We start from the raw sequence: 54,296 nt of genomic DNA on the forward strand, positions 1-54,296 counted from the left end.
GGAATCGGCGATCCTGTCGGCGATCACCGTACCGGAACTCACCTACATGGCCCAGAACATCATTGGCCGCACCTTCTCGCCGGTGGAGATCTTCACCGCCATCGCATTGCTGTACTGGGGGCTGACGGCCTTCGTGGCAGCGATCTCGCGCAGCCTGGAGCACAGGCTGCAGCCTCATCTCGCAGCCCGCCGTGGCGCCTGATCCAAAAAAGCTTCAACGCAGAGGAGACCCCATGTCCAAACTCACCACCGCGCCGCGCGATGTCTTCCAGACATTCATGAACTTTCCGCTGGTCGAGGATCTCGACACGCTGAAGGCCGATGTCGCCATCATGGGCATGCCCTATGGCGATCCCTACACGATCGACGAGTTGATCAACGACCAGACCAATGCGCCGACCGCGGTGCGGCGCGCCTCGCAGCGGATCAGCCAGGCGCTCGACCGCTATGATTTCGACATTGGTGGGCCAGTCTTCGACGGCAAGGACATCAAGGTGGTAGACGTCGGCGACGTTCCCGGCGCGGCGGCCGATCATGTCGGGCACTATGGCAGAGCCGAAGCGGCGATCCGCAAGATCCGCGCCGCGGGCGCACTGCCGATCACAATCGGCGGCGACCACGGCATTCCGATCCCGATCTTCCGGGCGCTCGATGGCGAGGGTCCGATCACGCTGGTTCAGCTCGACGCACATCTCGACTGGCGTGACAACGTCAACGGGGTCAAGGAGGGCTATTCCAGCACCATCCGGCGGGCCTCGGAAATGGCGCATATCAAGGATATTTTTCAGGTCGGCGTTCGCGGCCAAGGCAGCGCGCGCACCGAGGAGGTCGAGGCCGCCCGCGCCTATGGCGCCAACATCATCACCACCAATGAATGGCAGGACATCGGCACCGCCGCGCTCCTGAAGCGAATTCCCGACGGCGGTCGCTACTATCTCACCATCGATGCCGACGGCCTCGATCCGGCGGTGATGCCGGCGGTTGAGGGGCCACAGCCGGGCGGCGTCAGCTACCGGCAGACGATTGAGCTCATCAAGGGGCTGGTCGGCAAAGGAAGGCTGGTCGGCATGGATATCGTCGAGATCGCGCCGGCGCGCGACGTCAACGAGATCACCTCGATGACGGCCGGCCATATCATCCTCAACGTCATCGGCGCGGCCGTGCGCGCCGGCTACTTCAAGCGCTGATCGCGAGCGGGGTGCGCGTTCACGCATCCCGCGGCTCGATTTCAAAGATGTCGGCCGGACAACCGGCTGACATCGTTGTTGCATTCGGTCTTCTAGCGTGTTTGGGGCGTGCTGCGAAAATTCTTGACGGCGTGCCGGTGGCGCACTCTACAAAGGGGTGCCCCCAAATGGAGACGCCAGATGTTCGGTGCCGTCCCGCTGCTGATCGTGCCCTTTGTCCTCTACAATCTCGGGCTGCTCGGAATATTCGGCAGCGGTGACGATCCCTGGGCAAGCGAGGTCTTTTCCGTCGGCATGATGTCCGGCGGGGTGTTCTCGATGACGCTCGGCGACCTTATGGTGCTGATCGGGCTCATCTTCCTCTTCGTCGAGATCGTGAAATCGGCGCGCACTACGAACGCCTCGATCATGGACCATCTGTTGTCGACGCTGGTCTTCGTGGCCTTCCTGGTCGAGTTCCTACTGGTCAAGGGCGCCGCGCATTCGGTCTTCTTCACGCTGATGATCATCGCGCTGTTCGACGTGCTCGCCGGCTTCTCGGTGTCGATGCGGTCGGCGAGCAGGGATATCAACCTGAATTAGCCTCAGCCCGGATCGGCGGTGAAGCCGGCGGCCTCGATGCCGGCGATGGCGGCGGCTTCGTCATTGTCCGAGCTGTCGCCGGAAATGCCGACGGCGCCTATGATGCTGCCTGCCTTGTCGCGGATCAGCACGCCGCCCACGACCGGCAACACGCGTCCGCCCGAGACGTCGGAGATGCCGGTCATGAGATGCGGGCGCTCCTTGGCGAAGGCCTCGACGCGGCGCGAGCCCATGCCGATGGCGAGCGCGCCATAAGCCTTGCCGGCGGACATTTGCGGGCGCAGGAACGAGGCGCCGTCCTGGCGCTGGAAGGCGACGAGATGGCTGCCGGCGTCGAGCACCGAGACGCCGAGCGGCCTGAGCTTGAGCTCCGCGCCCTTGGCGAAGGCGGCGTCGATGATCTCGAGGGCTTTGTCGAGCGGCAGTGCGGTCATGGCGATCTCCTGTTTGAAACGGATATCATCGGCAGCCAGCCGAACGAGGCAACCGAGGTTCCGGTAGAAATTCCTTTGCGCTGGAAAGCGGGATGAAGGCGCCGCCAATCCAGATCGCGCTGATGCCGCGATGCCAACGCGGTCAACGGCCAACGGCTCAGGGCCGGCAACGAAGGAGCGGCGTGCTACTTCTTCTTGGCGCGGGCGGGCTTCTTGGCGGGCACTGCCGGCGCGTTGGCAAGGTCTTCGGCTTCCTTGGCCAGCCGCAGCGCCCGCAGCTTGTCGGTCTTGACCTTGCGGGCATCGCTCTCGGCAACATACTCGGCCATCGCCTTCTGTCGGACCGTGGCCGCTTCCTCCTGCTTCTTGAAGCGCAGATCGGCGCGCGCGCGGGCAGTATCCCTAGAGTTCTCAACCAAGAGTCTGTTCCAATCTCGTGACGTGATTTTCGGCCTCTTGTAGCAGAGCCGGCCATTCAACGGGGAAAATAGTTGGTCACGCGGCCGGGTCGGCGCCGAGAGCCTTGCTGGCGAGCACGGCCTCATAGGCGGCCTGCAGGGTCGCGCGTACAGAGGGGCCGGACGCTGCATCGAGGGGCGTGCCGAGATGCTCGTGGCGCAACTCATCCATGAATTTCTCCCATAGCGGCGGCCCGCCCTTTTCCAGAAGCTCGGCCCGGATCGACAATTCCTCGCTGACCGGCAGCCAGACGCGGCCCCAGGCGCCGAGATGGGCCAGGATGGGCACCAGGGTGATCGCCATTTCGGTCAGGCTGTAGATCGCCTTCTGCTTGTGCGAAGGATCGTCGGCCTTGGTCAGCATGCCCAGATCCATCAGCCGCTTCAGCCGGTCGGCCAGTATGTTGGAAGCAATGCCTTCCATCGACCCGTTGAGCAACTCGCGAAAATGGCGCCTGCCGCCAAAAATCATGTCGCGAAGGATGATCAGGCTCCAGCGGTCGCCGAACACTTCCAGCGAAAGATTGATCGGGCAACCCGAGCGGCGATCGATGTTCATTCGACTTCTCCAAAACCGGTTGCATTATTGTATCGGTTTTATTATGGTGCAACCGATTGCAAAATGCAAGCAGATGAGGAGGCGACGCGATGACGAAGACTGGACGCCCCACTATCATATCCGAAGCCTTTGGCGACCCCGCCGACCCCGCTCTGCTGCTGATCATGGGAGCGATGGCCTCAATGCTGTGGTGGCCGGAGGCGTTTTGCCGGAAACTCGCCGCCGCGGGACTGTTCGTAATCCGCTATGATAATCGAGATACCGGCCGCTCGACCAAATACCCGCCGGGAGAGCCGCCCTACACGTTCGACGACATGGCCGACGATGCGATCGGCGTTCTCGACAGCCACGGCCTCGACAAGGCGCATATCGCCGGCATGTCGATGGGCGGCATGATCGCGCAGCTCGTGGCGCTCAAGCATCCGTCCCGTGTCGCGTCGCTGACCGTGATCAGCAGCTCGCCGATGGGGGTGGACACCTCGTACCTGCCGCAGACCAGCGATGCCTATATCAAACATTCGGCTGAAGGCGCGCACATTGACTGGTCGGATCGCCGCCAGGTCATCGACTTCATGATCAAAGATGCCAAGGCGATCGCCAGCACAGCACATCCCTTCGACGAGGGCCGCATGAAAGCCTTCATCGAGCGGGACTATGATCGCTCCGGCGGCCTGCTCAGCGCGACCAATCATTTCCTGCTCAAGGGCGATAGTGACCGATGGAGGGGCCGACTGCACGAGATGAACGCGCCGCTGCTGGTCATCCATGGTACGGCCGATCCCATCTTTCCGGTCGAGCATGGCGAAGCGCTGGCCGGGGCGGTCGCCGGCGCGAAACTCCTCCGGGTTGAAGGCGGTGGCCACGAACTGCATCCGGACGATTGGGATGTGATCGTCGCCGGCATCGTCGCTCATATCCGGGCCGATTGGCACTCAAAGCGCGGTCCTGACGCCACAAGTTTGGGCAATAGTTAAGTAAACATTTCGGTACTAGACGACGTGAACCCCGAGACAGGTGAGCAAAAATGTCCCTGACGCTTCACTATCATCCGCTGGCCTCGTTTTGCTGGAAGCCGCTGATCGCGCTCTACGAGAACGGCACGCCGTTCGCGTCCGTCATCGTCGATCTCGGCGACGAGCAGTCGCGAGCGGCCTTCCTGAAGATAGCGCCCTGGGGCAAGATGCCCGCTTTGCGTGACGATGCGCGCGACCGCACCGTGCTGGAGTCGACCCTCGTCATCGAGTATCTGGCCGCGCACTATCCCGGACCGGTCGACCTCGTCCCCGCCGATATCGACCTCGCAATCGCGGTTCGCCAGGCCGATCGCTTTTACGATCTCTATGTGCAGGAACCGATGCAGAAGATCGTCGGGGACCGGCTGCGCCCGGAACGTAGGACCGATCCGTTCGGCGTCGAACAGGCGCGCGACCAGTTGCGCAATTCCTACGCGATCATCGAGCAGGAGATGGCGTCGAGGAACTGGGCTGTGGGCGACGCCTTCACCATGGCCGATTGCGCGGCCTCGCCGGCCCTGTTCTACGCCAACAAGGTCGAGCCATTCGGCGACAGATATCCTGCCGTGAGTCGCTACCATGACCGGCTGTTGCAGCGGCCGGCCTTCGCCCAGGTGATTGAGGAGGCGCAGCCCTATTTCAAGCTCTTCCCCTATAATGATGGCTGATCGTGGTGCGTGACCGGTCGTTTGAACAGGAACGATCAAGTCTCCCAGAATTGGTCGAGCCAGATGTTGAGTTTCAGGAAGCCGGCATTGCTCACCGTATAGACGCGCCGCGTGCCTTCGGCCTTGGCGTGGACAAGGCCGGCATCGAGCAACACCTTCAGATGCTGCGATACGGCCGGACGTGAGACCGGCAGCCCGGCTGCCAGTTGATTAACGGTTTTGGGACCGCGTCGAAGTTCTTCCAGGAGATGGCGCCGGTTGGGATCGGCGATCGCCATGAAGGCGTCGGAAAGCATCATGCCTCATTTGTGGGGCAAAGTTCTTCGAATCTCAACCGTTTGCTTCTGCTTTTCTTCTTGGGTCAAGCCGCAATGCTTCCGGCGTCACCGAACGGTCGGCGGGCTGCGTCTTGAAGGCATCGCGGTCCTCGATCGGCACCGGCGCGCGGCGGCTGATGCGCAGCAGCGTGTAGCCTGCCAGGGAAAGATGCGCGAAGGCGGTCGCCAGAAACAGGCCCTCCGGACGCATCCAGCCCATCAGGGCGGCCGCCAGCAAGGGTCCGATCATGGTGCCGAAGCCATAGAGCAGCAGCAGGCCGCCCGAAACCTTGACGAAGTCCTCGGCACTGGCGTGGTCGTTGGCATGCGCCACGGCGATCGAATAGAGCGTATAGGCGAAAGCACCGTAGGCGGCGGTGAAGACGATGACGAAGACGCCGGAGCGCGGCTCGAACAGGAAGATCAAGAGCGCGAACAGCGCAGCGCCGAAAGCGGCACCCGCCAGCACGAAGCGCCGGTCGGTCTTGTCGGAGAAACGCCCGGCCGGAAGCTGCATGGCGGCACCCGCCACCACCACCAGGCTCATCATCAAGGCGATCTCAGCGGTGGAGATGCCGATGCGGGCGCCATAGACGGCGCCAAGCGTGCCCCATGCGCCGTTGGCGATGCCGATGAGGACGCAAGCGATGGCCGAGACCGGCGAGTTGGCGTAGAGCCCCTTGACGTCGAGCTTGACGTCCTGGAGCGGCTTGGGGTGCGAGGCGGTCGAAACCGCGGTCGGGATCAGCGAAAGGCAGAACAGGATGCCGGTGATCATGAAGAGTGAGGCCGATTTCACGTCGCCGCCGGCGACGATCATCTGCCCGCCCATGATCGAGGCATAGGTGACCATCATATAGAGGCCGAAGACGGTGCCGCGATTCTCGTTGGTGGCCTTTTCGTTCAGCCAGCTTTCGATGACCATGAAGGCGCCGGCCATGGTGAAGCCGGTGAAGGCGCGCAGCAGGATCCAGACATATTCGTCGATGACCAGGCCGGTGAGCAGCGCAACGATGGCGCCGGACGCGGCGAAGGCGCCGAAGGCGCGCACGTGGCCGGCACGGCGCACGATACGTGGTGCAAAGAAGCAGCCGGTGACGAAGCCGCCGGCCCAGGCTGTGCCCATCAGGCCAAGCGATGCGGTGGAGAAGCCTTCCACCTGGCCGCGCAGCGGCAACAGCAAGCCGTGCAATCCCGACGCTGCCAAAAGGAAGGCGGTGCCCCGAAGCAGCGAAAGGATCGGTCTGTAGGCTGCGAGCATTTTTTGATCCGGCTGAAATCGAGGAGAGACGCAGAGTCTGAAGACAGTCGCATTCGGGCTTTTCGGAGGCGGGTCTTTTCGGCCTTATCCGCGGCGGAACAGCGCCTCGGCCGCGGATTTGGTGCTGTCCTTCGACTTGAGTTCAGCCTGCAACCGGGCGATCTCGTCACGCAGCATGCCGATCCGTTCCGACAACTCGCCGACGGAGAGCAGCGACAGGTCCTGCCCGATCTCGTGCGGACGCGCCTTCTTCTTGGGTTCGTCGTCGAAGATCGCCATTTGTGCTCCTCCTCCGCCATACCGATTGGCCATTTGCCTGATTTGCCAATGAGCATACATAGGGCAGGGGCGTCGATGCAAACAGCCGGCAAGAATGCGGCGAGGAAAGACGGGAGATTTCATGGCGAGCGGATCTAAAATTCCGGCAAGGATGACGGCCATCGCGATCTCCGAGCCGGGGGGGCCCAGGGTGCTGAAACCGGAGACGCGCGATGTGCCTGTGCCCGGTCCCGGCGAAATATTGATCAAGGTGCGCGCCGCCGGCGTCAACAGGCCCGACGTGCAGCAGCGCAAGGGCGCCTATCCGCCGCCGCCCGGTGCGTCGGACCTGCCGGGCCTGGAGGCGTCGGGCGAAGTGGCCGCGCTCGGCGACGAGATATCTCGCTGGCGCCTTGGCGAGCGCGTCTGCGCGCTCACTCCCGGCGGCGGCTACGCCGAATATGTCAAGGTTCATGCCGGCAGCGTGCTGCCGCTGCCGGCCGGTTTCACCCACACGGAAGCGGCGGCCGTGCCGGAAAACTATTTCACCGTCTGGCACAATGTGTTCGAGCGCGGCGGCTTGAAGAAAGGCGAAACGCTGCTGGTCCATGGCGGCTCTTCGGGTATCGGCACCACGGCGATCCAGCTTGCATCGGCCTTCGGTGCCCATGTCATCACCACGGCCGGCAACAAGGAGAAATGCGATGCCTGCCTGAAGCTCGGAGCTGACCGGGCGATCAACTACCGCGAGGAGGATTTCGTCGCGGCGGTCAAGGAAGCGACGGGCGGCAAGGGTGCCGACGTCATCCTCGACATGGTCGGCGGCGACTATGTGGCGCGCAACTACGAGGCCGCGGCGGTCGAGGGCCGGATCGTCCAGATCGCCCTGCAAGGCGGCGCGGTGGCGAGCGCCGATTTCTCGAAAATCATGGTCAAGCGGCTTGTTCATACCGGTTCGACACTGAGGCCGCGCACCGTCGAGTTCAAGGCGGCGCTGGCAGCCGCGCTCGAAGCGCAGGTGTGGCCGTTGCTCGGCACGCGCCGGATCGCGCCCGTCATGGACATGATCTTCCCGCTTGCCGATGCCTGGCGGGCGCATGAGCGTATGGAGGAAGGCGATCATATCGGCAAGATCGTGCTCGACGTCGGCTGACGGCAACATTGCCGATGCCCGGCTGGCCGAGGCGGGCTCATACCCGCGACCCGGCCCTGCCTGCAAGCTGAACAAAAGCTTAATGGTGCAATGCAGCATTTGCATCATTGCCATGCAAAATCAGCCATTCAAGTGCCGCTCGATGATGACTATTTGAGCATCATCGAAACGAACACCCCATTTGGAGGACTGACATGAACCCGATCCGCGCTTTCCGTAACTGGCGTATGTACAACGAGACCGTGCGCGAACTGAACCGCCTCAACGCGCGCCAGCTCAGCGATCTCGGCATCAACCGCGCCGACATCGAAAAGATCGCCCGCCAGGCGATCTGACTTCAAGAACCGCCCGCCGCAAGGCGGGGTCGCAAAGCAGAGCCGCCGCAGACGCTTGCTCGTCGCCGGTTCCGAACCCGCCGGACCTGTCCGGCGGGTTTTGTCTTTCTGGACCCCAAACATATTCGCGGCACCATTTTCATGCCGCCCGTGATTGATCTGCCCCGGTGTGGTTGCCAGATCGACGGGCGTTCCCAAGAACGCCTTCCCAAAAACATTGCGGAACCGCCGGAGAGCGGTTATATAACCTGCGAATTTCCCATTTTGGTGGCTCTAAACCACCGCCCGCGCGGGAACGCGGGCGAACGAGAAGGATTTTTAAAATGGCCAATACGCTGCTGATGCCAAAGGCGACCGCTGTCTGGCTGGTCGACAACACCGCGCTTTCCTTCGAGCAGATAGCACAGTTCTGCGGGCTGCATCCGCTCGAGGTCAAGGCGATCGCCGACGGCGAATCGGCGCAAGGCATCAAGGGCATGGATCCGATCATGACCGGCCAGTTGACCCGCGACGAGATCGCGCGTGCCGAGAAGGATCCGAACCAGCGGTTGAAGCTTTCGGACCCCAAGGTGCGGGTGCCGGAATCCAAGCGCAAGGGGCCGCGCTACACCCCGCTGTCGAAGCGTCAGGACCGACCGAACGCCATTCTCTGGTTAGTGCGCAACCATCCCGAATTGAAGGACGCGCAGATCTCGCGCCTCGTCGGCACCACCAAGTCCACGATCGAGCAGATCCGCGAGCGCAAGCACTGGAACTCTGCCAACCTGCAGCCGATGGACCCGGTGACGCTCGGTCTCGCCTCGCAGATCGATCTTGACATGGAAGTCAACCGCGCATCGCGCGGCCGCGAGCAGGCACAGCCGGTCGGCGACACACTGCTGCCGGCGGCGCTGACCGAGCGCCTGGTTCCGGCTCCCGAAAAGCCGAAGGACGAGGATGCCGAACTCGACGCCAACGCCGTGTTCGCCAAGCTCTCGGCTCTGAAGTCGAAGGACAGGGATAACGACGACGAGGAGTAGAATTCTCGTAAATTCGACTGAAAAGGCCGCTTCGAGCGGGCTTTTCCACGTGGTCGGGAGATTTCAGCTTCGCGCCGCACGGTCCGGCGCCATGCCGTAATCCTCGCTGCGTTCCACCGCCCGGTAAAAATCGGCGAGCTGCTTGCCGCGCTCCGGCTTGAAGACGCGGCCTGCGATGACCACCGAGGCGATGCGATCGATGCGGAAGGCGCGGAAATCGTCGCGCATCTCGCACCAGGCGACCAGCGTCCACACCTTGCCCCAGAACCAAAGGCCCAAGGGCCTGATGTCGCGGGCGGTGCCGCGGCCGGCTTCGTCCGAATAGTCGATGGTCAGCACCTGGCGCTTCTCGATGGCGCGCTCGATCAGGTCGATCGCCTCGCGCGCGGCATCGCTCACCACCCACATCGGCGTGTGGATCTCGGTGCGAGCGATACGGTCCTTTTCGGCATCGGGCAGCACCGCGCCGATCTTGACCAAAGCCTCATCAGCGGCCCGGGCCATGGCCGCACCGCCAAAGGCACGCACCATGCGGGCGCCGGCGACCAGCGCCACGATCTCGTCACGCGTGAACATCAGCGGTGGAAGGTCGAAACCCTCCCTCATCATGTAGCCGACGCCCGCTTCCCCGTCGATCGGCACTCCGGTCGACTGAAGGTCGGCTATGTCGCGATAGATGGTTCGCTCGGAAACCTCGAGCCATGTGCCAAGCTTCTGCGCGGTGACCAGACGGCCACCGCGCAAATGCTGCACGATCTGGAAGAGCCTGTCGGCGCGTCGCATCGTATGGTCCCTCGATGTTGTTCCTATGCATGTCGCCCAAAACCGGTTCCCACTTTTGGGCTGCATGCATCGTGTTCTTGCGCATGCCTTATTCCGAAACCGCAGAACACTCGGCGGCATGCATCATGGTTTCAGGCCTTCGCACTTGCGCTGCGCGGCCACAAATTCCGCGCCGAAGGACAATTTCCTCGTTGTCGGCGTCCTGGGCATCGAGCTCGCGCCAGAAGGGCGCGACATCGCTCAGCGTCATGCCGCGCCCGAGATCCTCAATGGCTGCTTCGGCAACGGTACGCCGATGATAGCCGATCGCGACCGGGCATGTCACTTCGGCGCCACGGTCAAAGGCAAGCGCCGTGCGCAGCACGCGAACGTCCATCTCGACGCCTTCGGGAATCGAGCGGATGAATTCGTCGACCTGTTGCGCCGTCGGCACCAGCATCGTCTGGTCTTCGACTCCATCTGCCACCGTGCGCGGGGCCGGTTTGATGCCGTTCACCCCCGGCGTGTTCAATCTGTCGGTCCAGCTCTTCATCGCTCGTCCTGTTCACCGCTCGCATCTATGGCATGGCGCTCCTGACACCATTCTGTCAGGAGGGTTCAGCATACTCCCTGGCGAATAGCGTCCGCATCTCGGCAAGTTCGCCGTTTCGTTCAGGATAGAGCGTCTTCAGGAAGGCCAGCGCGAAGGTGCCGGGCGCCGAACCTGGCGCGGAAACGATCTTGCCGTCGGACACGGCATGCGGCACGTCCTGATAATTGTGATCGCCAGCATAGCCAGCAATGTGGCGATTGATCCAGTCACGGCCATTGCTGGTGTGCCTCGCCTTCTCGAACATGCCGGCTCGGGCCAGCGCCAGCGTTCCGGCGCAGATACCGCCGACGACACCATCCCGCATCGCAACGTCCCTGAGCAATTCCGCCACCTCGGGCGGCGCCTCGCCCGCCCATCGGTCGGAGCCAATGACGGCGATGGCATCGAGATCGGCATTTTCATCGGCGCCGGCCGAGCGGTCGGGCGTCAGCCGGAAACCGCTGATCCCGCTCACCGGCCTGCCATCGGGTGTCAGCGAAACCGCGCGGGCGCCGAACCATTCGACCGCCGAGGCGGCCAGCAGGCCATATTCCCAGTCGGCGAAGCCGTCTATGAAAAGAAGGCCAATTGTCTTCTGCTTGGGCATACGCTCGCTCCGTCCCTCGCGTGCCGGACTTATCATCTGGGCGTTGGGGCGCCTACATCCAACCGCTTTGCCGAAAAATTCGTCTCAATTGTCGCGAAGGCGACGTTCGGCATACATGTCCGGCCAGCCGATATCCTTGCGAATGTCCGCCGGCAGCGAGTTGATGAACCGCTGGGTGCGGATGTCGTTGCGCATCGTACGAATCTTGCCGACATAGTGCTGCATGCCGCGCAGAATGGTGGAACCGGTCATGGCTAGTCTCCTCTCTGTGAATGAAGACAGTATCGCACACCCCTCCTGACAGCAGTCTGTCAGGAGGATGGCAGGGCTTGGATAATAGTTGCGATCGGTGGGTTATCCCTGTGAAGGTATCGTTTTCACTGCATCAGACCGCGGCCCGAAGCAGGTTTAGAAGGCCGAGATTGTTCACTACTGCAATGCCTGGTCATGATCCATTGTTCAGCCTTTGGCGACGGACTGTCAGGATACGTGGTCTCCAGCCAGGGATCCGAAGTTCTGATATGGAAGGAGAAAATTCTTCCCCAAAAACAGGGAGACGACCATGAGCCTTCAACTGACAGGAATTCACCATCTGACCGCCATCACCGCCAATGTGCGTGGAAATCTTCATTTCTATACAAGGGTGCTGGGCTTGCGGCTGGTCAAGAAGACGGTGAACCAGGACGATACCTCAGCCTACCACCTCTTCTATGCCGATGGCGAAGCGACGCCGGGCACCGACCTTACTTTCTTCGACTGGCCGGTCGGCCGCGAGCGACGCGGCACCCACAGCATTGTCCGGACCAGCCTCAGGGTTGGTGGCCAGGACAGCCTTGCCTGGTGGAAGCAACACTTGACTGACGAAAATATCGTCACGAGTGAGATTGCCGACATCGGTGGCTACGCCAGCCTGGATTTCGAGGACCCCGAGGGCCAGCGTCTGCGCCTCGTCAGCGATGACGGCAAGGGCGACAGCCGCCCCTGGGCGCAAAGCCGCGTGCCGGTCGAACACCAGATCCGCGGGCTCGGGCCGATCGTCATCAGCGTTCCCGACCTCACCAATACCGAAGCAGTGGTGACGCAAGTGATGAACATGCGCAAGGTCCGAGACTATGCCTCGCCGGAGGGCCAGGTTCAGGTCTTTGAAATGGGCGAGGGTGGGCCGGCGGCGGAATTGCACGTCCTGGTGCAGCCGGGACTGGCGCCGGCAAGGCAAGGTGCCGGTGCGGTTCATCACGTCGCCTTCAGGGCGCCGGACCAGGAGACGCTGCATCAATGGACGGCGCGGCTGGCCGAATTCCGTCTGCCGTCGAGCGGCGAGGTCGAGCGCTATTATTTCCGCTCCCTCTATTTCCGCGAGCCGAATGGCATCCTGTTCGAGATCGCCACTGACGGGCCGGGGTTCACCGCCGACGAACCGCTGGAGACGCTGGGCGAAAAGTTGGCCCTGCCGCCATTCCTGGAATCGAAGCGCGCTTCGATCGAGGCCGGCCTCAAGCCGCTGAAGTAGATCGTTCCCCGATCAAAGGCTGGCGCCGCGTTCCAGTCCGGATCGCGGCGCCTATTTTTTTCGAGCGACGAACGACGCGCTTTGACAGCCGACCGCGATGCTGGTCAAAGGCGGCATGTCGAAACTCCTCGCCCTCGTCATCCTTGGCATCATGGTCATCCAGTTGATCAAGCCGCTCGGCTGGCCGGGGCTGAAACGGCGCAGCGACTTCTGGAAGCTGGCGCTCCTGGCCATGGCGGCCATTTCGATAACGGCCGTGCTTGGACATTGGACGTAGCGCAGTTCCAGGAAGGTGTCTGGCGGTTTCCCGCCTGGAATGCGCAGGATGGAATATCGGGCCGGCACGAGCCGGCGGCAATCACTCTTCGATCACGCAGCCGACGAGGTGCTCGGCCCAGGCCCGGTAACCGGCTTCCGATGCATGAAATCCGTCCGAGGCGAAGCCGGCTTCGGGATTGGTGATCGGCAAGCGCGGCGCCGGCACCGCACCGCGTTCGAGGCAAAGACGTTTGCCCATCCGGTTCATCTCACCGGCGCGAATTTCCAGGATCTTGCCGAGCAGCGGCGGCATGGCTGGCGCTTGCGTGAACTCCAGCACAGGAGACCACACCACGCGGGCCTCAGGCCATTTGGCGCGCAGGGCGTAGAGCAGACCGCCGAACGCCCTCTTGAAGCGGGGCACGGAGTGGAAATTCTTGGTGTCGTTGGTGCCAATGGCGAGCACGATATGCGTCCACGGATCGGCCGAGAGATTGGGCAGGACGTGGTCGCGGATCTGCCCCGACGTCGCCGAATTGAACCCGGCGGCGCGCCAGCGCACGGCGCGGCCGGTTCGCTGCGAGATCAGGACGGCCAGCTGCGCGGCCAGGCCATTCTCGGATTTTTCGATGCCGACCGAGGCGGCGGAGGAATCGCCCAGCACCAGCAGCCAAACCGCCGGCTTCCGGCCGGCTATCTCATGCATGACCGGGCCTTGCGCGGGCAGCATGCGCGAGGTGCGTCGGCGCACGCCAAGCCCCTGCCAGACATAGACAGGAAAGGCGAGCCAAGTGAGGAGAGCCGGAAAGCGTCGCATCGAGCAGCATTTAACGCATGTTTCGCCGGAGGTGAACGATCCTTGCACCGGTGGCGGACGCCTTCAAGCGTCCAATGTTCGATGGGATCGCTGAATGCCTAAGCCCTGTCCGCTTGCGACCTGTTTCCATACTGGTCATGCAGCCGCACCCAGTCCATCAAGGTCCTATAAGGCCCGGTCTCGTCGCGGCCTTTCGGCGCAAGGTCGAGATATTGATAGGCGCCGATCAGCTGTTCGCTGCCGCGGGCGCGCGACATGAAGGTCAGGAAGATGTCGCCGGTCTCGTCCCGGTAGAACACGGTGGTGCCCGGCAGGTCTTTCGATTTCAGAACGGGCGTCTCGAAGTTGTAGATCGCTTCACCGGATGCGATCTGCTTGTCGGTGAACGACACCTGCATGTCGAAGTTGAAGTCCGAGGCATAGGATGAGACCCAGTCGAATTTCCAACCCATGCGCTCTCGGTAGGGCAGCAGCTCGGCGAGCGGCGCGCGTGACACCGCGACAAGTGACACGTCATGGTGTCTCAGATGCTGATTGGCACCGTCCATGTGGTCGGCGACGAACGCACAGCCTTCGCAATGATGGGTCGAGCCGGACCCGAACACGAAATGATAGACGATCAGCTGGCTGCGGCCGGCGAACAGTTCGGCCAGGCATCTTGGACCCTGCTCGGTTTCGAAGACGTAGTCCTTTCTCACCTTCAGCCAGGGCAATTCGCGCCGTTCCGCCGCGATGCGCTCGCGAAATCGCGTCAATTCCTTCTCGCGCGCCAGATGCGCTTTGTGTGCCCGGAACCAATCCTCGCGTGAAACGACCTTGTTGCGATGCATGAACCTCTCCCTGGCTTCATCCCAAGGACGTTCGGGACGGGCATGAGCCGACATCGCGCCGGCTGCGCTGGAGAGAAATAGGGATGGAGGCGCTTCATCCCAAGTCCGGCGGAGCGCAGCAAAACCCGGGCGCATGGCCCGGGTCCGATAGAGACGGAAAACCGTGGTCAGGCAGCCTGCTCCAGGCTCGGCTTCCATTGTCCAAGCGCCGCCAGATGGTTCATGCGGGCACGGTGGGTGAAGGCGGCCTGACCCGCGGCAACATTGGATGCCTTGCCGCTCCAGGCCTTCTGCGGGGCAGCCTGCAGGGCGCGGCCATAGGAGAAGGTCAGCTTCCACGGATGCGGGCCGATGGCGTTGATGGCGTTGAGGTTGGCGGTCGCTTCCTCATCCTCCTGGCCGCCGGAGAGGAAGGCGATGCCCGGCACCGCCGCCGGCACGGCCTCACGGAACAGTTTTATGGTCTTTTGCGCGACCTCTTCAGGGCTGCTCACCGCGCCCGACTTCCTGCCCGCCAGCACCATGTTGGGCTTCAGGATCGTGCCCTCGAGCACCACCCGGGCCGCGTAGAGCTCGTCGTAGAGCTTCGTCAGCGTCGCCCTCGAGATTTCATAGCACGTGTCGATGTCGTGGGCGCCGTCCATCAGCACTTCCGGCTCGACGATCGGCACGATGCCGGCTTCCTGGCAAAGGGCCGCATAGCGGGCGAGCGCATGGGTGTTCGCGCTGATCGAGGTGACCGACGGCACGCCCTTTGCCTTGTCGATGTCGATCACGGCACGCCATTTGGCGAAGCGGGCGCCGAGCTTGTAATAGTCGGCGAGCCGCTCGCGCAGGCCGTCGAGGCCCTCGGTGACCGTGTCGCCGGGAAAGCCGGCCAGGGGCTTGGCGCCGGCATCGACCTTGATTCCGGGGATGGCGCCTGAAGCCTTGATGATATCGACCAGCGGCGTGCCATCGGCCGCTTTCTGCCGAATGGTCTCGTCGTAAAGGATGACGCCGGAAATATACCTGGTCATGGCGTCACTGGTGCGGAACATCATCTCGCGGTAGTCGCGCCGGCTGTCCGCGGTCGATTCGACGCCGATGACGTCGAAGCGCTTCTTGATGGTTCCCGAGCTTTCGTCGGCGGCCAGCAGGCCCTTGCCGTTGGCCACCATCGCGGCGGCAATGTCTTCGAGACGTTCGCTCATCGTGCTTCTCCTTGACGGTGTTGTTCTGCGCCTGACAGGACACTACCGCCAAAGGAATGACGCCGGAAAGCTCCAATCGATCGAAAGTCCCGGCAACGCCGCGCGCTCGCCTCGAGTTGATCGTCTCAATGCTTGAGCACGTCGACGCCCGGCAGCGGCTTGCCTTCCATCCATTCGAGGAAGGCGCCGCCGGCAGTCGAGACATAGGTGAAATCGTCGGCAACCCCGGCCTGGTTGAGCGCCGCCACGGTATCGCCGCCACCGGCCACCGAAACCAGCTTGCCGGTCTTGGTGCGCGCCGCCGCATGCCTGGCTGCCGCCATCGTCGCGCGATCGAAGGGTTCGATCTCGAACGCGCCGAGCGGCCCGTTCCAGACCAAGGTCGCGGCGCGGTCGATCCAGTCGGCAACGGCCCTCACGGTCTTTTCGCCGACATCGAGGATCATGCCATCCGCAGGCACGTCGGCGATGGCCACGGTTTCGCTGGCCGCACCCGCCTTGAATTCCTTCGCCACGACGCCGTCGACGGGCAGGATGATGGCGCAGCCGGCCTCGGCCGCCTCGGTCATGATCTGCTTGGCGGTAGCGGCGAGGTCGTGCTCGCACAGCGACTTGCCGACATCGGTGCCGCGTGCGGCGAGAAAGGTGTTGGCCATGCCGCCGCCGATGACCAGCGCGTCGACTTTCTTGACCAGGTTCATCAGCAGGTCGATCTTGGTCGAGACCTTGGCGCCGCCGACGATGGCGACCACCGGGCGAACAGGATTTCCAAGGCCCTTCTCCAGCGCTTCCAGTTCGGCTTGCATGGTGCGGCCGGCAAAGGCTGGCAACAGATGCGCCAGTCCCTCGGTCGAGGAATGCGCCCGGTGGGCAGCGGAGAAGGCGTCGTTGACGAAGATATCGCCATTGGCGGCGAGCCGTTCGGTGAAGGCCGGGTCGTTCTTCTCCTCGGCCTTGTAGAAGCGGGTGTTCTCGAGCAGCAGCACGTCGCCCTTGTTCATGGCGGCGACCGCGCTTCCCGCCGTGTCGCCGACGCAGTCGCCGGCAAAGCCCACGGGACGGCCAAGCACCTCGGCCGTCGCCCTGGCGATCGGCTCCAGCGAGAATTCCGGCGAGGGACCGTCCTTGGGCCGGCCGAAATGGGCGAGCAGGATGACCTTGGCGCCCTTGCCTGACAATTCAGCGATGGTCGGCGCTATGCGTTCGATGCGGGTCGTGTCGGTGACCTTGCCGTCAGCGACGGGAACGTTGAGGTCGACGCGCACCAGCACGCGCTTGCCATTGATGTTGCCGATATCGTCCAGTGTCTTGAAGCTGGCCATGCTGGTTCCTTTCGCTGAGAAATCGCCGGGACCATACCCCGCACCGACGACGATGCAAGACTTGGCTGGGGAGGGCGCGAAATTTTCAAGGCGAAGGCGAAGGCGAAGGCGTCGACGTCGCGAAGCGTCACGGCAGGCGGATGGGTGCGGCGCAAAGGATCGCCGTGTCAGCTTTCGGTCGTTGCCTTTTCCACCGCCGGCTCGGTTTTCTCGTCTGCGCGTGCGGCGGTGATCGGTGTTTCCACCGGCTTGCGCCAGGTCTGGACGAAGGCTTTGATCCGGTCGGCGATCTCGCCGGCGCTGAGGAAGACCGGTACCCGCGCCACGGGCGCGGTCGGTTCGAAGGAGAGGCCCAGGCCTGTGATCCTGCCCTTGTCGTCGACGTCGCGCACGATCAGCTCGATCGGGCCGATCAGCACGCGGTCGGCATATTCGGCATGGCCGCCGAGCCGCGCCGTGACCAGGGCGCCGACGGTGAGCTTCTGTTCCGCCTCGCTCAGGCCCGGCGCGTATGCGGCTTCCAGTTCGGCAGCGGAACGCGCCGGATCGACGGCGAAGGCGCCGAAGAAATCGGCGTCCTCGGGGTCGACGACGGCGCGGCTGGCGAACAGCTTGTCGAGCAGGCGTGGATAGCGGTCCGGCACGAAGATGTAGACCTGGTCGCCGGCGGCAAGCCTGCCCATGTCCTGGAAACGCATCGAGCGTCCGTCGCGCAACACCAGCGAGGGCCGCGCCCAGCGAGGGATGCGCTCGCCGCGCGCCACCGGGCTGCCCGGCGCGACGCGGTAGGCGAGGAGTTCGTGATGGGCCGAGCCCGGCAGTTCGAGCTCGACCTTGTCCAGAGGTCCGAGCCGCGCCGGCACGATCAGGCCGAGACGGCGCGCCAGCGGACCAACGGTCCAGCCCTGGATGACGAGTGACACCAGGACGATGATGAAGGCGGCGTTGAAGATGGTGCGGCCATTCTCCAGCCCGCCGAGCAAGGGAGTGATGGCAAGCAGGATCGAGACGGCGCCGCGCAGGCCGACCCAGGAAACAAACGCGACTTCGGGGCGCGGCAGACGAAACGGGACCAGGCAAAGCCAGACCGCGATCGGCCGGGCGACGAACATCAGGAACAGGCCAAGCAGCACCGCCGGCACCATGATCGCCGGGAATTGCGAGGGCGTCGCGAACAGGCCGAGGATCAGGAACATGATGATCTGCGCCAGCCAGGACATGCCGTCCTGGAAGCGCTTGAGGATGGTGACGGCGCGGATGTCGGAATTACCCGCGATGAGACCGGCAAGATAGACCGCCAGGAAACCGGAGCCGCCGATGGCGCCGGCGGCGGCGAAGACCATCAGCGATAGGGTCAGCACGAAGATCGGCAGCAGGCCATGGTCGAGATTGAGCCGGTCGACGAGGCGCACGATGGCGAGGCCCCCCAGCACGCCGACAATGGCGCCCAGGCCCATGTTAATGAGGAAGCCGAGGACGAGGTTGGTGACCAGGACATTGGCCTCGGGGTCGGCATGGGCGGCTATGATCTCGACCAGGGTGATGGTCAGGAAGATGGCGATCGGATCGTTGGTGCCGGACTCCACCTCCAGCGTGGAGCGCACGCGCTCGCGCAGATTGATCTCGCCGGCGCGCAAAAGGAAGAACACGGCGGCCGCGTCGGTGGAGGCGACGGCGGCACCGAGCAGGAAGGATTCCAGCCAGGTGAGATCGAGCATATAGTAGGCGGCGGCGCCGAACAGGCCAGTGGTGAGGATCACGCCGAATGTGGCCAGAGACAGCGCCGGCCCGGCTGCCTGCCGCAAGGCATTGAGAGGCGTGCCGAAGCCGGAATCGAACAGGATCACCGCCAGCGCCAGTGAGCCGGCAAAATAGGCGATGCGGGCGTTGTCGAACTCGATGCCGAGGCCATCGGTCCCGGTGGCGAGCCCGATGCAGAGAAACAGAAGCAGCAGCGGTGCGCCGAAGCGGAAGGCGATCAGGCTCGAAAACGCGGCGACGACGACAAGCGCGGTGCCCACCAGCGTGACGAGATAGATCGCATGCTCCATCCGTGACTTGTCCCCTGCCTCTTCTCTCGATTCAAGGAAGAGTGGGGCGAAGGCATGGCCGGCGCAAGGCGGGAGAGCGGTTTTTTGGGCCGAAGCCCCACAACTTCGTCGTCCTTGGGCTTAGCAGGAGCGAAGCGACGCGTTGCCGAGCACTCCGACGAAAACGCCCGGACGAAACCGGGCGTTTCAAGTCTCTGGAAGATGGGCCCGCGATCAGGCGATGGTCTTGCCGAAGGCGACCGCGGTATCGCCCATGCGATTGGAGAAGCCCCATTCATTGTCGTACCAGGACAGCACCGAAACGAAGTTGCCGTCCATCACCTTGGTCTGGTCGAGCGCCACGATCGAGGAGTGCGGGTCGTGGTTGAAGTCGATCGACACGTTCGGATGATGGGTAACCGACAGGATGCCCTTGAGCTTGCCATTGGAGGCGGCGATCACAGCCTCGTTGATCTCCTGCGCCGACGTCGAGCGCTTGGCGATGAACTTGAAGTCGACGAGCGAGACGTTCGGCGTCGGCACGCGGATCGAGATGCCGTCGAGCTTGCCCTTGAGCTCGGGCAGCACCAGGCCGATGGCCTTGGCGGCACCGGTCGAGGTCGGGATCTGCGAGAGTGCCGCGGCGCGGGCGCGGTAGAGATCCTTGTGCATGGTGTCCAGCGTCGGCTGGTCGCCGGTGTAGGAATGGATCGTCGTCATCATGCCCTTTTCGATGCCGACCGTCTCGTGCAGGACTGCGGCCAGCGGCGCCAGGCAATTGGTGGTGCAGGACGCGTTCGAGATGACGATGTGGTCCTTGTTCAGCTTGTCGTGATTGATGCCGTAGACGACGGTGAGGTCGGCGCCTTCACCGGGCGCCGAAACGAGGACGCGCTTGGCGCCGGCGGTCAGGTGTGCGGCTGCCTTGTCGCGGGCGGTGAAGATGCCGGTGCATTCGAGCGCGATGTCGACGCCGAGCTCCTTCCACGGCAGCTGGGTCGGATCCTTGATCGCGGTGACCTTGAACGTCTCCTTGCCGACGGTGATCTGGTCGCCGGAAACCGATACTTCGTGCGGGAAGCGGCCGTGTACGCTGTCGTAGCGCAGGAGGTGGGCGTTGGTTTCAACCGGGCCGAGGTCGTTGACGGCGACGACGTCGATGTCCTTGCGGCCGGATTCATGGATGGCGCGCAGGATGTTGCGGCCGATGCGGCCGAATCCGTTGATGGCAACTCTGACGGTCATTTTTCTCTCCTTGGGAGCTGGAGGGCAGACGATTGGTCCGCAGCTTCATAGCGGCGGAAGCGGAAAGAATCCAGCCGCGGCGACGTGGATTTAAATCGATTAGGTCAGGCCAGTCCGGCGGAACCGCTGTACGCGGTTTCGCCGAGCGTTCTTGTTTCATACATGTCGCTGTCCCAAAATCGAGATACACTTTTGGGCAACAAGCACGGCCTTACTTGCCATGCAGGCGGGCTTCCGCCGCCTTGGCGGCCGCCTCGGCGGTGATGCCGAAATGCGGATAGAGCTGCTCGATCGTTCCCGAGGCGCCGAAGCCGGTCATGCCGATGAAGATGCCATCGGAGCCGATGAGGTGATCCCAGCCCTGGCGGATGCCGGCTTCGATCGCCATCTTCACCTTCGCATTGCCGATCGTCTTGCGGCGGTAGTCCTCGCTCTGCTTATCGAAAAGTTCGAAGCAAGGAACCGAAACGACGCGGGTCGGATGGCCGTGCTTCTCCAGGAGGTCGCGGGCGCCGAGCGCGATCTCGACTTCCGAACCCGTGGCGAAGATCGTCACCGCGGCTTCGCCGCTGGCGGCGGCGAGCTCATAGGCGCCCTGGCTGCTCAGGTTCTTCTCTGTGAATTCGGTGCGCACGGTCGGCAGGTTCTGTCGGGTCAGCGCCAGCGTTGACGGCGTCTTTTCCAATTCAAGGGCCAACTGCCAGCATTCGGCGGTCTCGACCGCGTCCGCCGGACGGAACACGTTGTGGTTCGGGATGGCGCGCAGTGCCGCCACATGCTCGACCGGCTGATGGGTCGGGCCGTCTTCGCCGAGACCGATGGAATCATGGGTCATGACGAAGATCGAGCGGATGCCCATCAGCGAGGCCAGCCGCATCGAGGGGCGGGCGTAGTCGGAGAAGCACAGGAAAGTGCCGCCATAGGCGATCAGGCCGCCATGCAGCGTCAGCCCGTTGATGGCGGCAGCCATGCCGTGTTCGCGGATGCCGTAGTGGACATAGCGCTGGCCGTAGTCGTCCGGGGTGATGTTCTTGGTCTGGCTGGTCTTGGTGTTGTTGGAGCCGGTGAGATCGGCCGAGCCGCCGATGGTTTCGGGCACGGCGCCGTTGATGACTTCCAGCGCCATTTCGGAAGATTTGCGGGTGGCGACCTTCGGCTTGTCGGCGGAGAGCTTCTTTTTGTAGTCGGCAATGACGGCGTCGAAGTTGGACGGCAGCTTGCCGGCAACGCGGCGCTCGAACTCTGCCCTGAGCTTGGCGTCGGCCTTGGCGAGGCGACCTTCCCAGTCGGCGCGCGCCTCGGCGCCGGCCGTGCCGGCCGTGCGCCAGGCATCGAAGATGTCGGCTGGAACCTCGAAGGGGGGTGACTCCCAGTTGAAGAACTTGCGCGCGCCTGCGATCTCGTCGGCGCCGAGGGGCGAGCCGTGCGCCTTGTTGGTGCCGGCCTTGGTCGGGGCGCCGAAGCCGATGGTCGTCTTGCAGGCGATCATCGTCGGCTTGTCGGAATGGCGGGCGGCTTCGATCGCATAGGCGATGGCTTCCGGATCCGTGCCGTCGATGTGGCTGGCGTTCCAACCGGAAGCCTGGAAGCGCGCGACCTGGTCGGTATTGTCAGCCAGCGACACCGGGCCGTCGATCGAGATGTTGTTGTTGTCCCAGAACACGATCAGCTTGTTGAGCTTGAGGTGCCCGGCAAGCGCGATCGCCTCCTGGGAGACACCTTCCATCAGGCAGCCGTCGCCGGCCAGCACATAGGTGTAGTGGCTGACGAGGTCGTTGCCGAAGGCGGCGTTCATGATGCGCTCGCCGAGCGCGAACCCGACAGAATTGGCAAGGCCCTGGCCGAGCGGGCCGGTGGTCGTTTCGATGCCGGCGGCGTGGCCATATTCGGGATGGCCGGCGGTTTTCGAGCCCAACTGGCGGAAGTGCTTGATCTGGTCGATCGTCATGTCTTCGTAGCCGGTCAGGTAGAGCAGCGAGTAGAGCAGCATCGAGCCATGGCCGGCCGACAGGATGAAGCGGTCGCGGTCGGCCCAATGCGGCGCCTTGGCGTCGAATTTCAGGAAACGGGTGAACAGCACCGTGGCAATGTCGGCGCAGCCCATGGGCAGGCCGGGATGGCCGGAGTTCGCCTTCTCGACCGCGTCCATGGAGAGAAAGCGGATCGCATTGGCCATCCGGTCATGTTGTTCACGCGACGTCATGGTTCCTCCGGGGTGGGGTTTGGGGCCTTGGGAGAGCCCTTGAAAAGCGTGCGCGACACATAGCAGGCGCGCACTTTTAGTCAACAAACCGGTGCGCATTTGCCGGCCTTGTGATGCCGCGGGCAGGCCTATATTAGCGTTAGCAGGGGACAGTCGCGAGAGCTTTGTTGACGTCGCCTTCACCCGGTGCCTAATGTTTCAGAGATAACGCGTTCTGAACGCGAGCGATTCGGTGATGGGCAGGGCACAGGACGAGGCCATGACCGGGGAAACGACACTCAAGGAAGTCATCGCAAGGCTGGGCAAGGCCATGGAAGGCCTGGAAAACGCCGTCGCGGCCAAGCTCGAGCATGAGCGCGATTATTCGGAAGCCGAGGCCGAGGTGCAGCGGATGAATGCCGACCGCTCGCGGCTGGCGCAGGAGCTCGACAGTTCCGAGGCGCGCGCCGAGCGGCTGGAGGATGCCAACAAGGAAGTGTCGCGACGACTGGTGACCGCCATGGAAACCATCCGCGCTGTGTTGGATAGGTAGGCTGATGGCACAGGTCACGGTTTCCATCGACGGCAAGCAGTATCGGATGGCCTGCGACGAAGGCCAGGAAGAGCATCTGATCGATCTCGCCGAGCGTTTCGACCGCTACGTCTCGCATCTGAAGGATTCATTCGGCGAGATCGGCGACCAGCGGCTGACGGTCATGGCCGGCATCATGGTCATGGATGAACTCTCGGAGCTGCAGAAGCGCGTCAAGGGCATGGAAAGCGAAGTGCTGACCTTGCGCAAGACCCGCGACGAGGCGCTGACCAAGGCCGACAAGAGCGACAGCGTGCTGACCAACGCGCTTGGCGCGCTGGCGCAGCGCATGGAAGATCTTGCGGCGACGCTGGCCGTCAACAAGGCATAAGCGGTCTCCTCGGAAATTCCTGCCGAACTTGGCGGCAAGAAGAGAAATTTTTTCGCGGGCGCGACGGGCGCCTGTGGCTTTAGGCATTTGTGGGTTGCCGCCGAGGTGTTAAAAAGATTTGAGCGCTCGCCAGCCGTTGCCGGCAACATTTCAAGGGTAGGGAAACAACATGAGCCTTCGCATCAACGATATCGCCCCGGATTTCACCGCCGAGACCACGCAAGGACCGATCAGCTTTCACCAGTGGATCGGTGACGGCTGGGCGGTGCTGTTCAGCCACCCGAAGAATTTCACTCCCGTCTGCACGACCGAGTTGGGCACGATGGCGGGGCTCGAGGGCGAGTTCAAGAAGCGCAACGTCAAGATTATCGGCATTTCGGTCGATCCGGTCGAAAGCCACGGCAAATGGCAGGACGACATCAAGACGGCCACCGGTCATTCGGTGAACTATCCGCTGATCGGCGACAAGGATCTCAAGGTCGCCAAGCTCTACGACATGCTGCCTGCTGGTGCAGGCGAGACGTCGGAGGGCCGCACGCCCGCCGACAATGCCACCGTGCGTTCGGTCTATGTCATCGGGCCCGACAAGAAGATCAAGCTGGTGCTGACCTATCCGATGACCACGGGCCGCAACTTCGACGAGATCCTGCGCGCGGTCGATTCCATGCAGCTGACCGCCAAGCACCAGGTGGCGACGCCGGCGAACTGGAAGCAGGGCGAGGACGTCATCATCACCGCGGCGGTTTCCAACGAGGACGCCATCAAGCGCTTCGGCGCCTACGAGACCATCCTGCCCTATCTCAGGAAGACCAAGCAGCCTTCCGCGTAAAGCGGCTCTCCGGTTCACGGAAACGGCGAACCATCTCTTTGTTTTTGCGCAATTCCTTGGGCAAAGCGCCACGCGCTTTCCGGGGAACCGCTTGGAATTGCTCCAGTTGCCTGGCCGGCATTTTTCGACTTCCGTCGCTTTTCTGGCAAGGCGTGCTTGACGGCAGGGCCCCGCTAGACAAGCATGCTCTTATGTTGCTCTGGCAGAGAAAATCATTCCCGTCTGGCTAACGGAGGGGACGTCGGATTGGACATAGGTTCGGCAAAGCCTGAGGTCACCGGTTTCCACGACAAGTCGACCGGCGCCATCCAGTATGTCGTCGCCGACCGGGTGACGAAGCGGTGTGCCATAATCGATCCGGTCCTCGACTTCGACGAGAAGTCCGGCGCAGTTTCGACAGCCAATGCCGATGCGCTGCTGGATTTCGTCAGGGCGGAGGGACTGAGCGTCGAATGGATTCTCGACACCCATCCGCATGCCGATCATTTCTCGGCCGCGCAGTACCTGAAGCAAAGGACCGCGGCGCCGACGGCGATCGGCGAGAGGATCGTCGAGGTCCAGAAATTGTGGAAGGCGATCTACAACTGGCCGGATTTCCCCGCCGACGGCTCGCAGTGGGACCGGCTGTTCGGCGACGGCGAGGTTTTTCGGGTGGGAACGCTTCCAGCAAGGGTGCTTTTCTCGCCCGGGCACACGCTGGCGTCGATCACCTATGTGATCGGGGATGCAGCCTTTGTTCACGACACGCTGTTCATGCCCGACAGCGGCACGGCAAGAACGGATTTTCCCGGCGGCAGCGCCGCGCGCCTGTGGCACTCGATCCAGGGCATTCTGGCCCTGCCGGAGGACACGCGCGTCTTTGTCGGCCATGATTATCAGCCCGGCGGGCGCCAGGCGTTATGGGAGAGCACGGTTGCCGCGCAGAAAGCCGACAACATACATCTTGCCGCCGCGCGCGGCGAGGCCGAATTCGTTGCCCTGCGCGAGGCGCGCGACCGGACATTGCCGATGCCGAGGCTGATCCTGCATGCGCTGCAGGTCAACATGAATGGCGGACGCCTGCCGGAACCGGAAGCCAATGGCCGACGGTATCTGAAATTTCCGCTGGATGGGCTTTGAAGCAATCACGCCACCCGCTGCGGTATACGAAAAAGGCGGCGCCAGTCTCCTGACGCCGCCTTTTTATCTTGTTGCCGATGCCGGCTTTAAGCCGCCGGCTGCGCCTCGATGGTACGCAGCGCCTGGGTCTGGCGCTTGGCGGCGGCCTTGACCGCATCCTGTACCTTCTCGAAAGCGCGCACTTCGATCTGGCGCACGCGCTCGCGGCTGATGTCGAACTCAGCCGACAGTTCTTCCAGGGTCAGCGGCTCATCAGCGAGGCGGCGCGCCTCGAAGATGCGCCGTTCGCGTTCGTTGAGCACCGCAAGAGCACCCGACAGCATGCCGCGCCGGTTTTCCAGCTCGTCCTGCTCGATCAGCATCTCTTCCTGGCTTTCGTGGTCGTCGACCAGCCAGTCCTGCCATTCGCCGGACTCGCCTTCCGTCGCCCGGATCGGCGCGTTGAGTGAGGCGTCGCCCGACAGGCGGCGGTTCATCGACACGACTTCCGCTTCCGAGACGTTCAGCCTCGTGGCGATTTCGGCGATCTGGTCGGGCTTGAGGTCGCCGTCGTCAAGCGCCTGGATCTTGCCCTTCACCTTGCGCAGGTTGAAGAACAGACGCTTCTGGTTGGCGGTCGTGCCCATCTTGACCAGGCTCCACGAGCGCAGGATGTATTCCTGGATCGAGGCCTTGATCCACCACATGGCGTAGGTCGCGAGGCGGAAGCCACGCTCTGGCTCGAATTTCTTGACGGCCTGCATCAGGCCGACATTGCCTTCCGAGATCACTTCGCCAATCGGCAGGCCGTAGCCGCGATAGCCCATGGCGATCTTGGCGACGAGCCGCAAATGGCTGGTGACGAGCTTGTGCGCTGCGGAAGTGTCCTCATGCTCGGCATAACGCTTGGCGAGCATGTACTCTTCCTGCGGCTGAAGCATCGGAAAGCGGCGGATCTCTTCCAGGTAGCGGCTGAGGCCGCCTTCGCCGGAAACGATACTGGGTAGTGACTGGGCCATGATAGCGCCCCCTCTCTATTGGAGTGATGCCCCCGAAACGCGGCGGGCATGTGACGCGAGCACCAAAGGCTCGCTCGCGACATCAGATATATACAGGAACAAAACCAGAAAAGACAGGCATTTGTTCAACACGAAACAGTGTGTCACGCTGAAGTGAACAACGCCAGTCAGGTTTTTTGATGGTTGATTTGAAGCTTGCCGGGCGGCGGATTCAGAGACTGCGAAAGCCGCCGACGAGTTCCTCCATGTCCCTCGGTATCGGTGCCTCGAACCTCATCGATAGATGGGTAGTCGGATGGCGAAATTCAAGGAGCCAGGCGTGCAAAGCTTGCCGGGAGAAGGCCTTGACCTGGCTTCTCAGCGGTTCGGGCAACCGGTTGGCCTTGGTGCGAAAGGCTTGGCCGTAATCGGGATCACCGAGCACCGGATGACCGATATGGGCCATGTGGACGCGGATCTGATGGGTGCGGCCGGTCTCCAGGCGACATTCGACCAGACTTGCGGTCGCGAATTCCTTTTGGTTTTCGCCGAAGCGCTCCTGCACCGCAAAATGGGTGACGGCGCGGCGGGCATCGTCGCGTGCTTCGGGTACTACGGCGCGACGCACACGGTCGGCGGCGCGGCCGAGTGGGGCATCCACCGTTCCGGCCGGCCGCTGCGGTATGCCCCAGACCAGCGCCAGGTAGGCGCGCTCGAGATCGCCTGTCAGGCCGTGATCGGCAAAGGCCTCCGAAAGCGCCTTGTGGGCGCGGTCGGTCTTGGCCACGACCATGACGCCGCTGGTTTGCTTGTCGAGGCGATGAACGATGCCCGGCCGGCGCACGCCGCCGATGCCGGACAGGCTGTCGCCGCAATGATGGATCAGCGCATTGACCAGCGTGCCGGTCCAATTGCCGGCGCCGGGATGGACGACAAGCCCGGCGGGTTTGTTGATGACGATCAGTTCGTCATCTTCATAGAGGATATCGAGGGCGATGTTTTCCCCCTGTGGCTCCGCCGGTTCCGGCTCCGGCATGGCGACCGAGACAGTTTCGCCCGGCGACATCTTGCGCTTGGTCTCGACAACGGCCTTGCCGTCGACCAAGACCGCGCCCTGCCTGATCAGCATCTGCACGCGGCTGCGCGACATGTCCGGGCCGAGCCTGCCTGCCAGCCACTGATCGAGGCGTTGGCCGGCATCGTCGGCGCCGGCCACGAGCACGATCGGTTCTGCCTGCATGAATTGGTCCTCTATCAATCCGGGGGCCTCTTCGTTATGAGCGCTCATCGAGAATCGTTCCGGAATGTTTGCCATGGCCCGCCCCGCCGCCGACGAAGACGCCGTTGTTGAAGGCGGGGAAAAGCCGCTCAACCCCGAGATCGAAAAGGTGCGCGGCAGGCTCATCCGCTTCATGGCCATCAATCTCGGCCTGCTCTTGCTGGCCCTTATGGTGGTGATCGCGGCGATTGTCTACAAATCACGCAAGGCAGCGCCGGTGAGCCCGCCGCTGGCCGGCGACATCCAGGTGCCCGCCGGCGAACCGCTCAGCGGAGACATCGTGCTGCCGGTCGGCGCCAGGGTGGTCAGCCAGTCGCTATCCGGCAATCGCGTCTCGATCGACGCCGAACTTGTCGATGGCAGCCGCACGATCTTCGTCTACGATATGGGCGAGCGGCGCATAATCGGCCGCTTCGCAATCCGCAACAAATGAAGCCCGGCGCGCAATGACCGGCTTTGCCGAAAACCGTCATATCGCCACCGTTGCGCTGGTCGTCGACAGCTATGACGAAGCAATCGACTGGTATGTCGAGCGAATGGGCTTTGTGCTCCTGGAGAATGTGGACCTTGGCGGCGGCAAGCGCTGGGTGACGGTCGCGCCGGCCAGCGGGCGCGGCGCGCGGCTGCTTCTGGCCCAGGCCTCCGACGAGGCACAAAGGAAGAGCATCGGCAACCAGACCGGCGGGCGGGTTTTTCTCTTCCTGGAAACCGACGACTTTGCCCGCGATCATGCGGCGATGGTGGCGAAGGGCGTCGAATTTCGCGAGCCACCGCGCTTGGAGCCCTACGGCACGGTGGCGGTTTTCGCCGATCTCCACGGCAATCTATGGGACCTGATCGAGCCAAAACGCTAGCAGCAGCCAGCTTTTTCTTGATCCCGGGAAAGCCGGCGGACCCCAGTTGCTTTTTCTCCGCCGCCAGCCTATATCGCCGGTTCTTGAACGCGCCCATCGTCTAGCGGTCAGGACACCGCCCTCTCACGGCGGGAACAGGGGTTCGATTCCCCTTGGGCGTACCAAGAAGGCGACGGCTCAGCCGTTGATGATCCCTCCAGCGTCAAACAATGTTCAAGGCCTCCGCGGAAGCTTCGTCATATGCGCGCATATGACCGCATGGAGCGCTGGCAAAAGCCGGGCTCGGAGCTATGGCATGGCGGCTTCGATTAACGTTTCGTTTACCTATAATCTGTCTATTGGAGACAATTCACCCGCGACCACGGATGTACTGGCGCTGCGGTGAAAACAAAGGTCGGCCCACTGCCGGCCTTTTGTTTTTTGGCCGGCCGCTGCGGGCGGGGCTGCCTCCAATGCTTTCGGCAAGAGCTTTCGCCAAAGCATATTGCCCTTGCCATCTCCAGCCCTACCATCAATCCTGACGATCGCACGTGGGCGGCCGGAAGGGTCGACGGTGGAGGATTGCAATGAAAAGAACCGCTGGAATGCTCCTGATTAGCGGCGCATTGGCGATTGGCGCCACCTGCCCATCGGCTGCCGCCCAGCTCAACACGATGGACGAAGTCGGCACGGCGATCCAGGCATGCTGGACGCCGCCGGTGGATGCCGGAAATTCCATCGTCACGCTGAGCTTCAGCTTCAAGCGCGACGGCACGCTGCTTGGTCCGCCACGGCCGACCGCCGCCAAGGTGGCCGGCGACGACAAGGCGCGAAAGTCGTTCATCGACGCCGCAATGACCGCGGTGAAGAATTGCACGCCGCTCAGCCTTTCGCCGCAACTGGCGCAAGGGATTGCCGGCAACGTGTTCACCTTGCAATTCGTATCTCCCAAGATCGGCCAATAGCTGTTTTCCGCAACTCTCCGCGCAGGGCGCGCCGCGGCTTAATGCGCTAGAGCCGTTCGGCGTTCGGATCGCCGATCCCGCTTCAATTTTTTACGCAATCCTGACGGAAAACGTCTGCCAGCCAGCCGCTCAGGTAGCGACTACCACCAAACCATCTCGCCCAGCACCGCCTTCACCGGTCAGTGGCTGGTACGCCGCGCCTCGGCGTGCCGCGCCAGGTCGGGTGTCTCGAAGACGTAGTCGTTCCAAGCCGATTCCGGGATTTGCCCGGCCAGATAGCATTCCAGCAGCAGGTTTTGCTCGGCGCTCAGGGGCCTCGGATCAAGTCCCAGGGAATGAAAAAGATTTCTTGTCAGTTCCGATACCGTGACCTGGATCGACATCTGCGTTCTCCTTCGCGCTTCAACGCGAAAGGCCGGGCAAAGGTTTCAGGGCCCGTTTCCGGTAACGCCGGAGTGATTCGGCAGGCCTGCCAGCCGTCGGTCCGGCTGCATTGTTTTGCAGTTCGTCTCAACCTTGAAATAAAAATGCAATATTGAATTCACAGAGGTTCTTCTATTAAACTAAAGACAAGTCTCTCAATGCATGGAGACTAGAAAGATTAGATAAAACTCATTTAGCGAAAGCTTACCGAAGTCGAAAGAGTTGTCATTCCAGGTTCTCAGCAACAAGGACCGCGTCCTTCCGATGATCCGTTTCTGGTCCCCCATGATGATCGCGTTCGTCACCCTGACCGTGCTCGCGCTCGGCATGTCCAGTTCTTATGCCGACAGTTGCAGTGCAATAAGAAATCAGTTGTCTTCGGCCGGCCGTGGCGGCGGCACGAGCCCCGAGCTTGCCCAGTTGCACCGCCAGCTTGCCGCGATCCAAGGCATCGAGAGGCAGCGCAAGTGTACGGCGAAAAATTCCCTCGGTGGTTTCTTCAACGCATGCGCCGATCTTGCCAGGAACAGGAGCGAGGTGCAGCGCCAGATCGCTGCGGCCTCTAATTCAGGCCGGGACATGTCGGGGCTGCGGGCACGCTTTGTCGCGCTTGGCTGCGCGCCAGCGGCAAAGCGCGCGGCGGCGAAGACCCAATCGGTGTCTGCGGCGGCGCCAGCGGCGAGGGCAACGGGCGCCGGCAACGCGATGCTGTTCTGCGTGCGCCTTTCGGATGGATATTTCTTCCCAGCACCCAAGTCGCAGTTCGCCGGCAGCGACGATGTGAAGGATATGGCCGATCAATGCCGCTACATCTGCGACGAGCCGGGCGTCGACCTCTATACGCTCAGCGACGTCAGCCTCGAAACCGAAAAGATGGTCTCTCTCGACACGCGCAAGCCCTACACCGATCTGCCGACCGCATTCCGCTACCGCGACGACGTCAATTTCAAGGCATGTGACCTAAAACGCTACTACAGCAGGGTCGCCGAATTGAGGGCCCGAACGGTAACGCCCACAAACATGACCAATGCCATCATCCCCTTGCCGTCGGCCAAGCCGGACCTCGGCAGCGTCGCGGCAATTCCCGCGGCGGACGCCGAAGCCTCCGGGGCGGCCCAGCATCAGTCGATAGAGGCCGGCAAGCGGCCGGTGAGAATAGTCGGCCCGGCCTTCTTCCCAGCCGAATGATTATCCGCCCCGGGGGTAGGCGCCGGTTTCCCAGCCAATGTCAGTTTTGGGTGGCACCCATCAGTCGCAGACCATGCGAACCCTCTTTCCGGGTTCGCTGACATTCCTGCATGCCAGGGGCTTTTCCTCATCGGAGGACGGCGGAGGTGGCCTCGAAACTCTTGAAAGATGACGTCTCGGTGCGGCGCGCGGCGCGGGCCTGCGCTCGGAAAACCGGGTTGGCGGTTGTGGCGGCGCCGGAAAAGCGCCGTTTTCCATTCCGGACGGCCCGTATTCCACATTGGGCGGCGGCCGGTCCCAGAAACGCCGGGCATCGAGCGGGCGCGGAATGACGACGGTGCCGTCATAGCTGCGCGAACAGCCGCTGCCGAAAAGCAGCGCCGCGCTCAGCAAGCAAGGCACAATCCGTCCAAACATCAGCAACACCCCAATATTGGCTTATAGCGCGGCTTCGATCCGGCCGACAACCGGGCGCAATGGCGCAGGCCAGGGCCCGTCCGGTGCGCAACGGCTTGTTAAGGTTAGCGGATCGTTAATGCTTCTCGGGCACATTCCGCCGACGAACCGCGAAGGGAGGGTTCGGCCTTGGATTCGGGGTGGGGACGGCATGGCTGAAGCGAACGAGACAGCCGGCGTGCGCGGCGAGCGCGGGTCGGGCGAAATGACAGTGAACGACGCGGCCTCGTTCACCGCAGGCATGGATTTGGCCATGCTACGCCAGCTGGTCGAGACGGGCTCGGACTGGATCTGGGAGACCGATGCCGAGCTGCGCTTTTCCTGGCTTTCGCACAACTACCAGGCGGTCACGGGCATCGACCCGGCCGCCGTGCTCGGCCGCTTCCGTTTCGATTTCCTGAAGCAGGTCCTGAACGGCAACCGCAGCGCGGCAATGCATCTGGAGGATCTGCAGGCGCATCGGCCGTTCCGTGACTTTGTCTACGAACTGAAGGGAGGTCGCGCCGATTGCCGCTGGGTGCTGACCTCAGGCTTTCCACGCTTCGATGACGAGGGGAAATTCGCCGGCTATCGTGGCATTGGACGCAATGTCACGGGATTGGCCGTCGCCTTCGAAGAACTGGAGCAGAAGCAGCAAGGAGAGGCGTCTTCGGGAGGCCTTCCCGACCTTCGCACGATGGTCGATTCGATGCCGATCGGGATCATGGTCCTCGACGCCGACCTGCGCGCCGAAGTGATCAACCAGGCCTTCTACAATTTGTGGAAAATCGATCCCCAGCGCGCCGGGATCGGCTCGGGCTTCCGCGAGTTGATGGAGGCCAGCCGCGCCGCCGATTCCTACGGCGCCGACGATGTTGCCTGGCAGCGCCATACCGCCGAGCGCGAGGCCGAGATCAGGGCCGGCGTCGCCGGCTCAAGACAATTGCCGCACAATGACGGGCGTACCCTGGTCGCATCGCTGGCCCCGCTGGCCGGCGGCAAGCGGCTCATCTCCTATGTCGATGTCACCGACATGAAGGATCGCGAGGCCGAGCTGGCCGACGCGCTGGAAAAGGCGCGACTGGCGGAAGCGGTGATCAACGGCGTCAAGGATCCGATCTTCGTCAAGGATGACGATCTGCGCTTCGTCTTCGTCAACGAGGCGTTTGCGGGCCTGTTCGGCCAGACGCCGCAAACCATGCTTGGCAAGCCCGGCGGCAATTTTCTCGCGCCCGCCGAGGTCGCGCTGTTCGAGGAAAGCGAGCGCGCGGTGCTGGCGACCGGGCGGCCTTACGAGGTGGAGGAAAGTTTCCAGATCGACGGCGTCAACCGCTCGCGCGTCGTCAGGAAGAACCGCGTTAGAATGGCAAGCGGCCGCAACTACGTGGCCGGCTTCCTCTTCGACGTCTCGGACATGAAGGGCCGTGAGACCGAGGCGCAGGACGCCCGCAAACACCTGGCCAGCGTGCTGGAATCGCTGCCGGCCGCCGTGATCATCTACGACCGCGACGACAATTTCGTTTTCGCCAACCGCAAGATGCAGGACACGCTGCCGGCGCTGAAGCCGGCGTGGCAGCCCGGCCGCACCTTCCGCGACGCGCTGGCACTCGGTCATTCGGCCGGCTATTTCCGCTCGAGCGGCGATCCGCAGGTCGATGCGCTCTATGATGGCGATCTCGATCCCTGGCTGAACAGCATCCTCGCCCGCTACCACCTGCCATACTCATCCTTCGAACGTCTCAATCCCGACGGTCGCTGGTACCAGGTCTACGACATGCGCACCGACGACGGCACGTTCATCGGCGTGCGTGTCGATATCTCCGAGATCAAGAGCCGCGAAAAGGCGCTGCACGATTCGATGCGGCAGATCGACCTGTTCCGGCACGTGCTGGACGAACTGCCCGTGGCCGCCTTCATCAAGGCGCAGGACCTCAGCATCGAGTTCGTCAACAAGGCCTGGTGCGCGATCACCGGGCTCGCCAAGGAAGACGTTATCGGCCGCACCGATCGGCAGCTGTTCGGCGACGGGGATGGAGAAAACTACAGCCTGGACGATACCGAGGTTGCCCTCACGGGCAGCGTCAGGGAGGTCGAGGAGCCCGTCACCCATCGCGACGGCACGGTGCGGCAGTTGATGACGCGCAAGAGCCGGCTGGTGGCGCTGGACGGATCGGTGCATCTGGTCGGCTCCAGCACCGACATCACCGAGGTCAAGGCGCGCGAGCGGGCGCTGGAAGAAAGCATGCGCGAGAACGAGGTGTTCCGCAGCCTGATCGACAACGTGCCGGTGTCGATCTACGCCAAGCGCTCCGATCTCAGGCAATTCTACGTCAACGAGGGCTGGTGCGATCTCACCGGCTTCAGCAAGCAGGACGCGATCGGCAAGACCGACATCGAAATTTTCGGGCCGGACGGCGAAGCCTTCGTCAATGGCGACCTCGCGGTGCTGCGCAGCGGCGAAACCCAGGAGGTCGAGGAGACGGTGATGCTCCCGGACGGCAGCGTGCGCCACCAGTTCGCCCGCAAGGGCGCGATGATCGCGTCCGACGGGTCGCTCTACCTGATCGGGTCGACCACCGACATCACCGAATTGAAGCTGCGCGAGGCGGAACTGCGCGAGGCGCGCCAGCGCGCCATACTTGCCGACCGCGCCAAGTCGGAATTCCTCGCCAATATGAGCCATGAGATCCGCACTCCGATGAACGGCGTGCTGGGCATGGCCGAACTCCTGGCCAAATCCGATCTCGATCCGAAGCAGAAGACGTTCACCGATATCATCGTCAAATCGGGCAATGCGCTGCTCACCATCATCAACGATATTCTGGATTTCTCCAAGATCGATGCCGGCCAGCTGGTGCTCGATCCCGCCCCCTTCAACCTCGCCGAGGCGATCGAGGACGTGGCGACGCTGGTGTCGACACGCGCCAAGGAAAAGGACCTCGAGCTCATCGTGCGCATCGAGCCTGGGCTCGAAAGCCTGTTCATCGGCGATGTCGGCCGCATCCGGCAGATCGTCACCAACCTGCTCGGCAATGCGGTGAAGTTCACCGAAGAAGGACATGTGCTCGTCGACGTCACCGGCGAAAGTGTGCCGGACGGAACCAGGCTGACGATCTCGGTCACCGACACCGGGATCGGCATCCCCGAGGAAAAGCTGAAACAGGTGTTCGAGAAATTCAGCCAGGTCGACACGTCCTCGACGCGGCGGCATGAGGGCACCGGGCTCGGGCTCGCGATCACCTCGCGGCTGGTCGAACTGATGGGCGGCGACATCGGCGTGGAAAGCGCCGAAGGCAAGGGGTCGACCTTCTGGTTCGCGGTCACGCTGCCCAGGGCCGGACAACAGGCCGCGCAGCGCATCATGCCGGTGGATGTGACCGGCGCGCGGGTGCTGATCGTCGACGACAATGCGGTTAACCGCGCCATCCTGACCGAGCAGATGACGTCATGGACCTTCGATTCCTGCGCGGCCGAGAGCGGCGCCGAGGGACTGAAAGTGCTGATCGCGGCCGCCGCCTACGGCGTGCCGGTCGATTGCATCGTGCTCGACTACCAGATGCCCGAGATGAGCGGCGCCGAGATGGCAGGTGTCGTGCGCAACACCGCCGGGCTTGCCGACACGCCGATCATCATGCTGACCTCCGTCGACCAGTCGCTGGCCAACACCAGTTACCGCGATCTCGGCATTGATGCCCAACTGATCAAACCCGCACGCTCCTCGGTGCTCCTGGAAACGCTGGTCGCCACCATCCAGCGGCATCGCCACGCCACGGATGTCGCCCGGCCGCTTGCTGTCGAGGGAGGCGGAGGGAACAATCCACAGTCACCGCCACCGGCGGCAGGGCAACGCGCGTTGCTGCAGCCGCCGCCGGTCAGGCCTCGGCTTGCCGCGACTGGCGGCGAGCAGCGGCTGGACATCCTCGTGGCCGAGGACAATGAGGTCAACCAGATGGTCTTCACCCAGATCCTCGGCGAGACCGGCTACGGTTTCGAGATCGTCGGCAATGGCCGCAAGGCGCTGGACGCTTTCGGCAGGCTCAATCCGTGCATGATCCTGATGGACGTCTCGATGCCAGAGATGAACGGGCTCGAGGCAACCGCCGCCATCCGCCGGCTGGAAGAGGAAACCGGCACGCATGTGCCGATCGTCGGGGTCACCGCGCATGCGCTCAAGGGCGATCGCGAACGCTGCCTGGACGCCGGCATGGATGACTATCTGCCCAAGCCGATCAGCCCCAGGGCCCTGCTCGAAAAGGTCGAGCGCTGGGTCGGCGCCGGTCGCCAGGCCCGGCGCAACGCGGGATAGACTTTGCGCCTTCGGCCGGATTGCGGCGAGAATCACCCGGGGCCGGCTGCAGCCCTTCGAGCAAGACTATGGTGCGATCGCACCATATCAAAGCCTGCGTCCAGCCGGGACAATGACGGCATCGAATTTCCGCTCTCTTCTAGTTACGGGCGGGAGCAGCGACCGCCAGTATGAAGCAGCGTCAATCTACCCCAACGGACCTGTTTTTGGCGATGGCCCGGCCAAGACATCCTCTGGCCTCGAGCAACGCGCTCCCGTCCGGCTTTTCTTCGATCAGCGATCCATGCCGAATCCGATGGCTGTTTGGGTGGCCGGATAGCGCAAGTCCCTGATTCCCGAAGGCAAACCGGCGCCATGCCGCAGCCGCTAATCGCCATCGCCTTTCCAGGCGCCGGCGACGCGTTACCGGGCTGAGACGAAACTGTCATGCGACTGTTATAATCGAACGCTATTGGCCTCAGCGGGCGCTGGCAAGGAATGGCGCCGAGAGACCATCTTCCGAACAGGAGCAGGCCATATGAGACATTTCATCCGCTCGGCGGCCGTTGCGATCGCAATGGCTGCGGCGTCCACCCTCACCCTTTCCGCGGCAATGGCAGCTGACATCTCCGGTGCCGGCGCCACCTTCCCTTACCCGATCTATGCGAAGTGGGCCGATGCCTACAAGAAGGAGACCGGCATCGGTCTCAACTACCAGTCGATCGGCTCGGGCGGCGGTATCAAGCAGATCAAAGCCAAGACCGTCACCTTCGGCGCTTCCGATGCGCCGCTGAAGGGCGAGGATCTCGAATCCACCGGACTTGCACAGTTCCCGATGGTGATGGGCGGCATCGTTCCGGTCGTCAATCTCGAAGGCATCAAGCCGGGCGAACTGGTGCTCGACGGCCCGACGCTGGCCGATATCTTCGTCGGCAAGATCACCAACTGGAATGACGCGGCGATCGCCAAGCTCAATCCCGACGTCAAGCTTCCCGACCAGGCGATCGCCGTCGTGCATCGCTCCGACGGTTCGGGCACCACGTTCAACTTCAGCTACTACCTGGCCGACGTCAGCGCCGACTGGAAGTCGAAGGTCGGCGTCAACACCGCGCTCGAATGGCCGGTTGGCATCGGCGCCAAGGGCAATGAAGGCGTCGCCAACAACGTCTCGCAGACCGGTGGCTCGATCGGCTATGTCGAATACGCCTACGCCAAGCAGAACAAGCTGACCTATGCCGACATGATCAACAAGGACGGCAAGAAGGTCGAGCCGACGGCGGCGGCGTTCTCGGCGGCGGCGGCCAATGCCGACTGGAGCTCGCAGCCGGGTTACGGCGTCATCCTGGCCAACCAGCCGGGCGCCGAATCCTGGCCGATGACGTCGGCGACCTGGATCCTGGTCTACAAGAAGCCCGGCGACGTGGCGGCGACCGGTGAAGCGCTCAAGTTCTTCGCCTGGTCCTACGCCAAGGGCGACGACATGGCCGGCGCGCTGGACTACGTTCCGATCCCCGACGCGGTCGTCAAGAGCGTCGAGGACATGTGGGCCAAGGACATCGTCGGCGAAGACGGCAAGCCGCTCTATTCCGCCATGTAATCCCTGCTGAACGAGGAGGGCGCTTCACGGCGCCCTCCCTGTCTTCCTTTGAAACGCGAGGGCCAGATGACCGCCGTCTCCGAAGCCATGCCATCGTCGGCCGCCATGCGGGCCAGGGAAGCGACGGTCCGGCGCTTCGCGCTCACCGATACGATTTTCCGGGCGGCGACACGCTTTTCCGCCATCCTCGTCCTGCTCATCCTCGGCGGCGTGGCGATTTCGCTGTTTGCCGGCTCGTGGGAAGCGCTGTCGAAATTCGGGTTCTCCTTCCTGACGACCGAATCGTGGAACCCGGTTACCGAGAATTTCGGGGCGCTGGCCCCGATCTACGGAACCATCGTCACCGCCGCCATCGCTATCCTGATCGCCGTTCCCATCGGCATCGGCATCGCCATCTTCCTTACCGAACTCTGCCCGCGGCCACTCCGACGCCCCATCGGCATCGCCGTCGAGCTGCTTGCCGGCATACCCTCCATCATCTACGGCATCTGGGGCCTGTTCGTGTTCGCGCCGTTCCTGCAGACGACGGTGCAGCCCTTCATCATCAAGCTTTTCCACGACGTGCCGGGACTCTCCAGCCTGTTTGCCGGCCCGCCCTACGGCATCGGCCTTCTGACCTCGGCGATGATCCTTGCCATCATGGTCCTGCCCTTCATCACCTCGATCACCAAGGATGTCTTCGACACGGTGCCGGCGGTGCTGAAGGAATCGGCCTACGGCATCGGCTGCACGACCTGGGAGGTCACGCGCCGCGTCGTCATCCCCTATACCCGCGTCGGCATCATGGGCGGCGTCATGCTCGGCCTCGGCCGCGCGCTCGGCGAAACCATGGCGGTAACCTTCGTCATCGGCAACGCCCACCGCATCAGCGCCTCGCTGTTCGCGCCCGGCACGACGATCTCGGCGACCATCGCCAACGAATTCACCGAAGCCGACGGCGATCTCTATACGTCTTCGCTGGTGGCGCTCGGCCTGATCCTGTTCGTCATCACTTTCCTGATCCTTGCCCTTGCGCGCTACATGCTGCTGCGCATGGACAGCCGCACGGGAGCCTGACCGATGTCGACGGCCACATCGCTTCACAATCGACGCAAGCGCAGGAATGCCGTGATGATGACGCTATGCGTCACGGCGGCGGGCATCGGCCTGGCCTGGCTGGCGCTCATCCTCGGCGCACTGCTCTATAAGGGCCTGTCGGGTGTTTCGCTCTCTGTGTTCACCGAAATGACACCGCCGCCCGGCGATGCCGGCGGCCTGCTCAATGCCATCTACGGCAGTATCATGATGACAGTCATCGCCGTCATCGTCGGCACGCCGATCGGTGTCCTCGCTGGGACCTACATGGCCGAATATGGCCGCTTCTCGCGCCTCACCACCGTCGTGCGCTTCATCAACGACATCCTGCTGTCGGCACCCTCGATCATCGTCGGCCTGTTCGTCTACGAGCTGCTGGTGCGGCCGATGGGACATTTCTCGGCGATCGCCGGTGCCGTCGCACTGGCCATCCTGGTCATCCCGGTCGTCGTTCGCACCACCGAGGACATGCTCAACCTGGTGCCGAACGCCTTGCGCGAGGCCGGCGCCGCGATCGGCGCGCCGCGCTGGGTGGTCATCCGCTCGGTCGCCTACCGTGCGGCGCTGTCGGGCATCGTCACAGGCATATTGCTGGCCATCGCCCGCATTTCCGGCGAGACGGCGCCGCTGCTCTTCACGGCGCTCAACAACCAGTTCTGGTCGAGTAATCTCAATGCGCCGATGGCCAGCCTGCCCGTCACCATCTTCCAGTTCGCTCTCAGCCCCTACGAGGAATGGCAGCAGCTGGCGTGGACCGGCGCACTCATAATCACCCTTACGGTTCTCGGGCTGAGCATCTTCGCCCGCAGCCTTACCGGACGCAGAGAGGACAGATGAAACCGATGTTGTCCACTGAGTTGAATACGCCCGAAGTCGCGGTCGAGAAAGCCAAGATCGAGGTCAAGGGCCTCAATTTCTACTATGGCCAGTCGAAGGCGCTGAAGGATATCAGCCTGTCGCTGCCCGAGCGCAGCGTCACCGCCTTCATCGGGCCTTCGGGCTGCGGGAAGTCGACGCTGCTGCGCGTCTTCAACCGCATCTACGAGCTTTACCCGAGGCAGAGCGCCGAGGGCCAGGTGCTGCTCGACGGCCAGAATATCCTCGACCGTTCGCAGGATCTCAACCTGCTCAGGACCAAGATCGGCATGGTGTTCCAGAAGCCGACGCCGTTCCCGATGTCGATCTACGAGAACATCGCCTTCGGCGTCAGGCTCTATGAGAAGCTCAGCAAGGCGGAGATGGACGGCCGTGTCGAGCAGGCGCTGAAGCGCGCGGCACTGTGGAGCGAGGTCAAGGACAAGCTCAACGCCAGCGGCCTCAGCCTTTCGGGCGGCCAGCAGCAGCGCCTCTGCATCGCCCGCACGGTGGCGGTGAAGCCGGAGGTCATCCTGCTCGACGAGCCTGCCTCGGCGCTCGATCCGCTGTCGACCGCCAAGATCGAGGAGCTGATCGACGAGTTGCAGGCCGATTATACGATCGTCATCGTCACCCACAACATGCAGCAGGCGGCGCGCGTGTCGAAGCAGACCGCCTTCATGTATCTGGGCGAGCTGGTCGAGTTCGACCGCACCGAGAAGATCTTCACGTCGCCCCGCGAGAAGCGCACGCAGGACTATATCACCGGCCGCTTCGGCTGATCCCAGGCATACGAGGACCAAGATCATGGCCGAACACACAGTCGCAGCCTTTGACGAAGATCTCGGACAGATCAGCAGGCTGATCCGCGACATGGGCGATCTCGCCTCATCGATGGTCGGCGGCGCGACCAAGGCGCTCCTGAATTCCGACAACGCGCTCGCCCAGCGCGTCGTCTCCGACGACGCGATCATGGATGCGCGCCAGCGCGAACTCGACGACCGCGCCATCACCCTGATCGCCAAGCGGCAGCCCATGGCGGACGATCTGCGCCATGTCGTCGGCTCGATCCGCATGGCGGGCGATCTCGAACGCATCGGCGATCTCGCCAAGAACATCGCCAAGCGCGTCGGCACCGTCGGCCTTGCCGCCACGCCGCGCGACCTGTCGCACTCCATCGACGCCATGGCGCAGCTTGTGCTGATCCAGGTCCAAGGCGTGATCGAGGAGTATGCGGCGCGCGATGCCGCGGCACTTGCCAAGCTGCGCGCCGACGATGAACGCATCGACGTCAAATACACGTCGGTCTTCCGCGAGCTGCTGACCTACATGATGGAGGATCCGCGCAACATCACCGCCTGCACGCATCTTTTGTTCTGCGCCAAGAATCTCGAGCGCATCGGCGATCACGTGACCAACATTGCCGAAAATGCCTATTATGTGCTGACCGGCACGCAATTGCCCGCCAATCGCCCGAAGCAGGACGAGACGGCGATGTCGGCGCCAGCGGCTTGACGGCAGGGGTGACCAGTCGATGATCGCGCCACGCATCATGGTGGTGGAGGACGAGGAGCCGCTGGGTGTGCTGCTCCGTTACAATCTGGAATCGGAGGGTTATCAGGTAGAGGTGGTGACGCGCGGCGACGAAGCCGAGATCCGCTTGCAGGAGAATGTCCCTGACCTTCTTGTGCTCGACTGGATGGTGCCGGCGGTGTCCGGCATCGAGCTCTGCCGCCGTCTCCGCATGCGGCCCGAGACCGAGCGGCTGCCGATCATCATGCTGACGGCGCGCGGCGAGGAAAGCGACCGGGTGCGCGGTCTCTCCACCGGCGCCGACGACTATCTGGTCAAGCCGTTCTCAACGCCGGAATTCATGGCACGCGTCAAGGCGCTGCTGCGCCGCGCCAAGCCCGAAGTTCTGTCCAGCGTGCTCAAGGTCGGCGACATCGTGCTCGACCGTGAATCGCACCGGGTCTACCGCAAGAAAAGCGAGATCCGGCTCGGGCCGACCGAGTTCCGCCTGCTCGAATTCATGATGCGACATCCCGGCCGCGTGTTCTCGCGCAGCCAACTGCTCGACAATGTCTGGGGCGAAACGATCTATATCGACGAGCGCACCGTGGACGTGCATGTCGGCCGGCTGCGCAAGGCGGTCAACAATGGCCGCATGCCTGACGTGATCCGCACCATTCGGGGCGCGGGGTATGCGATTCGCGAAGACTAGGGATATGTCACGCAACGTTCTCGCCCACGCCTGATTTCGCCTGTGCCCCCGGCGCGAAAATCTCCTGGTCGACGAAGGTCAGCGCGCGCATGGCGCAGCCCTCGCGGATCAGTGGCAGTTCGTTCGGCTCGGTGTCGAAGGAAATCGATTTCGAGTGCTGGCCGCCGGCGGTCTGGGCAATGGCCTCGCGCAGAGCCGGCTCGATCAGGTCGAAGGCGGCGGCGCTGACGCCGACCATGGCGACCGGCGCCGGATCGATCAGCGCGAACAGGCTGCCAAGGCCGTAACCCAGCGCCTCGCCGGCCTTGCGGTAGGCTTCGCGCTCCGGCCCGTCCTTTTCGCGCGCCGAGGCCGCCAGGGTGCGCATGTCGGCGTCGCTGACGTCGACGGGCTCGGTGTCCTCGCCAAGCTGCCTCGCGTTGCGCCAGATGGCATAGTTGCCGGCATAGGCCTCGACGCAGCCGCGCCGCCCGCAGCGGCAGAGCGCCCCGCCGGGGCGATGGATCATGTGGCCGAACTCGCCTCCGGATGAATGGGTGCCGGTGAACAGTTCACCCTTCAGCACCAAGCCCATGCCGATGCCGTGCGACAAAAGGATGGCGATGAAGTCGTCGCGGTAGCGCTGGGGATCGCGCCAGCGCAGCGCCACCGCCATCATGTTGCAATCGTTCTCCATGGTGGCGGGAATGCCGAACTCGGCCTCCAGTATGTCGGCGAAGGCGATGTCGGTCTGCGGCGTGATCGGCGACCACAGCATGGTGCGCGCATCCGTGTCGGTGATGCCCTGGATCGCCAGCGCGATACGGGCGATGCTGCCGACGTCGAGGTCGGGATCCTCGAACCGCCGCCTGACGATGGCCACGCATTCGCCGATCAGCGCCTCGCGCGACAGGGTGAGCGTGTCCAGCCGGCGCTGCTCTTCAGATATCACCTGGCCGGCATAGTCGATGACGGCAACGGAGAGAAAATTCAGCGACAGCACCACGGTCATCACCGCCGCGGCTTCAGGGTTGAGGCTGAGGCCGACCTGCGGCCGGCCGCGTTTCAGCGCACCGGCCTCGCTCGGCTTGCTCTGCGCCAGGATGCCTTCGCCAATCAGGTCGGAGGAGATCGCCGATATGGTGGAATGGCTGAGCCCGGTGGTCGCGGCAATCTCGGTGCGCGAGGGCTGCCCGGCACGGCGCACGGCCGCGATCACCATCGCCCGGTTGCGTCGGCGCAAATCGTCGTGGCGGATTCCGACCGACATGTTTCTCGCATCCTCCCCGTCGCCGCGTTCTCTCCCCAGGATCCCGACGACCGTCAAATACTGGCAGAACCGGCCTTGGCTGTCATTATTTATTCCGGAGCTCGAAAAAAATTCACGAGGACATCAAAATACATCAGAATCGACGTTGACAGCGTTCCGACGATGGACCAGTGTTTTTTCGAGGCTCGAAAAAATAGAGCCTTTGTGCCGGCCTACGGGCCTGTTTGGTCGCGCCATACGCGGCGCAGGGAGGATTAAGATGAAGAGATTCACAGCCGCCATCCTGGCGGGTGTCGCCATGTCGCTGACGCTCGCGTCGGTCGCGCAGGCGAAGGACAAGGTCATCGGCGTTTCCTGGTCGAACTTCCAGGAAGAGCGCTGGAAGACCGACGAGGCCGCCATGAAGAAGGCGATCGAAGCCGCCGGCGACAAGTATATTTCCGCCGACGCCCAGTCCAATCCCGGCAAGCAGCTCACCGACGTCGAGAGCCTGATCTCCCAGGGCGCCAATTCGCTGATCATCCTGGCGCAGGACGCCTCCGCCATCGGCCCGGCGGTGCAGAAGGCGCTCGACGAAGGCATTCCGGTCGTCGGCTATGACCGCCTGATCGAGAACAAGGACGTCTTCTATCTGACCTTCGACAACAAGGAAGTCGGCCGCATGCAGGCCCGCGAAGTGTTCAAGGTGAAGCCGGAAGGCAACTACGTCTTCATCAAGGGCTCGGGTGCCGATCCGAATGCCGATTTCCTGTTCTCGGGCTCCATGGAAGTGCTCAAGGACGCCATCGACAGCGGCAAGATCAAGAATGTCGGCGAAGCCTATACGGATGGCTGGCTGCCGGCCAACGCGCAGAAGAACATGGAGCAGTTCCTGACCGCCAACGACAATAAGGTCGACGCGGTCGTCGCGGCCAATGACGGCACTGCCGGCGGCGTCGTCGCGGCGCTGACGGCTCAAGGCCTGGCCGGTACCGTTCCGGTCTCGGGCCAGGACGGCGACCACGCGGCGCTGAACCGCATCGCGCTCGGCACGCAGACCGTGTCGGTGTGGAAGGACGCGCGTGAACTCGGCAAGAATGCCGCCGAGATCGCCTCGCAGCTGGCCGACGGCAAGAAGATGACCGATATCGCCGGCGTCAAGGACTTCACAACGCCCGGTGGGAACACCGTCAAATCGCTGTTCCTGACCCCGGTTGCGATCACCAAGGACAATCTCAACATCGTCATCGACGCCGGCTGGATCAAGAAAGACGAGGTCTGTGCCGGCGTCGCGGCGGGCAGCGTAGCGGCCTGCAACTGATCTTCCATTTCATGCGATGAACGCCGCGGCTGCCAAGCCGCGGCGTTTTTTCAAGAAAATTTGTTTTTCCGCCCCGGGCGGGTAACTTCTAGGCTGGCTTCCGGCATCCCGCATCGGACGGGCAGGCCGGTGGGAGAAAATCATGACCGATACGACGTCCAACCCGCAGGCCGACACCGCGCGTGCGTCGGAACTCGGCGCCGTCGCCCGGTTCCTTAAGGCGACCGAGATCGACACGCGCATGCTCGGCATGATCGGCGCGCTGCTGCTGATCTGGATCGGGTTGCATGTCTTGTCCAGCCTGCGTCTCGGCGTCAATCCGCTCGATTTCGACAGCCGTACCTTTCTCACGCCGCGCAATCTGTGGAACCTGTCGGTGCAGACCTCGGCCGTCGCCATCATGGCCTGCGGCATGGTGCTGGTCATCGTCATGCGCAATATCGATCTGTCCGTCGGTTCCGCCGAAGGGTTGATCGGCATGGTCATGGGCTTCGCCCAGGTGCATTTCCTAGTGCGCTTCGTCGGGCTTGAGCTTGGCAACCCATGGATCTGGGTGCTGGCGCTGGTCATCGGCCTGGTGCTCGGTCTGTTGATCGGCGCCTTCCAGGGCTTTGTCATCGCCTATCTCGAAGTGCCGGCCTTTATCGTGACGCTGGGCGGGCTTCTGGTCTGGCGCGGTGCGGCATGGTGGGTTACCAGCGGCCAGACGGTGGCGCCGCTCAACGCGACGTTCCAGCTGATGGGCGGCGGCCCGGCCGGATCGATCGGCGCGACCTGGAGCTGGGTGGTCGGTATCGCCGCCTGCCTTGCGGTGGTGCTTGCGCTGTTCAACGGGCGGGTACAGCGCAAGCGCTTCCGTTTCCCGCTGCGTCCGATCTGGGCCGAGACGCTGATCGGCGTGCTGACCTGCGCCGTCATCATGGGCGCGGTTTGGCTGGCCAATTCCTATCCGTGGCCAGTCGGCATCGTGAACAGATATGCAGCCGCCAACAACATAACCGTGCCCGAGGGCGGCCTGTTCATCGCCCACGGCATCGCCATACCGGTGCTGATGGCCATCGCCGTCGGGCTGGTCATGACCTTCATCACCAAACGCACCCGTTTTGGTCGCTATGTCTTTGCCATTGGCGGCAATCCGGAAGCAGCCAACCTCGCCGGCATCAATACACGCTGGATCACGATGAAAGTGTTCATGATCATGGGCGTGCTGGCCACGATCGCCGCCGCGATCTCGTCAGCCCGGCAGAACTCGGCCACCAACGTGCTCGGAACGCTCGATGAATTGCTGGTGATCGCGGCGGCCGTCATCGGCGGCACATCGCTCGCCGGCGGTTCGGGAACAATCATCGGCGCCATGCTGGGCGCGCTTTTGATGCAGTCGCTGCAATCCGGCATGGTGCTGCTTGGCGTCGACTCGCCGCTGCAGAGCATCGTCGTCGGCGCCGTGCTGGTCATCGCGGTGTGGCTCGACACCGTCTATCGCAAACGCGTTTGAGGGAGGAGGACAATCATGGCTGACAGGATCGCTCCCGCCGGCAACCCGCTGGTCGACATGCGCAACATCTCAATCGCGTTCGGCGGCATTCGCGCCGTCGACGATGCCTCGATCGATCTTTTCCCCGGCGAGGTCGTGGCCCTGCTCGGCCATAACGGCGCCGGCAAGTCGACACTGATCAAGATCCTGTCGGGCGCCTACAAGCGTGACGCGGGCCAAATCTTCGTCAACGGCGAAGAGGCTTCGATCTCCAACCCGCGCGATGCCAAGAAATACGGCATCGAGACGATCTACCAGACCCTGGCGCTCGCCGACAATGTCGACGCCGCCGCCAACCTGTTCCTCGGCCGCGAGCTGAGGACCGCCTGGGGCACGCTCGATGATGTCGCCATGGAGGCCGAGGCGCGCAAGGTGATGGGCAGGCTCAATCCCCGCTTCCAGCGCTTCAAGGAGCCGGTGATCAAGCTGTCGGGCGGACAGCGGCAGTCGGTGGCGATCGCACGCGCGATCCTGTTCAACGCCCGCATCCTGATCATGGACGAGCCGACGGCAGCACTTGGACCGCAGGAAACGGCCCAGGTCGGGGAACTGGTCAGGCAGCTCAAGTCCGACGGCATCGGCATCTTCCTGATCAGCCATGACATTCACGACGTATTCGAACTGGCCGACCGGGTGTGCGTCATGAAAAACGGCCAGGTCGTCGGCACTGCCCGCACCACCGATGTGACCCAGGACGAGGTGCTGGGCATGATCATCCTGGGCAAATGTCCGCCTGGCGCCATTCCCGGACCAGGCGCGTTGAAGATCGCTGCCTGAAGCCTGCTGGCCTGAGCCCGTTACCGATCTGCCGATCAGGTGATATGCCAGCCGGCGGGATGGCTTGGCCTTGCCATTGTGTTGACCGGGCGACTTGCCCATAAAGGGCTCACATGCTGATAGGCCGCATTATCCGTTGAAGAAGCTTTTTCCAATCGTCGCTTTCGTTGCCGTTGCGCTGATCAGCATGACAATGGCGGGGTTCGCCTATTTCGCGACGCAAGAGGCGGCTCGCATCAAGTTCGACGCGACCGCGGACGATGCGCTCAACCGTATCGAGAGCCGGATCGACCTGCAGCTGTCGCTGCTGCGCTCGTCGCAAGCCTTGTTCGACGCCCGCAATGGCGACATCTCGCAGAGCGAGTTCAAAGCGTTCTTCAATGCCCTCAATGTCGATACCAATTTCGCCGGCCTGCGCGGCATCGGCTTTCTCCGGCTGGTGAAAGCAGGCGACGAGGCGACGGTCGAGCGCGACATGCTGCATGACCAGGGCACCAGGCGTGCGATCTATCCGGACACCACCCAGCCATGGCGGACGCCCGTTGTGCTGTTCGAGCCGCTCGACCCGTCCAATAAGGCCAGCATCGGCTATGACATGTTCACCGAGCCCGTGCGGCGCGCGGCAATCGAGAAGGCAATGGCAGATGACCAGCAGCACGCGAGCGGGCTGGTGCAACTCGGCCAGGACACGGGTGCAGCACAGACCTTCACCGGCTTTCTCGTCTTCGTGCGGCTCAACGTCGAGACCGCACCTGATGCCATAAACGCATCGCGATCCTCGACGGTAGGCTTTCTCTACGCGGCCTTCCGGGCCAGGGAGTTGTTCCAGATCGCGCTCAGCCGCGCGCCGCTGCTGCCGGTCAACACCGAAATCTACGATGGCGGCGTCGATCCGGATCATTTGCTGTTCCGGTCGGAGACGCCGCCCGTGTCGGGCTTTGGCGACAGGCTGTTGGTCACCCGCAAGATCAGCGTGGCGGGCCGTCCGTGGACCGTGCAGTTCAGGCCGACAAGCGCCTTCTCGCAGCCATCGTCGCGGGCCATCCCAGTCATGCTCGGCCTGTTCGGGTTGCTGCTGGCCGGCGCCATCGCGCTTGTCGCGCGCTATCAGGAGCGAGCCTACGAGGCAGCATCGCTGCTGCATGAGACGACGGAAAAGAGCCTGCTCGAAAAGGATTTGATGCTGCAGGAGATGAAGCATCGCATCAAGAATTCGATCACGCGAGTGCTGGCGATCGCGCGCCAGACCGCGTCACGTGCCAGCGACGTCAATGAGTTCTCGGCATCTTTCTCGGCCCGGCTACAGGCAATGGCCGCGTCCCAGGACATGCTGACGCGCTCGCGCTGGCAGAAGGCGGATCTCGGCGATCTCCTGCGCATCGAGCTTGGCCAAGTGTTCGGAAAGGAGCTGCCGGAAGAGCTTTTGTCCGGGCCGGAGGTGCTGCTTGACGAAACCACGACGCAGGCACTGGGCCTCACCTTCCACGAACTGGCAACGAATGCGCTGAAATATGGCGAGGCCGGCAATACGGTCGGCGCCCTCAGGATCGAATGGTCGGTCGAAGGGCGCGGGCGTGACCGGGTCTTGGCTCTGAGCTGGCAGGAAACCGGGCAGAAGAAGGTCGACGCCCCGGCCACGACCGGCTTCGGCACCAAATTGATCGACCTCAATGTCACGCGTGAGCTGCGTGGCACGATCCACCGCGATTATCGCGATGACGGATTGAATGTGGAAATCAGGATTCCGCTGCCGGCGTGAATGCCATCGGGCCTTGGCGGAATCGCTCCAGGCTTCACGCGGCGGCCAATAAATTGCCGCACCGCTGCCGGGTTCGCGAATGAGCCCGACAGCGCGCGATTCAAGTTGCTCGGAGCGGTTCAGCGTCTGATAGATCGCCGATCCGCTCCTTGCTCGCAATTCCGGCGGGAAAACCGCTCCGCGCTTTTCCCGCCGGAATTACCTTAGTTGCAGCGAGCCGTGTAGATGCGACCCCGATGATCGCGATACTGGCAGTATCCATTGCGCAGGTTGCGGACCAGCAGGCCGGAGCCGGCACCGACGGCCGCGCCGATCAGCGCGCCCTTGCCGCCGCCGACCAAGCCACCCACGCCGGCGCCGATCAAGCCGCCGCCGACGACATCCTGCTCGGTCGAGGTACAGCCGCTGACGGCGACCACGGCAGCCATGGCAATAAGAATTTTCCGCATAGGGTCACTCCTCACTTCGTGTCCTCACTTTAATAAGCTCCAGCCGTCACTTAGCATGAAAAAACGACCTTTGCTGCTCCAATTTATTGTTGGTGAAGAGAGTCTTTTTCTGGGCGCAGCTTTCCGATGCCTCGGCCGCCGAAAAACCCGAGCGATGTGCGCGCGCGAACGTGGGGGCGGGATCAGGCCAGCTGGGACAGGGCGATCAGGACAATTGCCGCGGCCAACGCCGGAGCGACGATGGGCAGCAGGATGCCATGAGCAACCGGCGATGCCGTGGATGTCTCGGGATCCTGGAATTCGCCCATCGAAATGCGAGCGGCCTGCTCGAGTCTGTTGATATCGGCGACCGTCACGGCGCTCCTCCCCACTATGCTGCGGCAAAGCCCTCGAAAGCATGCTCGTCGGCTCGGCAGTTCCATCGGTATCTGGCAAAAACAGCATCTGCTTCTATGGTGAACAGCCGGTTAAAAAATGGCGGTCGCCTACTCCGTCTCGAAATTGCCGTGCGGAACAACGAGATGGTATTCGAGGCGACCATCCGCGATCTCGAGGCGCGCCGTTCCGTTCAGGGAAGAGGGCACTACGCGTTCCAGTGCGACGCTGCCGAAGCGCTTTTTGCCCTCTTGGTTGCTGTCGGTTCCTATGGTTTCGGCCCAGGTCAGCGACAGGGCAATGCCGCCATCGGCGGCGGTGTCGAGGACGGCGGTCACTTCGACGAAGCCCTCCGGCCGCGACAGGGCGCCATAGCTGACCGAGTTGACGGCCAGTTCATGCATCGCAAGGCCGATATGCAGCGCGGCGTTGGGGTTGAGGTAAGGATTTGCGCCGCGGAAGCGAAGGCTGTGCGACGCGTCCGTCCCGTAGCGGCCGACCTGACCGGCGACGAGTTCGCGAAGGGCAGCACCGCGCCAGTTGGAGGAGGTTACCAAATCCTGGGAGGAGGCCAGCGACTGGAGCCGGCCGCGAAAGCGGGTCAGGAAATCACCGATGCTGTCGGAATAGCGTCCCGTCTGGGTGGCGATGCTCTGGATGATTGCCAGCAAATTCTTCGAGCGGTGCGTGACTTCGCGCAACAGCGTCGTCAGCGTCTGTTCGCGGCGTCGCTGCTCGGTCGTCTCGACCATGGTGGTGACGACACCTTGCACGTCGCCGGCCTCGCCATGGTCGGCGTCGATCCAGACCTGAAACCAGCGCATGCCGTCCTCCATCGGGACGCCGATCTCGAGGCGCTGCGGATCGCCGCTTGCGACGACGTTGCGCTTGGCAGCGCCAATGCGGTCGGCCTGTGCCGGCGGCAGGATGCCGTCGCCCTCGCTGCTGTCGGCGGCCCAGGGCGCACGCATGTTCCGCGCCCAGACCGTTTTCATGTCGCGGTCCTGGTAGAGGACGGAAATGCCGGCATTGTGCAGTGCGTGGAGAAGCGCCCGGCCAAGTTGCATGCCGCTTTCGGCGGGATGCAGGGCGATGACCTCGTCCCCCCGCTCGTTCTTCTTGGTATCTCGAGCCCTGGAACGCATCCGACCTGTTCACCCAACTCAGGCTGAACGGCTCACCGTCCAATGGGTTCCAAGGCAGGTTTTACGGGAACCAGACGCCCAAAAGCGGTCCGCCGGGCGGCGTCCTTGTGGGACACCACCCGGCGGTGGCTGGAAACCGTTTGAGGGGTGCGGCTTCCAGTGTTCGCCTGATAACTCTCAGGCCCGTCTGAACAGGCCGGCGAGAAGCGAAATGATGAGGAAAGCGAGAAAGATGAAGAACAATATCTGCGCTATCCCGGCAGATGTACCGGCAATGCCGCCGAAACCAAGCGCGCCGGCGATGATTGCCACGACGAGAAATACGAGCGCCCAGTAAAGCATGGTTCCATCTCCTTCCAACTATGTGAGAAAAACGTGGGTGGATGCGGTTTGTTCCACTTTTTGCCGAAAAAGACGATCCCCCCGCGCACCATCGTGGCGCGGAAAAGCAAGGCGCGGCCAGCGGAACCTTCCGGCTGGTCGCGCCCTGCTTTTGCGCGCGTTTGCGACTTCAGTTGCGCATGGCTATGCGGCTGCTTTCGCCTGCCGGTCGAAGAACAGAGCCTGGCTGATCAACGCCTTGACCATGTCCGGGTTGAACGGCTTCGTCACCAGGAAAGCCGGTTCGGGCCGCTCGCCGGTCAGGAGACGCTCGGGAAAGGCGGTGATGAAGATCACCGGCACGGAAGTCGACGACAGAATCTCGTTCACCGCCTCGATGCCCGAGCTGCCGTCGGCGAGTTGGATGTCCGCGAGCACCATCTTCGGCCGCGTCTTGCCGAACATCGTCACCGCTTCGGCATGGGTGCGGGCGGTGCCGACGACCCGATGGCCCAGGCTCTCGACCATCTCCTCTATATCCATGGCGATGAGCGGTTCATCCTCGATGATCAGCACGTCGGTCGCCACCTGGCGGGAAATCTCGTTGCTCGCCTGGGCAAGCAGTTCTGAGAATTCCTGTTCGCCGACGCCAAGAATTTCGGCCGCCTCATCCTCGCTGAAACCCTCGACGGCCACCAGAAGGAAGGCCTGGCGGGGAAGCGGCGCGATCGCATTGAGATTGGCCGCGGCGCGCTGTTCCCATGCCGATTGCGCCTGTTCTTGTGGAACGCGGATGGCGACGGACGTGAACAGTTTGGCGAAGACCTTGTACAGCGCGATTCGGTCGCTGGATGCCTCGGGAAAAATGTCGACATCGGCGATGATGGCCTCGAGCATCGCGGCAACCAGCGCGTCGCCGCTCTCCTGCGATCCCGATACGGCACGCGAGAAGCGGCGCAGGAACGGCAGGTGCGGAGCGATGGTGGCGGATAAACTCATGACGGACGTCTCCCTCAGATGACGTGATTGACTAAAAATGCAGGTCAAGCCCCATTGCAAGCCCCAACGACACAAACGCGGGCTTTCGCAAAAAGTTCCGGCCCCGGGAACTAATACGCCTGAACGGCGTTTGAATTGGGGATGGGCAACCAGACGAGGATGCCGCTTGTGTTGTGTTGAGTTATGTTGAGCGGCTATGGGGCTGGATTAAAGGGCGAAATGAAGGAAATGACGAAAGATGTCTTGACTGGCGCCTCAATCAGGCGCCGGAACGGCGTGGGCGACCCGCTCGGGCCGAATTCCGAAATCGGACGCAAACTCAAGCAGTATTACGACGAGCTGGTCTCCGACGATGTGCCGGATCGTTTCGCGCAGTTGCTCAGCCAACTGGAGCGGGCCGAGCCCGCACAGAAAAAGGACTGAGGCATGGCAACGGTCTCACAAGGCTTCAAGACCGATCTGCTTGGGGCAATACCGAGCTTGCGTGCCTTCGCAGTGTCACTGACGCAGAATGCCGACAAGGCCGACGACCTCGTGCAGGAAACGCTGGTCAAGGCCTGGGACAAGCATGAGAGCTTTCAGCCCGGTACCAACCTGAAGGCATGGCTCTTCACCATCCTGCGCAACGAGTTCTATTCGCAGATGCGCAAACGCGGCCGCGAGGTGCAGGACAGCGACGGCATCATGACAGCCAGGCTTGCGGTGCATCCCGCCCAGCACGGCCAGCTCGACCTCAAGGATTTCCGCGGTGCGCTCGAGCAACTGCCCGAAGACCAGCGCGAGGCCATCATCCTCATCGGCGCCTCGGGCTTCTCTTACGAGGAGGCGGCCGAGATTTGCGGTTGCGCGGTCGGGACGATCAAGAGCCGCGTCAGCCGAGCCCGCACGCGCCTGCAGGAGATACTGAAAATCTCCGGCGAAGACGAGTACGGTCCCGATGCGATCTCAGCACAGGTCACGGGCACGGCGGCGCACTAAAAAAGCGTCGCATCGAAACGGCTGACAGAATCGCCATCGCATCCGCTCTGACTCTTACGCGACGCGACGTCGTCAGGCGGGCGGGACTCGTCCGCAGGCCCGGGCCACCGCTTCCACAAGATCTTCGCCCGAATAAGGTTTGCTGACCAGCCTTATCCCTGGAAAGGCAACCTTGATCTCGTCCGCATCCGAATAACCGGAGGCAAAGACGAAGGGCACGCCCGTTTCACGCAGGCGCGATGCAAAATCGAAAGTCGGAGTGCCCCCCAGCATGAGGTCGACGATCGCCGCATCGAATTGGGTGGCAACCTGTCGGCCATCGATCTCGGCCAGGTCACGGACAAGCACCACGTCGTCGGCGCCGTGATCACGGCAAAGCTGCTCGACATCCATGGCGATGAGAAATTCATCTTCCAGGACAAGAATGCGCAATCCGTCAAGCAAAGGCGACACAGGCAATGGCTCCTTGAAACGCAGCGAGTCATGATCGCTATTTGACGCGCTGTCATTTAAAAAAGACATGCCACCGCAGCGGCTGAGCCCGCGGCTCTCGAGGAGCGGTCGAAATGTCAATCCAGAACGGCCTTGCTTCCTCCAGCCGCCGGTACGATTGCGAGAATTGCCCACTGCGGCCGCTGCCGGGTTTCCGCAAATTCGAGAGATCGGAACTGGCCTTCATCGACAAATTGAAGAAAGGCGAGCTCGCGGTCGACAAGGGCGCAACGGTGCTGGTGGAAGGACGCCGCAGCGCCCATCTCTACACGGTGCTGTCGGGCTGGGCTTTCCGTTACAAGCTGTTGTCGGATGGCCGCCGTCAAATCCTCAACTACGCCGTCCCTGGAGATCTCATCGGGCTGCAAGGCGGCGTGATGGGCGAAATGCAGCATTCCGTCGAAGCCTTGTCGCCGATGCTGCTTTGCGTGTTCGAGCGGGAGTCCCTGCATGAGCTTTTCCGCAACCATCCGGGCCTGGCCTATGACATCACCTGGATCGCGTCGCGCGAGGAGCGGATGCTGGACGAGAACCTGCTCAGCGTCGGCCGCCGCAGCGCGATCGAGCGCACCGCCTATCTCATCGCCTTCATCGGCAGCCGGGCCAAGGCCGTTGGCCTCAATGGCGGGCGGTTCACCCGGATCGCGTTCACGCAGCAGCACATCGCCGATACGCTCGGCCTGTCTTTGGTCCATACCAACAAGATGATTCGCAAGCTGATGGATCGCAAGCTGATCGCTTGGCGCGATGGCGGCTGCGAGATCATCGATCATGAAGGGTTGAAGCAGCTTGCCGGCTGGGAGGGGCTGGGCAAGGAACGGCGGCCGCTGATCTGACCGGATGCAGGAGGACCCGTTTTGAGCTAGGGTCCAGATCGATGGAACCGGGATGGCCTCTATCCATTGGATTGAGCGTGATCTTTTCGGCAAACCGACACCCGCTTTGCGGGATCATGCCCGTTTATCCGAGGGGCTCGGAACCTTGAGACATGCAGCGCGTTGAAACCAAAGCAATCACAAGGAGTTAAGCAATGGCAGCTGCCGCAGGAAAGAACGCAGGCGAAGTGCGGGCGAACTCGGACCTCGAAGCCGATATCAGACAGTTGAAGGCCGATATCGACAAGCTGACGAAGCAGCTGGCAAAGACAGGCGAGCATGGATATGGCACCGCCCGCCGTGCCGCTGCCGAAGGTGTCGAGCATCTGCGCGCCCAAGGCGAGGCAGCCTTTGACAGCCTGCGCAGCAACACCAGGGATATAGAGGCGCAGATAGCGGCAAGCGTGCGCGAGAAGCCGGTGACTTCATTGGCGATCGCCGCCGG

At 63.0% G+C, this 54,296-nt stretch carries 60 protein-coding genes and 1 tRNA gene (2 of these 61 only partly in view); 34 read left to right on the top strand and 27 right to left on the bottom strand.

Annotated features, from left to right (window positions below; translation table 11 throughout):
* The 3 genes from FJ942_RS25420 to FJ942_RS25430 all read left to right on the top strand — a co-directional run.
* A protein-coding gene (locus FJ942_RS25420) for an amino acid ABC transporter permease (protein ID WP_140658565.1) crosses the window boundary here: on the top strand, nt 1-202 show its 3' end. It extends 473 nt beyond the left edge of the window; 202 of the gene's 675 nt are visible here — the last part of the coding sequence; its start codon lies off the left edge, out of view; it ends in the stop codon at nt 200-202.
* A gap of 31 nt (nt 203-233) precedes the next feature.
* The gene (locus FJ942_RS25425; RefSeq protein WP_140899327.1) at nt 234-1,187 is read left to right on the top strand and encodes an agmatinase; all 954 of its coding nucleotides are present in this window, start codon (nt 234-236) and stop codon (nt 1,185-1,187) included.
* Between the two features lie 180 nt (nt 1,188-1,367).
* Nucleotides 1,368-1,769, top strand: coding sequence for a hypothetical protein (locus tag FJ942_RS25430; protein WP_140500511.1), 402 nt, complete (start codon nt 1,368-1,370; stop codon nt 1,767-1,769).
* A 2-nt stretch (nt 1,770-1,771) separates the two neighbouring features.
* On the opposite strand, the gene FJ942_RS25435 is transcribed toward FJ942_RS25430, so the two are convergent.
* From FJ942_RS25435 to FJ942_RS25445, 3 genes are all read right to left on the bottom strand, one after another.
* Complete coding sequence (locus FJ942_RS25435) at nt 1,772-2,203, bottom strand: heme-binding protein (protein WP_140899329.1); 432 nt, start codon at nt 2,201-2,203, stop codon at nt 1,772-1,774.
* A gap of 185 nt (nt 2,204-2,388) precedes the next feature.
* The gene (locus FJ942_RS25440; protein ID WP_140500515.1) at nt 2,389-2,622 is read right to left on the bottom strand and encodes a hypothetical protein; all 234 of its coding nucleotides are present in this window, start codon (nt 2,620-2,622) and stop codon (nt 2,389-2,391) included.
* Between the two features lie 76 nt (nt 2,623-2,698).
* Nucleotides 2,699-3,220: a helix-turn-helix domain-containing protein gene (locus FJ942_RS25445; protein ID WP_140899331.1), complete on the bottom strand. Its 522-nt coding sequence runs from the start codon at nt 3,218-3,220 to the stop codon at nt 2,699-2,701.
* Nucleotides 3,221-3,309: 89 nt separating this feature from the next.
* Between FJ942_RS25445 and FJ942_RS25450 the strand changes: the two genes are divergently transcribed.
* Nucleotides 3,310-4,194: an alpha/beta hydrolase gene (locus tag FJ942_RS25450; protein ID WP_140899333.1), complete on the top strand. Its 885-nt coding sequence runs from the start codon at nt 3,310-3,312 to the stop codon at nt 4,192-4,194.
* 50 nt (nt 4,195-4,244) lie between these two features.
* Nucleotides 4,245-4,901: a glutathione S-transferase family protein gene (locus tag FJ942_RS25455; protein WP_140517605.1), complete on the top strand. Its 657-nt coding sequence runs from the start codon at nt 4,245-4,247 to the stop codon at nt 4,899-4,901.
* Between the two features lie 35 nt (nt 4,902-4,936).
* Here the strand turns inward: FJ942_RS25455 and FJ942_RS25460 are convergent, their stop codons facing one another.
* The 3 genes from FJ942_RS25460 to FJ942_RS25470 form a co-directional block, all read right to left on the bottom strand.
* A complete protein-coding gene (locus FJ942_RS25460; protein WP_140500522.1) occupies nt 4,937-5,200 on the bottom strand; it encodes a metalloregulator ArsR/SmtB family transcription factor in 264 nt (87 codons plus the stop codon).
* Nucleotides 5,201-5,231: 31 nt separating this feature from the next.
* On the bottom strand, nt 5,232-6,479 hold the full coding sequence (locus FJ942_RS25465) for an MFS transporter (protein WP_140500523.1): 1,248 nt from the start codon (nt 6,477-6,479) through the stop codon (nt 5,232-5,234).
* Between the two features lie 84 nt (nt 6,480-6,563).
* Nucleotides 6,564-6,758: a DUF1192 domain-containing protein gene (locus FJ942_RS25470; protein WP_140627951.1), complete on the bottom strand. Its 195-nt coding sequence runs from the start codon at nt 6,756-6,758 to the stop codon at nt 6,564-6,566.
* Between the two features lie 121 nt (nt 6,759-6,879).
* Between FJ942_RS25470 and FJ942_RS25475 the strand changes: the two genes are divergently transcribed.
* The 3 genes from FJ942_RS25475 (at nt 6,880) to FJ942_RS25485 (ending at nt 9,244) form a co-directional block, all read left to right on the top strand.
* A complete protein-coding gene (locus FJ942_RS25475) occupies nt 6,880-7,890 on the top strand; it encodes an NAD(P)H-quinone oxidoreductase (protein ID WP_140500527.1) in 1,011 nt (336 codons plus the stop codon).
* 194 nt (nt 7,891-8,084) lie between these two features.
* Nucleotides 8,085-8,225 (top strand): DUF1127 domain-containing protein, encoded by a 141-nt coding sequence (locus tag FJ942_RS25480; protein ID WP_140500528.1) that lies wholly within the window; start codon nt 8,085-8,087, stop codon nt 8,223-8,225.
* 323 nt (nt 8,226-8,548) lie between these two features.
* A complete protein-coding gene (locus FJ942_RS25485) occupies nt 8,549-9,244 on the top strand; it encodes a DUF1013 domain-containing protein (protein ID WP_140899336.1) in 696 nt (231 codons plus the stop codon).
* A gap of 63 nt (nt 9,245-9,307) precedes the next feature.
* Here the strand turns inward: FJ942_RS25485 and FJ942_RS25490 are convergent, their stop codons facing one another.
* From FJ942_RS25490 to FJ942_RS25505, 4 genes are all read right to left on the bottom strand, one after another.
* The gene (locus FJ942_RS25490; protein ID WP_140500532.1) at nt 9,308-10,027 is read right to left on the bottom strand and encodes a YafY family protein; all 720 of its coding nucleotides are present in this window, start codon (nt 10,025-10,027) and stop codon (nt 9,308-9,310) included.
* Nucleotides 10,028-10,115: 88 nt separating this feature from the next.
* On the bottom strand, nt 10,116-10,559 hold the full coding sequence (locus FJ942_RS25495; RefSeq protein WP_224680332.1) for a hypothetical protein: 444 nt from the start codon (nt 10,557-10,559) through the stop codon (nt 10,116-10,118).
* Nucleotides 10,560-10,614: 55 nt separating this feature from the next.
* On the bottom strand, nt 10,615-11,205 hold the full coding sequence (locus FJ942_RS25500; RefSeq protein WP_140517872.1) for a DJ-1/PfpI family protein: 591 nt from the start codon (nt 11,203-11,205) through the stop codon (nt 10,615-10,617).
* 84 nt (nt 11,206-11,289) lie between these two features.
* Nucleotides 11,290-11,457: a hypothetical protein gene (locus FJ942_RS25505; protein WP_140899338.1), complete on the bottom strand. Its 168-nt coding sequence runs from the start codon at nt 11,455-11,457 to the stop codon at nt 11,290-11,292.
* 310 nt (nt 11,458-11,767) lie between these two features.
* Here FJ942_RS25505 and FJ942_RS25510 point away from each other — a divergent pair, with 310 nt between their 5' ends.
* Both FJ942_RS25510 and FJ942_RS25515 read left to right on the top strand, forming a co-directional pair.
* Nucleotides 11,768-12,715: a ring-cleaving dioxygenase gene (locus FJ942_RS25510; protein ID WP_140584728.1), complete on the top strand. Its 948-nt coding sequence runs from the start codon at nt 11,768-11,770 to the stop codon at nt 12,713-12,715.
* A gap of 97 nt (nt 12,716-12,812) precedes the next feature.
* The gene (locus FJ942_RS25515; RefSeq protein WP_181165425.1) at nt 12,813-12,992 is read left to right on the top strand and encodes a hypothetical protein; all 180 of its coding nucleotides are present in this window, start codon (nt 12,813-12,815) and stop codon (nt 12,990-12,992) included.
* An 81-nt stretch (nt 12,993-13,073) separates the two neighbouring features.
* Here FJ942_RS25515 and FJ942_RS25520 read toward each other — a convergent pair whose 3' ends face one another.
* From FJ942_RS25520 to tkt, 7 genes are all read right to left on the bottom strand, one after another.
* On the bottom strand, nt 13,074-13,790 hold the full coding sequence (locus FJ942_RS25520; RefSeq protein WP_140584726.1) for an SGNH/GDSL hydrolase family protein: 717 nt from the start codon (nt 13,788-13,790) through the stop codon (nt 13,074-13,076).
* Nucleotides 13,791-13,888: 98 nt separating this feature from the next.
* Nucleotides 13,889-14,620 (bottom strand): thioredoxin family protein, encoded by a 732-nt coding sequence (locus tag FJ942_RS25525; RefSeq protein ID WP_140500539.1) that lies wholly within the window; start codon nt 14,618-14,620, stop codon nt 13,889-13,891.
* Nucleotides 14,621-14,787: 167 nt separating this feature from the next.
* On the bottom strand, nt 14,788-15,813 hold the full coding sequence (locus FJ942_RS25530) for a class I fructose-bisphosphate aldolase (protein ID WP_140899341.1): 1,026 nt from the start codon (nt 15,811-15,813) through the stop codon (nt 14,788-14,790).
* A gap of 125 nt (nt 15,814-15,938) precedes the next feature.
* The gene (locus tag FJ942_RS25535) at nt 15,939-17,135 is read right to left on the bottom strand and encodes a phosphoglycerate kinase (RefSeq protein WP_140899344.1); all 1,197 of its coding nucleotides are present in this window, start codon (nt 17,133-17,135) and stop codon (nt 15,939-15,941) included.
* Nucleotides 17,136-17,302: 167 nt separating this feature from the next.
* Nucleotides 17,303-19,186, bottom strand: coding sequence for a potassium/proton antiporter (locus FJ942_RS25540; protein WP_140517876.1), 1,884 nt, complete (start codon nt 19,184-19,186; stop codon nt 17,303-17,305).
* Nucleotides 19,187-19,399: 213 nt separating this feature from the next.
* Nucleotides 19,400-20,410, bottom strand: a complete 1,011-nt coding sequence (gene gap, locus FJ942_RS25545; protein WP_140500546.1) for a type I glyceraldehyde-3-phosphate dehydrogenase — start codon at nt 20,408-20,410, stop codon at nt 19,400-19,402.
* Between the two features lie 211 nt (nt 20,411-20,621).
* Nucleotides 20,622-22,613 (bottom strand): transketolase, encoded by a 1,992-nt coding sequence (gene tkt, locus FJ942_RS25550; RefSeq protein ID WP_140899346.1) that lies wholly within the window; start codon nt 22,611-22,613, stop codon nt 20,622-20,624.
* Between the two features lie 259 nt (nt 22,614-22,872).
* On the opposite strand from tkt, the gene FJ942_RS25555 reads away from it, so the two are divergent.
* The 4 genes from FJ942_RS25555 to FJ942_RS25570 all read left to right on the top strand — a co-directional run bounded on the left by FJ942_RS25555 (nt 22,873) and on the right by FJ942_RS25570 (nt 25,463).
* Complete coding sequence (locus FJ942_RS25555) at nt 22,873-23,145, top strand: DUF4164 domain-containing protein (RefSeq protein WP_140500550.1); 273 nt, start codon at nt 22,873-22,875, stop codon at nt 23,143-23,145.
* A gap of 4 nt (nt 23,146-23,149) precedes the next feature.
* Nucleotides 23,150-23,515: a cell division protein ZapA gene (locus FJ942_RS25560; RefSeq protein ID WP_140500552.1), complete on the top strand. Its 366-nt coding sequence runs from the start codon at nt 23,150-23,152 to the stop codon at nt 23,513-23,515.
* 169 nt (nt 23,516-23,684) lie between these two features.
* Nucleotides 23,685-24,344, top strand: coding sequence for a peroxiredoxin (locus FJ942_RS25565; protein WP_140500553.1), 660 nt, complete (start codon nt 23,685-23,687; stop codon nt 24,342-24,344).
* 246 nt (nt 24,345-24,590) lie between these two features.
* Nucleotides 24,591-25,463, top strand: a complete 873-nt coding sequence (locus tag FJ942_RS25570) for an MBL fold metallo-hydrolase (protein WP_140899349.1) — start codon at nt 24,591-24,593, stop codon at nt 25,461-25,463.
* Between the two features lie 86 nt (nt 25,464-25,549).
* Here the strand turns inward: FJ942_RS25570 and rpoH are convergent, their stop codons facing one another.
* Both rpoH and FJ942_RS25580 read right to left on the bottom strand, forming a co-directional pair.
* Nucleotides 25,550-26,461 carry an RNA polymerase sigma factor RpoH gene (rpoH, locus tag FJ942_RS25575; protein ID WP_027023478.1) on the bottom strand — a complete coding sequence of 304 codons (912 nt, stop codon included), beginning with the start codon at nt 26,459-26,461 and terminating at the stop codon, nt 25,550-25,552.
* Nucleotides 26,462-26,672: 211 nt separating this feature from the next.
* Entirely contained in the window at nt 26,673-27,728 is a 1,056-nt protein-coding gene (locus FJ942_RS25580; protein WP_140899351.1) for an RluA family pseudouridine synthase, read from the bottom strand.
* Between the two features lie 25 nt (nt 27,729-27,753).
* On the opposite strand from FJ942_RS25580, the gene FJ942_RS25585 reads away from it, so the two are divergent.
* The 4 genes from FJ942_RS25585 (at nt 27,754) to FJ942_RS25600 (ending at nt 29,517) form a co-directional block, all read left to right on the top strand.
* Complete coding sequence (locus FJ942_RS25585; RefSeq protein ID WP_140500558.1) at nt 27,754-28,152, top strand: fimbrial protein; 399 nt, start codon at nt 27,754-27,756, stop codon at nt 28,150-28,152.
* A 13-nt stretch (nt 28,153-28,165) separates the two neighbouring features.
* Entirely contained in the window at nt 28,166-28,573 is a 408-nt protein-coding gene (locus tag FJ942_RS25590; RefSeq protein WP_140899353.1) for a VOC family protein, read from the top strand.
* 89 nt (nt 28,574-28,662) lie between these two features.
* A tRNA-Glu gene (locus FJ942_RS25595) sits at nt 28,663-28,737 on the top strand.
* A gap of 402 nt (nt 28,738-29,139) precedes the next feature.
* Nucleotides 29,140-29,517 (top strand): hypothetical protein, encoded by a 378-nt coding sequence (locus FJ942_RS25600; protein ID WP_140899356.1) that lies wholly within the window; start codon nt 29,140-29,142, stop codon nt 29,515-29,517.
* Between the two features lie 179 nt (nt 29,518-29,696).
* On the opposite strand, the gene FJ942_RS25605 is transcribed toward FJ942_RS25600, so the two are convergent.
* The gene (locus FJ942_RS25605; protein WP_140500562.1) at nt 29,697-29,900 is read right to left on the bottom strand and encodes a hypothetical protein; all 204 of its coding nucleotides are present in this window, start codon (nt 29,898-29,900) and stop codon (nt 29,697-29,699) included.
* A 304-nt stretch (nt 29,901-30,204) separates the two neighbouring features.
* Here FJ942_RS25605 and FJ942_RS25610 point away from each other — a divergent pair, with 304 nt between their 5' ends.
* From FJ942_RS25610 to phoB, 8 genes are all read left to right on the top strand, one after another.
* Complete coding sequence (locus FJ942_RS25610; protein WP_140525468.1) at nt 30,205-31,128, top strand: DUF2865 domain-containing protein; 924 nt, start codon at nt 30,205-30,207, stop codon at nt 31,126-31,128.
* Nucleotides 31,129-31,735: 607 nt separating this feature from the next.
* Nucleotides 31,736-35,869, top strand: coding sequence for a PAS domain-containing protein (locus FJ942_RS25620; RefSeq protein ID WP_181170040.1), 4,134 nt, complete (start codon nt 31,736-31,738; stop codon nt 35,867-35,869).
* 517 nt (nt 35,870-36,386) lie between these two features.
* Nucleotides 36,387-37,445 (top strand): phosphate ABC transporter substrate-binding protein PstS, encoded by a 1,059-nt coding sequence (gene pstS / locus FJ942_RS25625; protein WP_140517885.1) that lies wholly within the window; start codon nt 36,387-36,389, stop codon nt 37,443-37,445.
* A 66-nt stretch (nt 37,446-37,511) separates the two neighbouring features.
* Nucleotides 37,512-38,501 (top strand): phosphate ABC transporter permease subunit PstC, encoded by a 990-nt coding sequence (pstC, locus tag FJ942_RS25630; RefSeq protein WP_140899360.1) that lies wholly within the window; start codon nt 37,512-37,514, stop codon nt 38,499-38,501.
* Nucleotides 38,502-38,504: 3 nt separating this feature from the next.
* On the top strand, nt 38,505-39,356 hold the full coding sequence (gene pstA / locus FJ942_RS25635; protein WP_140500572.1) for a phosphate ABC transporter permease PstA: 852 nt from the start codon (nt 38,505-38,507) through the stop codon (nt 39,354-39,356).
* On the top strand, nt 39,353-40,156 hold the full coding sequence (pstB, locus tag FJ942_RS25640; protein ID WP_140500574.1) for a phosphate ABC transporter ATP-binding protein PstB: 804 nt from the start codon (nt 39,353-39,355) through the stop codon (nt 40,154-40,156). Before pstA ends, pstB begins: the two co-directional genes overlap by 4 nt.
* 25 nt (nt 40,157-40,181) lie before the next feature.
* On the top strand, nt 40,182-40,889 hold the full coding sequence (phoU, locus tag FJ942_RS25645) for a phosphate signaling complex protein PhoU (protein WP_140500575.1): 708 nt from the start codon (nt 40,182-40,184) through the stop codon (nt 40,887-40,889).
* Between the two features lie 19 nt (nt 40,890-40,908).
* Nucleotides 40,909-41,598 (top strand): phosphate regulon transcriptional regulator PhoB, encoded by a 690-nt coding sequence (phoB, locus tag FJ942_RS25650; protein WP_010911896.1) that lies wholly within the window; start codon nt 40,909-40,911, stop codon nt 41,596-41,598.
* 7 nt (nt 41,599-41,605) lie between these two features.
* On the opposite strand, the gene FJ942_RS25655 is transcribed toward phoB, so the two are convergent.
* On the bottom strand, nt 41,606-42,847 hold the full coding sequence (locus tag FJ942_RS25655) for an ROK family protein (RefSeq protein WP_140500577.1): 1,242 nt from the start codon (nt 42,845-42,847) through the stop codon (nt 41,606-41,608).
* Between the two features lie 259 nt (nt 42,848-43,106).
* Here FJ942_RS25655 and xylF point away from each other — a divergent pair, with 259 nt between their 5' ends.
* The 4 genes from xylF to FJ942_RS25675 all read left to right on the top strand — a co-directional run bounded on the left by xylF (nt 43,107) and on the right by FJ942_RS25675 (nt 48,217).
* Nucleotides 43,107-44,147: a D-xylose ABC transporter substrate-binding protein gene (xylF, locus tag FJ942_RS25660; RefSeq protein ID WP_140899362.1), complete on the top strand. Its 1,041-nt coding sequence runs from the start codon at nt 43,107-43,109 to the stop codon at nt 44,145-44,147.
* Between the two features lie 142 nt (nt 44,148-44,289).
* Nucleotides 44,290-45,642 carry a sugar ABC transporter permease gene (locus FJ942_RS25665; protein WP_140500580.1) on the top strand — a complete coding sequence of 451 codons (1,353 nt, stop codon included), beginning with the start codon at nt 44,290-44,292 and terminating at the stop codon, nt 45,640-45,642.
* 15 nt (nt 45,643-45,657) lie between these two features.
* Nucleotides 45,658-46,458, top strand: coding sequence for an ATP-binding cassette domain-containing protein (locus tag FJ942_RS25670; protein ID WP_140500582.1), 801 nt, complete (start codon nt 45,658-45,660; stop codon nt 46,456-46,458).
* Between the two features lie 136 nt (nt 46,459-46,594).
* Nucleotides 46,595-48,217: a CHASE domain-containing protein gene (locus tag FJ942_RS25675; RefSeq protein ID WP_140666450.1), complete on the top strand. Its 1,623-nt coding sequence runs from the start codon at nt 46,595-46,597 to the stop codon at nt 48,215-48,217.
* A gap of 203 nt (nt 48,218-48,420) precedes the next feature.
* Here FJ942_RS25675 and FJ942_RS25680 read toward each other — a convergent pair whose 3' ends face one another.
* The 5 genes from FJ942_RS25680 to FJ942_RS25695 form a co-directional block, all read right to left on the bottom strand.
* Nucleotides 48,421-48,666 (bottom strand): YMGG-like glycine zipper-containing protein, encoded by a 246-nt coding sequence (locus tag FJ942_RS25680; RefSeq protein ID WP_140500585.1) that lies wholly within the window; start codon nt 48,664-48,666, stop codon nt 48,421-48,423.
* A 182-nt stretch (nt 48,667-48,848) separates the two neighbouring features.
* Nucleotides 48,849-49,022, bottom strand: coding sequence for a hypothetical protein (locus tag FJ942_RS28625; RefSeq protein WP_181168633.1), 174 nt, complete (start codon nt 49,020-49,022; stop codon nt 48,849-48,851).
* A 129-nt stretch (nt 49,023-49,151) separates the two neighbouring features.
* A complete protein-coding gene (locus FJ942_RS25685) occupies nt 49,152-50,186 on the bottom strand; it encodes a PAS domain-containing sensor histidine kinase (RefSeq protein WP_140500587.1) in 1,035 nt (344 codons plus the stop codon).
* 177 nt (nt 50,187-50,363) lie between these two features.
* Nucleotides 50,364-50,528, bottom strand: coding sequence for a DUF1328 domain-containing protein (locus FJ942_RS25690; protein ID WP_006203859.1), 165 nt, complete (start codon nt 50,526-50,528; stop codon nt 50,364-50,366).
* A gap of 183 nt (nt 50,529-50,711) precedes the next feature.
* Nucleotides 50,712-51,506 carry a response regulator gene (locus tag FJ942_RS25695; RefSeq protein ID WP_140500589.1) on the bottom strand — a complete coding sequence of 265 codons (795 nt, stop codon included), beginning with the start codon at nt 51,504-51,506 and terminating at the stop codon, nt 50,712-50,714.
* Nucleotides 51,507-51,725: 219 nt separating this feature from the next.
* Between FJ942_RS25695 and FJ942_RS25700 the strand changes: the two genes are divergently transcribed.
* A complete protein-coding gene (locus FJ942_RS25700; RefSeq protein WP_181165418.1) occupies nt 51,726-51,929 on the top strand; it encodes a NepR family anti-sigma factor in 204 nt (67 codons plus the stop codon).
* A gap of 3 nt (nt 51,930-51,932) precedes the next feature.
* On the top strand, nt 51,933-52,484 hold the full coding sequence (locus FJ942_RS25705) for an RNA polymerase sigma factor (protein ID WP_140500591.1): 552 nt from the start codon (nt 51,933-51,935) through the stop codon (nt 52,482-52,484).
* A 72-nt stretch (nt 52,485-52,556) separates the two neighbouring features.
* Here the strand turns inward: FJ942_RS25705 and FJ942_RS25710 are convergent, their stop codons facing one another.
* On the bottom strand, nt 52,557-53,006 hold the full coding sequence (locus FJ942_RS25710) for a response regulator (protein ID WP_140500637.1): 450 nt from the start codon (nt 53,004-53,006) through the stop codon (nt 52,557-52,559).
* A 44-nt stretch (nt 53,007-53,050) separates the two neighbouring features.
* On the opposite strand from FJ942_RS25710, the gene FJ942_RS25715 reads away from it, so the two are divergent.
* Complete coding sequence (locus FJ942_RS25715) at nt 53,051-53,812, top strand: Crp/Fnr family transcriptional regulator (RefSeq protein ID WP_140899364.1); 762 nt, start codon at nt 53,051-53,053, stop codon at nt 53,810-53,812.
* A 194-nt stretch (nt 53,813-54,006) separates the two neighbouring features.
* Nucleotides 54,007-54,296, top strand: the 5' portion of a protein-coding gene (locus tag FJ942_RS25720; RefSeq protein ID WP_140625027.1) for a DUF883 family protein. 37 nt of this gene lie beyond the right edge of the window; the window shows 290 of its 327 coding nt (coding positions 1-290); its start codon is at nt 54,007-54,009; its stop codon lies beyond the right edge, outside the window.

It is taken from the genome of Mesorhizobium sp. B2-4-2, from assembly GCF_006442845.1.
Lineage (GTDB): Bacteria > Pseudomonadota > Alphaproteobacteria > Rhizobiales > Rhizobiaceae > Mesorhizobium.

Excerpts from the sequence above, each read along its gene's own strand:
- FJ942_RS25525 (WP_140500539.1), bottom strand. The coding sequence starts at position 14,620 with ATGCATCGCAACAAGGTCGTTTCACGCGAGGATTGGTTCCGGGCACAC.
- FJ942_RS25655 (WP_140500577.1), bottom strand. The coding sequence starts at position 42,847 with ATGTCGGTCGGAATCCGCCACGACGATTTGCGCCGACGCAACCGGGCG.
- FJ942_RS25515 (WP_181165425.1), top strand. The coding sequence starts at position 12,813 with ATGCTGGTCAAAGGCGGCATGTCGAAACTCCTCGCCCTCGTCATCCTT.
- FJ942_RS25560 (WP_140500552.1), top strand. The coding sequence starts at position 23,150 with ATGGCACAGGTCACGGTTTCCATCGACGGCAAGCAGTATCGGATGGCC.
- FJ942_RS25620 (WP_181170040.1), top strand. The coding sequence starts at position 31,736 with ATGGCTGAAGCGAACGAGACAGCCGGCGTGCGCGGCGAGCGCGGGTCG.
- FJ942_RS25555 (WP_140500550.1), top strand. The coding sequence starts at position 22,873 with ATGACCGGGGAAACGACACTCAAGGAAGTCATCGCAAGGCTGGGCAAG.
- FJ942_RS25460 (WP_140500522.1), bottom strand. The coding sequence starts at position 5,200 with ATGATGCTTTCCGACGCCTTCATGGCGATCGCCGATCCCAACCGGCGC.
- FJ942_RS25700 (WP_181165418.1), top strand. The coding sequence starts at position 51,726 with ATGAAGGAAATGACGAAAGATGTCTTGACTGGCGCCTCAATCAGGCGC.
- FJ942_RS25690 (WP_006203859.1), bottom strand. The coding sequence starts at position 50,528 with ATGCTTTACTGGGCGCTCGTATTTCTCGTCGTGGCAATCATCGCCGGC.
- FJ942_RS25485 (WP_140899336.1), top strand. The coding sequence starts at position 8,549 with ATGGCCAATACGCTGCTGATGCCAAAGGCGACCGCTGTCTGGCTGGTC.
- FJ942_RS25540 (WP_140517876.1), bottom strand. The coding sequence starts at position 19,186 with ATGGAGCATGCGATCTATCTCGTCACGCTGGTGGGCACCGCGCTTGTC.
- FJ942_RS25510 (WP_140584728.1), top strand. The coding sequence starts at position 11,768 with ATGAGCCTTCAACTGACAGGAATTCACCATCTGACCGCCATCACCGCC.
- FJ942_RS25480 (WP_140500528.1), top strand. The coding sequence starts at position 8,085 with ATGAACCCGATCCGCGCTTTCCGTAACTGGCGTATGTACAACGAGACC.
- FJ942_RS25490 (WP_140500532.1), bottom strand. The coding sequence starts at position 10,027 with ATGCGACGCGCCGACAGGCTCTTCCAGATCGTGCAGCATTTGCGCGGT.
- FJ942_RS25530 (WP_140899341.1), bottom strand. The coding sequence starts at position 15,813 with ATGAGCGAACGTCTCGAAGACATTGCCGCCGCGATGGTGGCCAACGGC.
- FJ942_RS25520 (WP_140584726.1), bottom strand. The coding sequence starts at position 13,790 with ATGCGACGCTTTCCGGCTCTCCTCACTTGGCTCGCCTTTCCTGTCTAT.
- phoB (WP_010911896.1), top strand. The coding sequence starts at position 40,909 with ATGATCGCGCCACGCATCATGGTGGTGGAGGACGAGGAGCCGCTGGGT.
- gap (WP_140500546.1), bottom strand. The coding sequence starts at position 20,410 with ATGACCGTCAGAGTTGCCATCAACGGATTCGGCCGCATCGGCCGCAAC.
- pstB (WP_140500574.1), top strand. The coding sequence starts at position 39,353 with ATGAAACCGATGTTGTCCACTGAGTTGAATACGCCCGAAGTCGCGGTC.
- FJ942_RS25455 (WP_140517605.1), top strand. The coding sequence starts at position 4,245 with ATGTCCCTGACGCTTCACTATCATCCGCTGGCCTCGTTTTGCTGGAAG.
- FJ942_RS25445 (WP_140899331.1), bottom strand. The coding sequence starts at position 3,220 with ATGAACATCGATCGCCGCTCGGGTTGCCCGATCAATCTTTCGCTGGAA.
- phoU (WP_140500575.1), top strand. The coding sequence starts at position 40,182 with ATGGCCGAACACACAGTCGCAGCCTTTGACGAAGATCTCGGACAGATC.
- FJ942_RS25465 (WP_140500523.1), bottom strand. The coding sequence starts at position 6,479 with ATGCTCGCAGCCTACAGACCGATCCTTTCGCTGCTTCGGGGCACCGCC.
- FJ942_RS25715 (WP_140899364.1), top strand. The coding sequence starts at position 53,051 with ATGTCAATCCAGAACGGCCTTGCTTCCTCCAGCCGCCGGTACGATTGC.
- rpoH (WP_027023478.1), bottom strand. The coding sequence starts at position 26,461 with ATGGCCCAGTCACTACCCAGTATCGTTTCCGGCGAAGGCGGCCTCAGC.
- FJ942_RS25580 (WP_140899351.1), bottom strand. The coding sequence starts at position 27,728 with ATGAGCGCTCATAACGAAGAGGCCCCCGGATTGATAGAGGACCAATTC.
- FJ942_RS25495 (WP_224680332.1), bottom strand. The coding sequence starts at position 10,559 with ATGAAGAGCTGGACCGACAGATTGAACACGCCGGGGGTGAACGGCATC.
- xylF (WP_140899362.1), top strand. The coding sequence starts at position 43,107 with ATGAAGAGATTCACAGCCGCCATCCTGGCGGGTGTCGCCATGTCGCTG.
- FJ942_RS25610 (WP_140525468.1), top strand. The coding sequence starts at position 30,205 with ATGATCCGTTTCTGGTCCCCCATGATGATCGCGTTCGTCACCCTGACC.
- FJ942_RS25590 (WP_140899353.1), top strand. The coding sequence starts at position 28,166 with ATGACCGGCTTTGCCGAAAACCGTCATATCGCCACCGTTGCGCTGGTC.
- FJ942_RS25600 (WP_140899356.1), top strand. The coding sequence starts at position 29,140 with ATGAAAAGAACCGCTGGAATGCTCCTGATTAGCGGCGCATTGGCGATT.
- FJ942_RS25665 (WP_140500580.1), top strand. The coding sequence starts at position 44,290 with ATGACCGATACGACGTCCAACCCGCAGGCCGACACCGCGCGTGCGTCG.
- FJ942_RS25585 (WP_140500558.1), top strand. The coding sequence starts at position 27,754 with ATGGCCCGCCCCGCCGCCGACGAAGACGCCGTTGTTGAAGGCGGGGAA.
- FJ942_RS25435 (WP_140899329.1), bottom strand. The coding sequence starts at position 2,203 with ATGACCGCACTGCCGCTCGACAAAGCCCTCGAGATCATCGACGCCGCC.
- FJ942_RS25430 (WP_140500511.1), top strand. The coding sequence starts at position 1,368 with ATGTTCGGTGCCGTCCCGCTGCTGATCGTGCCCTTTGTCCTCTACAAT.
- FJ942_RS25475 (WP_140500527.1), top strand. The coding sequence starts at position 6,880 with ATGGCGAGCGGATCTAAAATTCCGGCAAGGATGACGGCCATCGCGATC.
- FJ942_RS25695 (WP_140500589.1), bottom strand. The coding sequence starts at position 51,506 with ATGAGTTTATCCGCCACCATCGCTCCGCACCTGCCGTTCCTGCGCCGC.
- tkt (WP_140899346.1), bottom strand. The coding sequence starts at position 22,613 with ATGACGTCGCGTGAACAACATGACCGGATGGCCAATGCGATCCGCTTT.
- FJ942_RS25685 (WP_140500587.1), bottom strand. The coding sequence starts at position 50,186 with ATGCGTTCCAGGGCTCGAGATACCAAGAAGAACGAGCGGGGGGACGAG.
- FJ942_RS25680 (WP_140500585.1), bottom strand. The coding sequence starts at position 48,666 with ATGCGGAAAATTCTTATTGCCATGGCTGCCGTGGTCGCCGTCAGCGGC.
- FJ942_RS25565 (WP_140500553.1), top strand. The coding sequence starts at position 23,685 with ATGAGCCTTCGCATCAACGATATCGCCCCGGATTTCACCGCCGAGACC.
- FJ942_RS25505 (WP_140899338.1), bottom strand. The coding sequence starts at position 11,457 with ATGACCGGTTCCACCATTCTGCGCGGCATGCAGCACTATGTCGGCAAG.
- FJ942_RS25710 (WP_140500637.1), bottom strand. The coding sequence starts at position 53,006 with ATGTCTTTTTTAAATGACAGCGCGTCAAATAGCGATCATGACTCGCTG.
- FJ942_RS25535 (WP_140899344.1), bottom strand. The coding sequence starts at position 17,135 with ATGGCCAGCTTCAAGACACTGGACGATATCGGCAACATCAATGGCAAG.
- FJ942_RS25605 (WP_140500562.1), bottom strand. The coding sequence starts at position 29,900 with ATGTCGATCCAGGTCACGGTATCGGAACTGACAAGAAATCTTTTTCAT.
- pstS (WP_140517885.1), top strand. The coding sequence starts at position 36,387 with ATGAGACATTTCATCCGCTCGGCGGCCGTTGCGATCGCAATGGCTGCG.
- FJ942_RS25500 (WP_140517872.1), bottom strand. The coding sequence starts at position 11,205 with ATGCCCAAGCAGAAGACAATTGGCCTTCTTTTCATAGACGGCTTCGCC.
- pstC (WP_140899360.1), top strand. The coding sequence starts at position 37,512 with ATGACCGCCGTCTCCGAAGCCATGCCATCGTCGGCCGCCATGCGGGCC.
- FJ942_RS25705 (WP_140500591.1), top strand. The coding sequence starts at position 51,933 with ATGGCAACGGTCTCACAAGGCTTCAAGACCGATCTGCTTGGGGCAATA.
- FJ942_RS25670 (WP_140500582.1), top strand. The coding sequence starts at position 45,658 with ATGGCTGACAGGATCGCTCCCGCCGGCAACCCGCTGGTCGACATGCGC.
- pstA (WP_140500572.1), top strand. The coding sequence starts at position 38,505 with ATGTCGACGGCCACATCGCTTCACAATCGACGCAAGCGCAGGAATGCC.
- FJ942_RS25425 (WP_140899327.1), top strand. The coding sequence starts at position 234 with ATGTCCAAACTCACCACCGCGCCGCGCGATGTCTTCCAGACATTCATG.
- FJ942_RS25450 (WP_140899333.1), top strand. The coding sequence starts at position 3,310 with ATGACGAAGACTGGACGCCCCACTATCATATCCGAAGCCTTTGGCGAC.
- FJ942_RS25470 (WP_140627951.1), bottom strand. The coding sequence starts at position 6,758 with ATGGCGATCTTCGACGACGAACCCAAGAAGAAGGCGCGTCCGCACGAG.